Raw genomic sequence first — 57,671 nt, 5'->3', positions numbered from 1 at the left:
GCGGGGCGCAGCGCTGCAGTGCCGCATCACCACCGAGGACCCGGCGAACGAGTTCCGGCCCGACACCGGCACGATCACCAACTACCGATCGCCGGGTGGGCCCGGCGTCCGCATCGACGGCGGCACGGTCCACACCGGCGCGGAGGTCAGCCCGCACTTCGACTCGATGCTGGCCAAGCTCACCTGCCGCGGGCGGGACCACGCGGCGGCGACGGAGAAGGCGCGCCGCGCGCTGGCGGAGTTCAAGATCCGCGGCGTGGCGACCAACCTCGGGTTCCTCCAGGCCCTGTTGGCCGACCCCGACTTCACCCGTGGCGCGGTCACCACGTCCTTCATCGAGGACCACCAGTACCTCCTCACGGCGCGGCCACCGGCCGACCGCGGGTCGAAGCTGCTCAACTACCTCGCCGACGTCACCGTCAACAAGCCCCACGGCGAGCCGCCGGTCACGGTGCGTCCGGCCGACAAGCTGCCCGAGATCGACCTGTCGACCACCCCGCCCGAGGGCAGCCGGCAGCAGCTGCTCGACCTCGGACCCGACGGCTTCGCCCGGGCGCTGCGGGAGCAGGACCGGGTCGGGGTCACCGACACCACGTTCCGCGACGCCCACCAGAGCCTGCTCGCGACGCGGGTGCGCAGCTTCGACCTCCTCGGCGCCGCCGGGCACGTGGCGCGGATGACGCCCGAGCTATGGTCCGTGGAGGCCTGGGGCGGAGCGACGTACGACGTCGCGCTCCGGTTCCTGCACGAGGACCCGTGGGAGCGGCTGGCCGACCTGCGTGAGGCGCTGCCGAACGTGTGCCTCCAGATGCTGCTGCGCGGACGCAACACGGTGGGCTACACCCCCTACCCCACCGACGTCACCAACGCCTTCGTCGAGGAGGCGGTGGCGACCGGGATGGACGTGTTCCGCATCTTCGACGCCCTCAACGACGTCTCCCAGATGCGGCCCGCCATCGAGGCGGTCCGCGCCACCGACCAGGCGGTGGCCGAGGTCGCCCTGTGCTACACCGGCGACCTCTCCGACCCGCGCGAGGAGCTCTACACCCTCGACTACTACCTCCGGCTGGCCGAGCAGATCGTCGACGCGGGCGCCCACGTGCTGGCGATCAAGGACATGGCCGGCCTGCTGCGCGCACCGGCCGCCCGTCGCCTGGTCACCGCCCTGCGTGAGCGCTTCGACCTCCCCGTGCACCTGCACACCCACGACACCCCCGGCGGCCAGCTCGCCACCCTCACCGCCGCGATCGAGGCCGGTGTCGACGCCGTCGACGGCGCGGCCGCCTCGATGTCGGGCACCACCTCCCAACCCTCGCTGACCGCACTCGTGGCCGCCACCGACCACACCGACCGCGAGACCGGCCTGGACATCGCCGCCGTCAGCGCCCTCGAGCCCTACTGGGAGGCCGTACGCCGCATCTACGCCCCCTTCGAGTCCGGGCTCGCCGCCCCCACCGGCCGGGTCTACCACCACGAGATCCCCGGCGGACAGCTCTCCAACCTGCGCCAACAGGCCGTCGCCCTCGGCCTGGGCGAGAAGTTCGAGCAGGTCGAGGAGACCTACGCCGCCGCCAACGACATCCTGGGCAACATCGTCAAGGTCACGCCCTCCTCCAAGGTGGTCGGCGACCTCGCCCTCTCCCTGGTGGGCATCGGCGCCGACCCGGCCGACTTCGCCGAGAACCCCGGCGACTACGACATCCCCGACTCCGTCATCGGGTTCCTCCACGGCGAGCTCGGCGACCCGCCCGGCGACTGGCCCGAGCCGTTCCGCAGCCGCGCCCTGGAAGGACGCTCCTGGACGCCGTCCGCCGCCGACCTCACCGACGACGAGCGCCACGGCCTCGACACCGACCGGCGGCGTACCCTCAACCAGCTGCTCTTCCCCGGCCCGACCAAGGAGCTCGAGGCAGCCCGCGAGCAGTTCGGCGACGTCACGGTGATCCCGACCGCCGAGTACCTCTACGGACTGCAGAGCGGCGTCGAGCACCGCATCGAGCTCGCCGAGGGCGTCACCCTGCTCCTCGGCCTGGAGGCCGTCAGCGAGCCCGACGAGCGGGGCTTCCGCACGGTGATGTGCACCCTCAACGGACAGCTCCGCCCCGTCAGCGTTCGCGACCGCAGCGTGTCGGCCGACGTCACCGACGCCGAGAAGGCCGACCCCGGCCAACCCGGGCACATCGCCGCACCCTTCCAGGGCGCCGTCACCATCCAGGTCGAGCAGGGCCAACACGTCGCCGCCGGCGACACCATCGCCACCATCGAGGCGATGAAGATGGAGGCTTCGATCACCACCCCCACCGACGGCACCGTCAGCCGGCTCGCGTTCGAGACCACCCGCCCCGTCGAGGGCGGCGACCTCATCGCCGTGGTGGAGTGAGACCGGGCCCGGTCCCGGGTGGGGCCGGGCTCAGCCCACGGTGAACCAGGTGGACTTCAGGCCGAAGCGGAAGCGGAAGTCCGATCCCGACACCGTGACCCGTCCCTTGCTGCCGACGATGCGCACGTGCTCGACGCGACCGCCCCACTGGCCGTTGCCGTCGCGCCAGGCGTCGGCGACGTGGAGCCGCTGAAAGTCGCCGATCTTCGGGTAGGCCTGCTCGATGCGTCGGTCACCCAACCGCACCCGCCACCACCGGTGCGGGTTGCCCGACCAGCGGTCCCAGGGGTCCTGGCGGGCCTGCTGGTAGGCCAGCGGCCCGGGAGCGCTCCACCCGCCGTTGCTCGCGGAGAACTGCGTGAAGGCCGGCTTGCCGCCGTGCGTCAGCATCTCCCGGTGCGTCGCGCGGATCGCGTCGGTCGCGGCCGGGTGCTCGTCGGTGGCGCCGCCGTACACCTGGGAGGCGACGGTGTCGCGGACGTGGAAGGTCTCGCCCCAGCGTCCGTTGCGCTCGTGGATGGCGTACGTCCGTGCGGCCACGGCCTGGGACCGGACGGCCTGCGGGTGCCACAGGGCCGGCACCTCACGGGGTACGACGCCCCGCAGGTACTTCTCCAGGTTGAGGCGGTTGACGGTGATGCGGTCACCGCCGCCGGCACGCAGCGACTGCAGCTTGCCGCGGTAGCTGCGGCTACCGCGCGGCATCAGCAGCGTGATGGGCCGGCCGCCGGCGACGAACTCGACCTCGCCGGGCACGTCGCGCACGCGCTGCCACCCGCCGTCGACCCAGACCGTGATCCGGGTCGCCGCCCCCTTGCGGACCGGCCGCAGTCGCCACTTCTTGGCACCGGCACGCGCCAGGCGCCACTTGTCCCCGGTGCGCAGCGAGCGGGCCTTGAGCCCGCTGCGCGCGCGGACCTTCACCGAGTCGTTGGTGTCCCCGGTGAGCAGCACCTTGATCGCCCCGCCCCCGGTGTCCCAGGAGGTGCCCGGGTAGTAGAAGTCCAGGATCTGGCGGTAGCCCTTGCCGTGCTCCTCCGCGGCGCCCCGCGCGCCGTGCTGGGACAGTCCGCGGCCGTGGCCGTACCCGCGCCCCTTGAGCACGACCGACGAGGCGCCGGTGAGCTCGACCTCGTCCGTGACGCCCCCACGGTCGCGGGCGTCGGGGTGGAGCAGGGTGACCGCGACGAGCGCGCCGGCCACGAGCAGGACCGAGAGGCGGGTTCGCACCATCAGGCGACCGTATCCCTCCGTCGCCGCCTGCGCAGGGGAACCACGCGATCGCGGGCGGTTTCGGGCGCGCACCTCCTGCGCCCTAGGATTCGACACCATGAGCGAGAACCACGGCGACACGGCCCCCGACCCGACCAGCACCGACGTCGGTGCGGTCGCGGTACCGGACAAGCCGGCGCTGGAGGGCCTCGAGGACAAGTGGGCCCAGCGGTGGAAGGACGAGGGCACCTACGCCTTCGACCGCACCCAGCCGCGGGAGAACGTCTACGCGATCGACACCCCGCCGCCGACCGTGAGCGGCAGCCTGCACGTCGGCCACGTCTTCTCCTACACCCACACCGACCTGATCGCACGGTTCCAGCGGATGCGTGGCAAGTCGGTCTTCTACCCCATGGGGTGGGACGACAACGGCCTGCCGACCGAGCGGCGCGTCCAGAACTACTTCGGCGTGCGGTGTGACCCCACGCTGCCCTACGACCCCGACTTCACTCCCCCCGAGAAGCCCGACAAGAAGCGGCAGCTCCCGGTCAGCCGGCCGAACTTCATCGAGCTGTGCGAGCAGCTCGTGGAGGAGGACGAGAAGGTCTTCGAGTCGCTGTGGCGCACCCTGGGCCTCTCCGTCGACTGGGACACCACCTACACCACGATCGGGCCGGCCGCGCAGACGGTGAGCCAGCGGGCCTTCCTGCGCAACCTCGCCCGTGGCGAGGCCTACCTGCAGAAGGCGCCGACCCTGTGGGACGTCACCTTCCAGACCGCGGTGGCCCAGGCCGAGCTCGAGGCCCGCGAGTACGCCGGTCACTACCACCGCGTGAACTACCACCGGCCCGACGGGACGCCGGTGCCCATCGAGACCACGCGCCCCGAACTGATCGTCAGCTGCGTGGCACTCATCGCCCACCCCGACGACGAGCGCTACCAGGACCTGTTCGGCACGACCGTCACCTCTCCCGTGTTCGGGGTCGAGGTGCCCGTCGTCGCCCACGCCGCGGCAGAGATGGACAAGGGCGCCGGCATCGCCATGTGCTGCACCTTCGGTGACCTCACCGACGTGCAGTGGTGGCGCGAGCTGCAGCTGCCCGTGCGCACCGTCATCGGACGCGACGGCCGCTTCACCCACGAGCAGCCCGACTGGCTGGCCGGCGAGGCCGCCGTGGCGGCGTACGACGACCTCAAGGGCAAGACGGTCTTCTCGGCCCGGGAGCTGATGGTCGCGAAGCTGCGCGAGAGCGGCGACCTGGTCGGTGACCCCGAGCCCACGCAGCGGATGGCGAACTTCTTCGAGAAGGGCGACAAGCCACTGGAGATCGTCGCCACCCGCCAGTGGTACATCCAGAACGGTGGCCGCGACGCAGGGTTGCGGGAGCGCTTCGTGGACAGCGGCAAGCAGGTCCAGTGGGTGCCCGGCCACATGCAGCACCGCTACGACAACTGGGTCGGCGGCCTCAACGGCGACTGGCTGATCTCCCGCCAGCGCTTCTTCGGCATCCCCTTCCCGGTCTGGTACCACCTGGACGAGCGGGGCGAGCCGGACTACGACGCGCCGCTGCTCCCGGACGAGGCCGATCTCCCCATCGACCCCTCCACGGCGGCGCCGGCCGGCTACACCGAGGAGCAGCGGGGCGAGCCCGGCGGCTTCATCGGTGACCCCGACGTCATGGACACCTGGGCGACGTCCTCCCTCACCCCGCAGATCGCGGGCGGCTGGGAGAGCGACGACGACCTCTTCCAGCGCGTCTTCCCGATGGACCTGTGCACCAACGCGCACGACATCATCCGCACGTGGCTGTTCTCCCGCGTCGTGCGCTCGGAGTTCGAGCACGGACAGGTGCCGTGGAGCCACGCGGTGATCTCCGGGTTTATCCTCGACCCCGACCGCAAGAAGATGTCGAAGTCCAAGGGCAACGTCGTCGTGCCGACCGAGATCCTGGAGAAGTTCGGCGCCGACGCCGTGCGGTGGCGCGCCGCCAAGGCGCGTCCCGGCCTGGACTCACCGTTCGACCAGAACGAGATGAAGGTCGGCCGCCGGCTGGCGATGAAGGTCCTCAACGCGTCGAAGTTCGTGCTGAGCAGCGTCGGTGCCACCAGCGTGACGCCGGTCGCGATCACCGATGCCTTCGACTGCGCCCAGGTCGGCAAGCTCGCCGTGGCGATCACCGAGGCGACCGACGCCTTCGAGGCCTACGACTACACCGGCGCGCTGGACGTGATCGAGCGCCACTTCTGGGAGTTCTGCGACGACTACCTCGAGCTGGTCAAGGAGCGGGCGTACGACGCCGACGGCGGCTCCGGTGCCGAGTCGGCCCGCGCCACGCTGGCGCTGGCACTCGACGTGCAGCTGCGGCTGCTCGCGCCGTTCCTGCCCTACGTGACCGAGGAGGTCTGGTCGTGGTGGCACGACGGCTCGGTCCACCACGCGGCGTGGCCCACCGCCGGCGAGCTCGGCTCCGCCGCCGCCTCCCCCGCCCGTGCCGTGGACGCGGTCGCAGCGGCCCTCGCCGGCATCCGGGGCGCGAAGTCGCGCGCGAAGGTCAAGATGAAGACGCCGCTGGCCCGCGTGGAGGTCGCCGGTCCCGCCGAGGCCGTGGCGGACGCGCAGATCGCCGAGCAGGACCTGCGCCGTGCCGGTCACGTCACCGGCGACCTGGTCTTCACCGCCCGGGACGGCGCCGAGGAGATCAGCGTCGAGGCCGAGATCGCGGAGGACTCGGGCACTTCGTCCGTCGAGTAGCCGGGCGCGAGGTATGAGCGCCCGGCGTATCGAGTCGCGCCGACCCCCGCAGGTCCTGTGGGCGGCGTGGGTTCGGCTGGTCTCGATACGCCGCATCGCGGCTTCGTCCCTCAGCCGCGGCGACTACTCGACCTCTGGTGACGACGCGACCGACCTCCTTCGTCGGTCGGTCGCTGTCACGCAGACTTCTTCTTGCTCTCCTTGCGCAGGACCAGCTCGGGCGGAACCTCGTCGTCGACGGTCTCGCGGGTGAGCACGACCTTGGCCACGTCCTCGCGGGACGGGACGTCGTACATCACGTGGAGCAGGGTCTCCTCGATGATCGCGCGCAGGCCACGGGCACCCGTGCCGCGCTCGAGCGCCTTGTCGGCGATGGCCGCGACGGCGTCCTCGGTGAACTCGAGCTCGACGTCGTCGATCTCGAACAGCTTGCGGTACTGCTTGACCAGGGCGTTGCGCGGCTCGGTGAGGATCTGCACGAGCGCCTCACGGTCCAGCGGCGCGACGCTGGCGATGATCGGCAGGCGGCCGATGAACTCGGGGATGAGGCCGTACTTGGTCAGGTCCTCCGGGCGCACCTCCTCGAGGAGCTCGTGCTCCTCGACCTCCTGGTGGTTGCGCGGGTCGGCGGTGAAGCCCAACGACTTCTTGCCCACGCGCTGCTCGATGATCTGCTCGAGCCCGGCGAAGGCGCCACCGACGACGAACAGCACGTTGGTGGTGTCGATCTGGATGAACTCCTGGTGCGGGTGCTTGCGCCCGCCCTGCGGCGGCACCGAGGCCGTGGTGCCCTCGATGATCTTCAGCAGGGCCTGCTGCACGCCCTCACCGGAGACGTCGCGGGTGATGGAGGGGTTCTCCGCCTTGCGCGCGACCTTGTCGATCTCGTCGATGTAGATGATCCCGGTCTCGGCCTTCTTGACGTCGTAGTCGGCGGCCTGGATCAGCTTGAGCAGGATGTTCTCGACGTCCTCACCGACGTAGCCGGCCTCGGTGAGCGCGGTGGCGTCGGCGATGGCGAAGGGCACGTTGAGCATCCGGGCCAGCGTCTGGGCGAGGTAGGTCTTGCCGCAGCCGGTCGGCCCGATCACCAAGATGTTGGACTTGGCGACCTCGACGAACTCCTCCTTGGAGTGCTTGCCGGTGGTGGAGGACACCGCCTGCACGCCGGCCTGCACGCGCTTGTAGTGGTTGTACACCGCGACCGCGAGCGACTTCTTCGCCTGCTCCTGGCCGATGACGTAGGAGTTGAGGAAGTCGAAGATCTCCTTGGGCTTGGGCAGCTCCTCGAGACCGACGTCGGAGCCCTCGCTGAGCTCCTCCTCGATGATCTCGTTGCAGAGATCGATGCACTCGTCGCAGATGTAGACCCCGGGGCCTGCGATCAGCTTCTTGACCTGCTTCTGGCTCTTCCCGCAGAAGGAGCACTTCAGCAGGTCGCCTCCGTCACCGATGCGTGCCACGGATCGTCCTCCTCAACTCGACCGGGATCGAGTGTTCACCATCAAGCGTTCGCCCCGACCGTACTCCGAACCACCCCCACAGCGGTGGTGGACACGGCGCACGGTCGGGGCTCATGGTCAGGTCGTGAGCGTCGGGGCGCCCTTGAGCGAGTCGAGCACCGAGTCGATCAGACCGTACTCGATGGCCTCCTCGGCGGTGAGGATCTTGTCGCGCTCGATGTCGTTGCTGACCTCCTCGACCGACTTGCCGCTGTGGCGGCTGATCATGGTCTCCAGCAGCTCCCGCATCCGCAGGATCTCGTTGGCCTGGATCTCGATGTCCGAGGTCTGGCCGAACGTGCCCTCGGTGTAGGGCTGGTGGATGAGGATCCGGCTGTTGGGCAACGCCATGCGCTTGCCCTCGGTGCCGGCGGCCAGCAGGATCGCGGCGGCCGAGGCGGCCTGGCCGATGCAGACGGTCTGCACGTCGGGCTTGATGAAGTGCATCGTGTCGTAGATGGCCGTCAGCGCGGTGAAGGAGCCACCGGGGCTGTTGATGTAGATGCTGATGTCCTGGTCGGGGTTCATCGACTGCAGGCACAGCAGCTGGGCGATGACCGCGTTGGACACGTCGTCGCTGATCGGGGTGCCGAGGTAGATGATGCGGTCCTCGAACAGCTTGGTGTAGGGGTCGATCCGGCGGAAGCCGTACGACGTCCGCTCTTCCCACTGCGGGATGTGATAGCTCATGGTTACCTCACGCCTTCTTGTGGGCCGGTCGGCCCTGGTCGGCCGCTTCGCGGGCGCTCTTGATCACTTGGTCGACCAGGCCGTACTCCAGCGCCTGCTCGGCGGTGAACCACCGGTCGCGGTCGGCGTCGGCGGTGACCTGCTCCACGCTCTGGCCGGTGTGCTCGGCGATGAGCCCGAGCAGGACCTCCTTGATGTGGAGGGACTGCTGGGCCTGGATCTTGATGTCCGAGGCCGAGCCGCCCATGCCCGAGGAGGGCTGGTGCATCATGATCCGCGAGTGCGGCAGCGCGTAGCGCTTGCCCTTCGCCCCGGCGCACAGCAGGAACTGGCCCATCGACGCCGCGAGCCCCATCCCGACGGTCGCGACGTCGTTGGGGATGTAGTTCATCGTGTCGTAGATGGCCATGCCCGAGTCCACGGAGCCACCCGGGCTGTTGATGTGCAGGAAGATGTCGGCGTCGGGGTCCTCCGCCGACAGCAGCAACAACTGGGCGCAGATGGCGTTCGCGTTCGAGTCCCGGACCTCGGAGCCGAGGAAGACGATCCGCTCACGGAGCAGCCGCTGGTAGATGTGGTCGTCGAGTGCGTTGAGCCCTGGCGCCCCGTTCATCTCGGGGCCGGTGGGATTCTGAGTCACGACAGCGACACTAACGGGGAGCGTCGACGAATCCACGCGTTCTCCCGCCCTGTTCGCCCACGGCGTACCCCGGCACGTCAGACCGCGGCGGCTGCGGCGAGGCGGTCGACGGTGAGCTGCATGTCGTCCTCCAGCTCGTCGACGTGGTGGGCGAGCCCACCGAGGAAGAGGCGGGCGAACACGCGGGCGCCGACCGGGCGGCCGGTCACCGGCCGGCGATGGACGATCCGCGTGCCGGCCCCGTCGGCCTCCAGCTCCCAGATCCACCGCGCACCGCTGGTGCGGGTGTCCCAGGCGAGCCGCCGCCCCTCCTCCCGTCCGGTCAGCACCGAGCGGGAGGGCCACCAGACGCGACCACGGCGATTGATGCCGAGGTACCACTGGCCCACGCGCTGGCCGCCCGGCTTGAGCGGGAGCATGCGCACCGTCTCGGGACTCCACTGCGGTAGCCGCGAGAAGTCCGACAACAGGGCCCACACGCGCTCGGGCGGCACCGCGACCGTGGCCTCGGCCCGCAGCTCTCGTGACTCCTCGCCGGTCATGAGCCGATCCTCGCAGGTCAGCGCAGCCACTCCCGCAGCGCCGCGAGCACCTCGGGATGGTTGAGCAGCCCGAAGTGCCCGGTGCGCCCCACGTGGAGCCGGTCGGCGTCGGCGAAGACCTCACGGCCTGCGCGGTCCCGCCCCACCGCCGAGGTCGGGTGGACCAGGAGGTCGCCCACGGCGCGACCGAGGGGGTGCCGTGCGGACCCGGTCACCGTGGCCGCCACGAGGTGGTGGCGCACGTGCGGCGAGGGCGGCAGGTCGTGCCCCAGGCCGCGGGTGAGGTCCCGGATGCCCGCGGAGCGGCGCTCGAGGATGCGCTCGGAGAACGCGGCCGACTCGGGCAGGATCCGCAGCAGGCTGCTGCCGCCGGCGGCGCCGGAGGCCAGGTGGGACCCCAGGTGTGGCGAGCCGAGCGTCACCACGTCCGTCGTACGCCGCGCCCACGGCACGCCGACCTCCTCCTCGGCCACCACGGCGCCGGCCGCGCGGGCGACGAGACCACCCATCGAGTGGCCGACCAGCGCGATCTGCTCCACGGGCACCGCCCAGGCGTCGACGAGCTCCTGCAGCAGGGCCGAGAGGGCGGCGCCGTTCTCGCGCACCGCGAGTCCGGAGTTGTAGCGCACGCGCACGGGGGTCCACCCGAGACCGGCCAGGGCGTCGGGGTACGTCGTGCCGGTGGCCTCCCGGTGGAGCTCCCAGCAGGACTCGTCCTCGCACAGGCCGTGCAGGAAGACCGCGACGCGCCCCGTGGCGTCGGGGAAGGTCTGCGCGAGCGTCCCGGGCTCGATCGGCACGTCACGCCCGCGGTCACGCACGCTCATCGCGATCGCCAGTTGGGGTCGTTGGCGCAGCAGCTCGTCGCCGATGAGGCCGTTGACGGCGGCAGTCAGGAACCGCCCCCGGGCGTCGCCGTCCAGGGGCCGGCCGCCACCGCGTTCGGCCCAGCGGTCCAGTCCGCGGGCGACGCCTCCCAGTGAGGTGCCCAGTGCGCCGTACACCGCCGTGGCGATGCCGCGGTGGAGGACCTCCGCGGGGCGGGATCCGACCCCGGTCCCCCGCCGCACCAAGCCGTGGACGCGGTCGGAGACGGCGCGGTGGGTGTCACGGGCGGTGCCGACCACCAGCTCGTCACCGGTGGCGGCGAGCAGGGACAGGGCGTCGAGCAGGGTCGGTCCGGGGGCCGTCACCGGTGCGGGCTGCGTCGACAGGGGGCTCGCCATGGGAACAGCCTAGGACATTCGGTGCACATTCGTACACCCAAGCCGGTGAGCCGCCCCTCGCAACGCACGAGCGGCCCCGGGGGACTCCCCCGGGGCCGCTCACGAGCCGTCGTGCGGTGGCTCAGGCCTTGCTCTCGTCGCTCTCCTCGGCCTCGTCCGCCACCTCGGCGGCGCCCTCGTCGACGGGGAGCGAGACCTCGGTGAGGTCCTCGCCCTCGGCCTGCTGCTCGGCCGGGTCGGCGTAGGTGCCGTCGGGCTGCAGCGTGGCCAGCTCGACGGTGTTGCCGGACTGGTCGGTCACCGTGGCGTTCTCCACGATGGAGGCGAGCGCCTTGCCGCGGCGGATCTCACCGACCACCTCGGGGAGGTGGTTGTGCTCGAGCATGTGGTTGACGTACTCCTGCGGGTCCTGGCCCGCCTGCTGGGCACGGCGCACCATGTGCTCGGTGAGCTCCTGCTGCTCGATCTCGAACTCGCCCTCCTCGGCGATCCGGTCGAGCACGAACTGCGCCACCACGGAGTCGCGGACGCGGCGGTCGAGCTCGGCCTCGAACTCCTCCTGCGTCTGCCCCTCGTCCTCGAGGTACTTCTCCATGGTCATGCCGGCCATCGCGAGCTGCTGCTCCATGCTCTGGCGGCGGGCGTTGAGCTCGTCGGTCACGATGCCCTCGGGGACCGGGATCTCGACCTGGTCCAGCATCGACTCCAGCACCGCGTCGCGGGCGGCGGCCGCCTGCTCGAGGCGCTTGTTGCGCGTGATGCGCTCGCGCAGGTCGGCGGTGAGCTCGTCGAGGGTCTCGAACTCCGAGGCCGTCTCGGCGAACTCGTCGTCGAGCTCGGGCAGCTCCTGCTCCTGGACCTGGCTGACCGTGATCTCGATGTCGACGTCCTGGCCGACCAGGTCGCCACCGGCCAGCTGGGAGGTGAAGGTCTTGTCCTCGCCGGCGGTCATGCCGGTCAGGGCCTCGTCGAGTCCGTCGATCATGCCGCCACGGCCGACCTGGTAGGAGAAGCCGGTGATGTCGGCGCCCTCGACGGTCTCGCCGTCCTTGACGGCCTTCATGTCCATGACCACGAAGTCGCCGTCAGCGGCGGGCCGCTCGACGTCGATGAGGGTCGCGAACCGCTCCCGCAGCCCCTGGACCTGCTCCTCGACGTCGGCGTCGGTGACCTCGATGTCGTCGACCGTCGCGGTCAGGGCCGAGGTGTCGGGCAGGTCGAACTCGGGGAGGGTGTCGAACTCCGCGGAGAAGGTCAGCGGCTTGTCGTCACCGAAGTCGAGGTCGTCGACCTCCGGCTGGGACAGCGGCGTGAGGCCCTCCTCGCGGATCGCCTCGACCAGCGCGGACTGCAGCTGCTCGTTGACGGCCTCGCCGATCACGGCCTCGCGGCCGACCTGCTTGTCGATGATCTGGGGCGGGACCTTGCCGCGGCGGAAGCCGGGGACGTTGATCTGCCGCGCGATCTTCTGGTACGCCGCGTCGAGGCTCGGCTTGAGCTCCTCGAAGGGCACCTCGACGGTCAGCTTGGCCCGGGTCGGGCTCAAGTTCTCGACGGCGCTCTTCACAGCTTGTCTCCTTCGATGTGGTTCAGGTCGGTCTCATCCCGGATGGGCGTCGGGGCGACAGGACTCGAACCTGCGATCTCCTGCTCCCAAAGCAGGCGCGCTAGCCACTACGCTACGCCCCGCCAAACGCCCGACCGGATCAGCCGGTCGAGGTCTGAGAGCGGATGACGGGAATCGAACCCGCGTAGCCAGTTTGGAAGACTGGGGCTCTACCATTGAGCTACATCCGCGCACCCCGGCACAGCCGCCGGGCAGGGCAATGGTGCCACACGGCCGGAGCGCTCCCCCAACCGGCGAGGGCGACCTCAGCGGGCGCGCGAGCGGAAGACCGGCTGGCAGCGCGTGCACCAGAACAGGTTGCGCCCGCCGAGCTCCTCGGTGCGCACCGCCCGGTCGCACACGTGGCAGGGCTGGCCCGTGCGGCGGTAGACATAGACCTCTCCCCCGTGGTCGTCCGCCCGCGGGGGACGCCCCATCGCCTCCGGCGTGTGCTCGGGACGCACGGTGTCGATCCGGCCGGTACGTCGCCCCTCGGCCATCAGGTCGACCAGGTCCTCCCACATCGCCCGCCACTGCGACCGCCGCAGCGTGCGACCGGGACGCAACGGGTGCATGCGGTGCCGGAAGAGCAGCTCGGCGCGGTAGACGTTGCCGATCCCGGCGACCACCGACTGGTCCATCAACAGGGTGCCGATCGGCGCCGAGCTCCGGCCGATGCGCGCCCACGCACGGTCGGGGTCGGCGTCGCCTCGCAGCGGGTCCGGTCCCGTGCGGGCGACCACCGCGTCGCGCTCGGCGGCGGTCACCAGCGCGCAGGTCGTGGCGCCGCGGAGGTCGCCGTACGCCGTGCCGTCGACGCGGACCAGCCGGAGCCGGACCTGGCCGACCGGCGGCGGTACCTCGCTCACCCCGGCATGGATCGTGAAGACGCCGTAGAGGCCGAGGTGGACGTGGACGAACCGCTCGGGGCCGTCGGCGTCGAACTCGACGAAGAGGTGCTTGCCCCACGTCTCGGCACCCAGCAGCTCGCTGCCGTCCAACCGCGCCGCCGAGTCGGCGAAGCGGCCCTGCGGGCTGCCCACCCGGACGCGGGCACCGGCGAACGTGGACGCGACCTCACCGGCGAGCCGGTGCAGGGTGTGGCCCTCAGGCATCGGCTCCCGCAGCCCCGGCGGCCCCGTCGGCCCCGTCGACCGCCGAGTCCGGCAACGGCGGCAGCTCGCCGCTGCGCTCGTACGCCGCCATCTGGCCGATGCGGCGCACGTGCCGCTCGTCGCCGGGGAAGGAGGTGGTGAGGAAGACCTCGACCAGCCGGGTGAGCTCCTCGAGCGGGTGCATGCGACCGCCGACGGCGACCACCCAGGCGTCGTTGTGCTCCCGGGCGAGGGAAGCGGTCTCCTCCGACCAGACCAGGGCCGCGCGGACGCCGGCCACCTTGTTGGCCGCCATCTGCTCGCCGTTGCCCGAGCCGCCGATGACGACCCCGAGGCTGTCGAGCCCGTCGGCACGGTCGGCGGCCACGCCCTCCGCGGCGCGGAGGCAGAAGACCGGGTAGTCGTCGACCGCGTCGTAGCGGAACGGCCCGTGGTCGACCGGCTCGAAGCCGTGGTCGGTCAGCCAGCGGGTCAGGTGGTCCTTGAGTTCGAGACCGGCATGGTCGCAGCCCAGGTGCACGCGCATGGCGTGATTGTCGCAGGGCGCTCCCGCGACCTCAGACCCGGCGCAGCCGGCGGGCGGCCTCGGCCAGCGACCCACTCACGGAGGGGTAGACGGTGAAGGCGTGGGAGAGCTCGTCGACGGTCAGGGACACCGTCACCGCGAGCGCGATCGGGTGGATGAGCTCGCTGGCGCGCGGGCCGACGACCACGCCGCCGACGACGATGCCGGTGCCCGGGCGGCAGAAGAGCTTCACGAACCCGTCGCGGATGCCCTGCATCTTTGCCCGCGGGTTGCCGCTGAGCGGGAGGGTCACGCCGACGGCGTGGATGGTGCCCTCGTCGACCTCCTTCTGCGAGCAGCCGACGGTGGCGATCTCGGGCGAGGTGAAGATGTTGGAGGACACCTGACCGAGGTCCAGCGGCTTGACGCTGTCGCCGAGGAAGTGCCACATCGCGATGCGGCCCTGCATCGCCGCCACCGAGGCGAGCATGGCCACGCCGGTGCAGTCACCGGCGGCGTAGATGCTGCGGTTGGCCGTGCGCGAGACGCCGTCGGTCTCGATGAAGCCACCGTCGTCGAGGGTCACCCCGACCTCCTCGAGCCCGAGCCCGGCCGTGTTGGGGATCGACCCCAGGGCGAGCACGCAGTGAGAACCCTCAACGGTGCGTCCGTCGGTGAGCGTGACGGTCACGGTGTCGCCGTCGCGGGAGACCGAGGCCATCCGCGACCGCGACAGCACGTTCATGCCCCGCCGGGTCAGCACCTCCTCCAGCACCTCGGCGGCGTCGGCGTCCTCCCCGGGCAGCACCCGGTCCCGCGAGGAGACCAGGCTGACCGGCACGCCCAACGCCAGGTAGGCACTGGCGAACTCCGCACCCGTGACGCCGGAGCCGACGACGATCACGTGCTCGGGCGCCTCGTCGAGGTCGTAGACCTGCTCCCAGGTCAGGATGCGCTCGCCGTCGGGCTGCGCGCTGTCGAGGACGCGCGGCCGGGCACCGGTGGCGACCAGCACGGCGTCGGCGTGGAGCCGCTCGACGGTGCCGTCCTCGGACTCGGCCACGACGACGCCGTCGCCCTCGAGCCGGCCGCGGGCGCGCACCACGCGCACGCCCTCCTTCTCCACCTTGCGGGTGATGTCGGCCGACTGCTCGGCGGCGAGCCGCTTCACGCGCTCGTTGACCCGACCGAGGTCCACGTGGAGTCCGGTGGCACCGCCGTCGGCGGCACGGAACTCCACCCCGAGCTCGGCGGCCTCGGCCACCTCGGTCATCACCTCGGCGGTCGCGATCAGGGTCTTGCTCGGCACGCAGTCGGTGAGGACCGCCGAGCCGCCCAGTCCGTCGGAGTCGACGATGGTCACCTGCGCATCGAGCTGCGCGGCCACCAGCGCCGCCTCGTATCCCCCGGGTCCGCCACCGACGATCACGATCTGCGCCATGGCGGCATTGTTGCAGGGGTCAGCGCGGCGGGTCGAAGGCCCGCAGCGCCCGCCGGCTCACAGGTGGATCATGTGGCCACCGATGCCGTGGATGGCCTCCTTGATGCCCTCGGTCAGCGTCGGGTGGGCGAACACGTTGCGGCCGACCTCGTCGGCGGTGAGGTCCCACTTCTGGGCCAGCGTCAGCACCGGCAGCAGCTCGGTCACCTCGGGGCCGATCATGTGGGCGCCGATGATCTCGTTGTGCTCGGCGTCGGCCACGACCTTGACGAAGCCGACCGACTCCCCCATGCCGGCGGCCTTGCCGTTGGCGCTGAACGGGAAGGAGGCGGTCTTGACGTCGTACCCCTTCTCCTTGGCCTGCTCCTCGGAGTAGCCGAACGAGCCGATCTGGGGCTGGCAGTACGTCGCGCGCGGGATGAAGTCGTACTCCACCGGCATGGTCTCGACCCCGGCGATCGTCTCCGCCGCCACGAAGCCCATCGCGTCGGCGGTGTGGGCGAGCATCAGCTTGCCGGTGCAGTCGCCGATGGCGTAGACGCCGTCGACGCCCGTGCGGCAGTAGTCGTCGATCTCGATCGCGCCGCGGTCGTTGACGGTCACGCCGGTGGCCTCGAGGCCGTAGCCCTCGACGCGCGGGGCGAAGCCGAAGGCCGACAGGAACCGGTCGGCCTCCAGGACCTGCTCCTCACCGCCGTCGGCGGGAGCAACGGTGACCTTGACGCCCTTGCCGGTGTCCTCGACGCCCTTGACCGCGGTCGAGGTCATCACGTTGACGCCGAGCTTCTTGTACTGCTTGGCGAGCTCCTTGGACACGTCGGCGTCCTCGGTGGGGACCATCCGGTCGAGGAACTCCACGATCGTGACGTCGACGCCGAAGTTCTTCATCACGTAGGCGAACTCGACGCCGATCGCGCCGGAGCCGCCGATGATGATGGAGTCGGGCAGCTGGTCGTCGAGGATCTGCTCCTCGTAGGTGACGACGTTCTCGCTCAGCTCCACGCCGGGCAGCAGCCGCGAGGTCGCGCCGGCGGCGATGATCAGGTCGTCGCAGGTGTAGGAGCTCACCGAGCCGTCGTCGGCCTCGACGTCGATCGACTTCGGTCCGGTGAGGGTGCCCCAGCCGTCGATCTCGGTGATCTTGTTCTTCTTCATCAAGAAGTGGACGCCCTTGACGATCCCGGCGCTCACCTTGCGGGAGCGCTCGTGCGTCGGCCCGTAGGCCATCGTCGCGTCACCCTCGATCCCGAACTTCTTCTTCTCGTGGGTGAGCATGTGCGAGATCTCGGCGTTCTTCAGCAGCGCCTTGGACGGGATGCAGCCGACGTTGAGGCAGACACCGCCCCAGTACTGCTTCTCGACCACAGCCACGGACTTGCCGAGCTGCGCTGCGCGGATGGCGGCGACGTAGCCTCCGGGGCCGGCGCCGAGGACGAGGACATCGTAGTGCGTGCTCACGGGGCAAGGTTAGTGTCCCGGGCCTCGTACGCCACACCCCCGGTTCGGTTCGCGCGCGACTCCCGCCGACACGCCGGGGGTTGTGCGCCGGATCACATCGGTGCAGAGTGAGGGCCTCCTGCCGGACGACGTACGGAGTCGTCCGCATGCTCTCGGAGGAGTTGCTCCCACTCATGTCCCGTATCCGCAAGACCTGTGCGGTCACGTTCGCCTCGATCGGCATGGTGCTCGCCGGCCTGGCCGCACTGCCGGCGCCGAGCGCGTCCGCCGCCGGCCAGCTCGACGTGATCGTCACCCTCAAGCCGGGCGCCGACGCCGCGGCGACCGCCCAGGACGCCCGCCGCACCAACGGTGCCCGCGTCCAGCACGTCTACACCGAGGTGCTCAACGGCTTCGCCGCCTCGATCCCGCAGGCCGCCCTCGGCGTGCTCCGCAACCTCGACCAGGTGGCGCGCGTGGAGATCGACCGCGGCGTGCAGGCGTTCGACAGCCAGCAGCCCACGCCCAGCTGGGGCCTGGACCGCATCGACCAGCGCAACCTCCCCGGTGACGACGAGTTCACCTACACCGCCACCGGGTCCGGCGTGACGGCGTACGTCGTCGACACCGGCATCCAGATCAACCACCCCGACTTCGAGGGCCGTGCCTCGCACGGCACCGACACGATCGACGGTGACACCGACGCGACCGACTGCAACGGCCACGGCACGCACGTGGCCGGGACCATCGGCGGCGAGGCGTACGGCGTGGCCAAGGACGTCGACCTGGTCGGCGTGCGGGTCCTGGACTGCAACGGCTCCGGGTCGACCGCCGGCGTCATCGCCGGCCTGGACTGGGTCGTCGCCAACCACCAGGGCGGGCCCGCCGTGGCCAACATGAGCCTGGGCGGCGGCTCCTCGGTCGCGCTCGACAACGCGGTGCAGCGGGTCATCGACGACGGCATCACCATGGCGGTGGCCGCCGGCAACTCCAACGCCGACGCCTGCGGGACCTCCCCGGCCCGCGTCCCCGCGGCGCTCACGGTGGGCGCCAGCGGCGAGAACGACGCCCGCGCGTCCTTCTCCAACGTCGGCGACTGCGTGGACCTGTTCGCCCCGGGCGTGGACATCACCTCGACCTGGCTGAACAACTCCACCAACACCATCAGCGGCACCTCGATGGCCTCGCCGCACGTGGCCGGCGTCGCGGCGCAGTACCTCTCCACCGCTCCCGGCGCCTCGCCGAACGCGGTGAACAACGAGATCAACGCCAACAGCTCCAAGGACAGGATCAGTGACACCGACGGTGGCTGCGTGTTCCTGTTCCTGGGCTGCACCCCGGCAACGCCCAACAACCACGTCCTGTTCACCGACTACTGATCGACGGTCCGGGACCGAACCATCCAGACGGTGCCCCGTCCCCCGCCCGGCGGCGGGAGGCGGGGCACCGTCTCGTCTAGGCTGGAGCACCGTGACGCCGTACGCCGCCTACGGGACGAACCTCGATCCCACCCGGATGAGCCAGCGCGGACCGCACTCCCCGCTGCGCACCACCGGTTGGCTGACCGGATGGCGCCTGACCTTCGGCGGCGAGGAGCACGGCTGGGACGGTGCCCTGGTCACCATCGCACCGGACCCGCTGGACCAGGTGTTCGTCGCGATCTACGACGTGCCGCACGCCGACGAGGGCCTGCTGGACCAGTGGGAGTCGGCCGACTCCGGCCTCTACCGCAAGACGAAGGTGCGCATCTCCACCATGACCGGCGAGGTCGTGGCGTGGACCTACGTGCTCGACGCCTACGAGGGTGGCCTCCCCTCCGCCTCCTACCTCGGCGTGATCGCCGACGCCGCCGAGGCCGCCGACGCCCCGGCCGACTACGTCGCGGCGCTCCGACGGCGCCCGTGCCGCTCCATCGGACTGTGACCCCGCCGTCGGTGGCTCGTTGAGCGGGTAGCCACCGACCAGAGGGAGTGTCGCCGCCCCATGCCCCGCTCGACTCCACGCCGCCTCGCCGTGAGCGCGCTCGCACTCGCTGCCGCCGTCGCCGGTGCCGCCGGTCTCCCCGGCGCGGCGCCCGCCACCGCCGACCCCGCCGACGCGGCCAAGCCCGTGGGCAAGCAGCGCGAGGTGATGTGGGTCGGCAACAACTGGGCCGGCACCGCCAGCGTCGTCGACGTCGACAGCCTGGAGATCCTGCGCAGCGGGGTGGACCTCATCCCTGACAAGGCCGAGGAGCTCGCCCGCATCCGCACCTCCCCGATCGACCTGGCCTTCTACCTCGCGATCCAGGCCGGCCCGGGCGAGGGCCACGACCAGTACGTCGACGACATGTTCACCACCAACGACGGCCGGTACCTGGCCGTCTCGCGCCCGAGCTTCGCCGACGTGGTGTGGATCGACATCGAGAAGGCCACCAACGGCGAGCCCGACAGCATCGTGCGCGAGCAGCAGATGGACGGCTTCCGCACCGACCACATGGCCGTCTCCCCCGACGGGCGCCGGCTGCTGGTCTCCGACTCCACCTCCCGCCAGGTCATCGAGTACGCCATGGGCGACGAGACGCTCCCCGACGGCACCGAGGTCGTCATGGGTGACCGCCTCCGGACCTTCGAGTCCGGCGAGACCCCGCACGAGAGCAACTACACCGTCGACGGCGAGCGCATCTTCCACGCCTCGATCGGTCGGGTCTACACCCCGCTGGACGGCACGGGGAACTCCTTCCTCGACATGCTGCTCAAGCCCGTCATCGATGCCGCCAAGGCCGATCGTTGGTTCCAGGTCGTGCGCAACGACGACTTCGAGATCGAGCAGCGCTGGGACATGGCCCACGAGCTCGCCGAGGCCGGGCACCCCAACATGAGCAGCGCCGTACGCCCGATGGCCGTCGCGCCGGGCGGACGCTTCCTCTACTACCAGGTGTCGTTCTTCCACGGCCTGGTCGAGTTCGACACCCAGGCGCCTGACACCAACGGCACCACCGACTACGCCCTCGGCGACCAGGAGGAGCCGCCGACGGGTGCGGTCACCCGGGTGATCGAGCTGGAGGACCGGGTGCCGACCATGCCGCGCGAGCTCTACGTCAACGACTCCGCCCACCACGGGCTCTCGATCGACGAGAGCGGCGAGACGCTCTGCGTCGCGGGCACGATGGACGACTACGCCGCCCTGGTGGACGTCAGCACCGGCGAGGCGACCTACTACGACGAGCAGACCACCGGCCACACCTACCTCAAGCCGTACTGGACCACGGAGGGGCCGCACGACACGTGCTGGATCTCGCTGTCGGAGAGCGACGCGGTGGCGGTGCTCGACACCCGGACGGGCGAGGAGCTGGCCTACCTCCCGGTGGGTGACCACCCGCAGCGGGTGCGGCTCGGCACCGTCCCCGAGCGGGTCGTCCGCGCCTGGTAGATCCGACTAGAGTCGGCCCGATGACCGACGCGCCGCACGACCTCGCCCGCACCGCCGCCGCCGAGCTCGCCGACCTGACCGGCGTCGAGCGCCACGACGTGGCCCTCGTCCTGGGCTCGGGCTGGAAGCCCGCCGCCGACCTGCTCGGCGAGGTGACCGCCGAGGTCGACGTCACCGACCTCACCGGCTTCAACCCGGCCGCCGTGGCGGGCCACGCCGGCAAGGTCCGCTCCATCCGGGCCGGTGACCGGCAGCTACTGGTCTTCTTGAGCCGCACCCACTACTACGAGGGGCACGGCGTGGACGCGGTCGTGCACGGGGTCCGTACGGCGGCCGCCGCCGGCTGCCGCGCCGTCGTGCTCACCAACGGTGCCGGCGGCCTGCGCGAGGGGTGGCAACCAGGTCAGCCCGTGCTGATCAGCGACCACATCAACCTCACCGGCCGCTCCCCCATCGTCGGCGCCAACTTCGTCGACCTCACCGATCTCTACTCCTCGCGACTGCGCGCACTGTGCCGCGAGGCCGACCCGTCCCTGGACGAGGGCGTCTACTGCCAGTTCCCCGGGCCGCACTACGAGACCCCGGCCGAGGTCGGCATGGTGCGTGCGATCGGCGGTGACCTCGCCGGCATGAGTACGGCACTGGAGGCCATCGCCGCCCGCGAGGCCGGCCTGGAGGTGCTGGGGCTCTCCCTGGTCACCAACCTGGCCGCGGGGCTGAGCGGCCAGCCGCTGGACCACGCCGAGGTGATCGAGGCCGGCCAGGCGGCCGCGTCACGGATGGGCACCCTGCTCAGCCGGCTCGTGCCGCTGATCTGACCCGCCCGGGCGCCGGAACGCCGACGCCGCACGGCCCGGCGGCCACCATGACGGTGACCGTCGGACGCGCGCGGCGCGGGCAGGTCGGCGGGACCCGGGTCCCTCAGGCGGCGTCCTCCTCGCCCTGCATGGTCAGCGGACCCTGCGGGTGCGGCTTGCCGGACTTGCCGGCGCTGCGCTCCCCGTTGACGGCGCTGGTGTCCTGGGCCAGCGACATCGTCGCCCACGCGATCGCGTCGGACATGATGCCCAGGGCCTCCGCGTTCACGTTGTCGAGGTCGTCGGCCGGCGAGTGGTAGTTGGGGTCGTAGGTGACCCCCGCCGTGCCGCCGAACAGCTCGACCTCCTCCTCGGTCTTGACGCCGTCGGCACCGGTGAAGAGCCCGCTGGCGGGCACGCCGTTGTCGATGAACGCCGCGTAGTCCGAGCGACCCGAGAACGGGGTGTCGACCCAGGCCTGGCCGGACTTGTCGAAGTAGTCGGTGAAGACGTCCTCGGTGGCCTCGGAGCCCTCCGGCACGGTGACCGGCGCCTCGTAGGTCGACTCGTCGGCGTCGTACACGCCGATCTGGTAGTTCGGCGAGCCGATCATGTCGAAGTTGAGGTAGGTCGCGATGTCGTCCAGGGCGTCGGGGTCGTTGGCCGCGAGGTCCTCGACGTAGTGGGTGGAGCCGATCAGGCCGAGCTCCTCCGCGCCCCACCAGGCGAACCGCACCTTGTTGTTGAGCTTCTTCGACTTCGCCAGCTGCACGGCCGTCTCGAGGATGCCGGCACTGCCGGAGCCGTTGTCGTTGATCGCGGCCCCCTCCTCGACGCCGTCCAGGTGCGCGCCGAGCATGACGACGTTGTCGTCGCGCCCCTGCTCGGTCTCGGCGATGACGTTGAACGTCTCGCGCTGCTCGGTGGTCTTCTGGAGGTTGAAGCTCACCTCGACCGGTCCCTGTGCCAGCTCCTGGAGCAGGTCCTCGCCGAGCGCCTGCGTGGTGCCGACGACGGGGGCGGCGTCCGGCTCCGGACCACCGAGCGTGCCGTTGAGGTCGCCGTCGGTGTTGTTGTAGATGATCGCGCCCTCGGCGCCCACGGCGCCAGCAGTGAGGGCCTTCTGGGCGAAGGAGCAGGTGCCGCGGGAGATCAGGGCGATCTGGCCGCTGAGGTCGGCGCCCTCGTAGTCGGCCTCCTCACACGCGGTCGCGGCACCGGACGGCGTGGCGAGCTCGGCCGTGACGCCGCCTTCGGGGGTGGAGGGGCTGTAGGACATCGGGACCGCTTCGAGGTCGCGCTCCTGCGGCGACACCTCGGCGAGGCTGAACTCGTCGACGCGGTCGTAGACGAAGTCGAAGTACTGGCGCTCGGTCTCGTAGCCGGCCTCCTGCAGCGTCTCCTCGACGTAGCGTCCCGAGGCCTCGTAGCCGCTGGAGCCCGCTGCGCGGTTGTCGTCGTTGGCGTCCGCGATCGCCTGGAACTCCTCCAGGTGGTCCATCACCGCTTCGGTGGTGACCGCACGTTCCAGTTTCTTGGGGGTGTTGATGTTGCGGGCCTCAGCCGGTCCGGCGGTTGCCGTGACGGCGAGTCCCAGGCCCGCTGCCGCAGCGATCAGCTGCGACGTGCGTCGTACGCGCATGGTGCTCCTTCGTCCGAGATTCCGAGATACCGAGATGTGACGCCGGTCACGATGACCGACCCGGTCAACCTAGGACGTGCGACCGGCGAACACAAACGTCGACCCCGTCGCGGAGCGGCCGCGGCTGCTAGGGCTGCTAGGGCTGCTAGGGCTGCGTGGTGGCGAGCGCGTCCCGCATCCCCCGCTCGCACCCCTCCATCGCCCGGCGGTGGTTCCACGTCAGCACGGGCCGGGCGACCCGGGAGGCAGCGGCCAGTGCACCGTCGACGGTGACCTCCTGACGGTAGTCGCACCGGGTGCCGCCGCCCACCTCGGTGAGTCGCCACCGGACCCAGCCGTCGACGGTGCCCGAGATCGCCACCTCCAGCTCGGGCAGCCGCTGCGAGACCGGTTCGAGCACCACGTCGAGGGTGAACGGCAGGGCCGAGCGCACCAGCACCCGCGCCGTCTCCGGCCCCAGCCGTGCCACCGCAACGACCTGGGGCCACCACTGCGGGTACCTCTCCAGGTCCAGCGCCAGGTCGGCCACCTGCGACACCGGGGCCGGCACGATCCACGAAGCCGTGAAGGAGTACGACGTCACCGGGCCAGTGGACCATGATGGCCCCATGAGCGAACTGTTCGACCGCGCACGCACCTGGCTGGCCGACGACCCCGACCCACGCACGCGGCACGAGCTGCAGGAGGTCCTGGCGCGCGCGCAGGCGGGCGACGAGGACGCGGCCGCCGACCTCGCCGACCGGTTCGACGGCACGCTCACCTTCGGCACCGCCGGCCTCCGCGGGGAGCTCGGCGCGGGCCCGAACCGGATGAACCGCGCCGTGGTGACCCGCGCCGCCGCCGGCCTCGCCCGCCACCTGGACCACGCCGGGCTGGAGGGTCCGGTCGTCATCGGCTACGACGCCCGCCACGACTCCGACGTCTTCGCACGCGACACGGCCGAGGTGATGACCGGCGCCGGACGCACGGCATACCTGCTGCCGCGCCCGCTCCCGACCCCCGTGCTGGCGTTCGCGATCCGCGAGCTCGGCTGCGCCGCCGGGGTGATGGTCACCGCCAGCCACAACCCGCCGCAGGACAACGGCTACAAGGTCTACCTCGGCGACGGGTCGCAGATCGTGCCGCCGGCCGATGCGCAGATCGCCGGCCACATCGACGAGGTCACCACGGTCCGCGACCTCCCCCGGGGCGATGCGGGCACCGTGCTGGACGAGGGGGTCGTCGAGGCCTACCTGGCCTCGGTGGCCGCCGTGGCGCCGCCGGGCCCCCGGGAGCTCCGCATCGTCCACACGCCGCTGCACGGCGTCGGCGGCGGCCCCGTCGGCCACGTCCTCGCGGCGGCCGGGTTCACCGACGTGCACCCCGTCACCGACCAGGCCGACCCGGACCCCGACTTCCCGACGGTCGCGTTCCCCAACCCCGAGGAGCCGGGCGCGATGGACCGGGCGCTGGCCCTGGCCGCCGAGTGCGATGCCGACCTCGTGGTCGCCAACGACCCGGACGCCGACCGGTGCGCGGCGGCAGTCCCCCACGACGGTGGCTGGCGGATGCTCCGCGGCGACGAGGTCGGCGCCCTGCTGGCCGCCCACCTGCTCCGCTCGGGCCGCACCGGTGTCTACGCCACCTCGATCGTGTCCTCCTCGCTCCTGGGCCGGATCGCCGCGGCGCACGGTCAGCCCCACCAGGAGACCCTGACCGGCTTCAAGTGGATCGGGCGCATCCCCGACCTGGCGTTCGGGTACGAGGAGGCACTCGGCTACTGCGTCGACCCGGGCCACGTCGCCGACAAGGACGGTGTCTCCGCCCTGCTCCTGCTGTGCGACCTCGCCGCGCGCGCCAGGGCGGACGGCCGGACCCTGCTGGACCTGCTCGACGACCTCGCCGTCACCCATGGCCTGCACGCCACCGACCAGCTCTCGGTGCGGGTGGCGGACCTCAGCCAGATCGCCGACACGATGGCGCGGCTGCGGCGTACCCCACCGACGACCATCGCGGGCACTGCCGTCGCCAGCGCCGAGGACCTCCGCGAGGGCACCGACACCCTGCCGTCGACCGACGGCCTGCGCTACGTGTTGGACGACGGGGCCCGGATCATCGTGCGCCCGAGTGGCACCGAGCCCAAGTTGAAGTGCTACCTGGAGGTGGTGGTCCCGGTGACCACCGGCGTCGACGCCGCACGCGCCGACGCCGCGGCGCGGCTCGCCGCCCTGCGCGAGGGCATGAGCGGGACCCTCGGACTGGAAACCTGATGAGGCATCCGCACCCGAGCCGGCGCACGCGTCCCGGCCCCGGCCAGGAGTCCTGCTGGGACTACCCGCGCCCACCGGCGCTGGAGGTCTCCCACGAGCGGGTCACCGTCGTCCTCGGCGGCGCCGTGGTCGCCGAGACCACCCGCTCCTGGCGCGTCCTCGAGACGAGCCACCCGCCGACCTACTACCTGCCGCGCGACGCCTGGGCCGAGGGCTCCCTGCGCCCGTGCGAGGGCTCGTCGCACTGTGAGTGGAAGGGCAGGGCGGCGTACTTCGACCTCCTCGGCGGCGGCGTCGTGGCACCGCGCACTGCGTGGACCTACCCCGACCCCACTCCCCGCTTCGCCGACCTCGCGGAGGCCGTCTCGGTGATGCCGGGACAGGTCGACCGCTGCCTGGTCGACGGCGAGGAGGTGGTGCCGCAGGCCGGTGGCTTCTACGGCGGCTGGATCACCTCGCGCGTCGTCGGCCCGTTCAAGGGCGAGCCCGGCACCTGGGGCTGGTGACGCGATCCCCGCTCGACGCAGGAGGGCGGGTCAGAGGAACAGCGTCACCCCGAGCGCCACGGCAGCGCCCACGGTGGCGAGGATCTCCGGCCAGGCGCGGGAGCGCCGTACGCCGCCGGGGTCCGCGTCGCCGACCCGCTGGCGTGCGTTCTCCTGCAACTCAGAGATGCGCCGCTCGACGAACGCACCGTAGGACTTGTCGTTGACCTCGCCCACCGGCTTGGAGCGGTCCCGCCGCACCTCGCGGACGGTGCGACCGATCGCAGCGCTCACGTAGCGCTTGCCGTCGACGCGGCACTCCAGCACCCGGCCGACGGCGAAGGAGCCCATTGCGGCCAACGGCAGCACCTGGGTGCCGAACGGCTGGCGGAGCACCAGCTCGTCCCGGGTCACCGAGACCCGCGGACGCAGCAGCATCGCCCACGACAGCGAGCCCACGAGCACGGCTGCGGGCAGCACCCACGGCACCGTCACCACTCCGCCGTCGATGAAGCCCATCGCGGCCACCACCACGGCGATCACGATGCCGACCACCCCGCCGAACCGACCGCTCGTCGGGTGGAAGCGCTCCTCGCCCTCGGTGCTCACGCCGTCTCCTGTCGTCTCGTGGTCGCTGCCGTCGGCCGGGCCGCCGTCGATGTGCCCGCACCGGCCACCGACTCTATGCTGGAGGGATGGCAGCAACTGCCCCCGCCGACGACGAGGTCGGCCTCGCGGCGTATTCGGACGTGACCGGCAGCGAACGATCGCTGCGTCGATTCCTCCACGGCCTCCCCGGCGTGGACCAGGTCGGTGCGGAGGCACGGGCCGCGGCGCTCGGCACCCGGTCGATCAAGACCACCGCCAAGGCGCACGCGCTCGACCTCGCCATCAGCATGGTCGACCTGACCACGCTGGAGGGCCAGGACACCCCCGGCAAGGTCCGTGCACTGGCCAGCAAGTCCCTGCGTCCCGACCCTGCGGACCCGACGTGCCCCCGCGTCGCCGCGGTGTGCGTCTACGGCGACCTGGTGCCGGTGGCCAAGCAGGTCGTGGGCGACAGTGGCGTGCAGGTGGCCGCCGTCGCGACGGCCTTCCCCAGCGGTCGGGCCTCGATGGACATCAAGCTCGCCGACACTCGTGACGCGGTCGCCGCCGGTGCCGACGAGATCGACATGGTCATCGACCGTGGCGCCTTCCTGGCCGGTCGCTACCAGCAGGTCTTCGACGAGATCGTCGCGGTCAAGCAGGCCTGCGGCGAGGCGCACCTGAAGGTGATCTTCGAGACCGGTGAGCTGCAGACGCTGGACAACGTGCGCCGCGCCTCGTGGCTGGCGATGCTCGCCGGCGCCGACTTCATCAAGACCTCCACCGGCAAGGTCTCCCCCGCGGCGACCCTGCCGGTCACGATGGTGATGCTGGAGGCGGTGCGCGACTTCCGCGACGCCACCGGCGTCCAGGTCGGCGTCAAGCCCGCCGGCGGCATCAAGACCGCGAAGGACGCGATCAAGTACCTCGTCACCGTCAACGAGGTGGCCGGCGAGGACTGGCTGACGCCGCAGTGGTTCCGCTTCGGCGCCTCGAGCCTGCTCAACGAGCTGCTCATGCAGCGCACCAAGCTCACCACCGGTCGCTACAGCGGCCCCGACTACTTCACGCTGGACTGATCATGGTTTCGAACGCCCCCACCAGCACCTTCGAGTACGCGCCGGCACCGGAGTCGCGCAGCATCGTCGACATCAAGGCCTCCTACGGCCTGTTCATCGACGGCGAGTTCGTCGACGGGCGTGGCCCCGACAGCGGGGTCTTCAAGACGGTCAACCCCGCCACCGAGGAGACGCTCGCCGAGGTGACCGAGGCCGACGCCGCCGACGTCGACCGCGCCGTCACCGCCGCGCGCAAGGCCTTCCGCAGCTGGTCCCGGATGCCCGGCCGCGAGCGCGCGAAGTACCTCTACCGGATCGCGCGCCTGATCCAGGAGCGCTCCCGCGAGCTGGCGGTGCTGGAGTCGATCGACAACGGCAAGCCGATCAAGGAGAGCCGCGACGTCGACGTACCGACGGTGGCGGCGCACTTCTTCCACCACGCCGGATGGGCCGACAAGCTGGAGTACGCCGGCCTCGGGGATGACCCCCAGCCCCTCGGCGTGGCGGGCCAGGTCATCCCGTGGAACTTCCCGCTGCTGATGCTCGCCTGGAAGGTCGCCCCGGCGCTGGCCTGCGGCAACACCGTCGTGCTCAAGCCGGCAGAGACGACGCCGCTGACCGCACTGCTGTTCGCCGAGATCTGCCAGCAGGCCGACCTCCCGCCCGGTGTGGTCAACATCGTCACCGGTGCCGGCGCGACCGGCGAGGCCGTCGTGGGCCACCCCGACGTGGACAAGGTCGCCTTCACCGGCTCCACCGGCGTCGGCAAGGCGATCGCCCGCGCGATCGCCGGCACCCACAAGCGCGCCACCCTGGAGCTGGGCGGCAAGGCCGCGAACATCGTCTTCGAGGACGCCCCGCTGGACCAGGCGGTCGAGGGCATCGTCAGCGGCATCTTCTTCAACCAGGGCCACGTGTGCTGCGCCGGGTCACGGCTGCTGCTGCAGGAATCGGTCGCCGAGGAGGTGCTGGCCAAGCTCAAGCGCCGCATGGGCACACTGCGCCTGGGCGACCCGCTGGACAAGAACACCGACATCGGCGCGATCAACTCCGCCGCCCAGCTCGGCCGCATCCGCGAGCTCACCGAGATCGGTGACCAGGAGGGCGCCGAGCGCTGGTCGCCGGAGTGCGAGCTGCCCTCGGCCGGCTACTGGTACCCGCCGACCCTCTTCACCGGCGTCTCCCAGGCGCACCGCATCGCGCGCGAGGAGATCTTCGGGCCGGTGCTGTCGGTGTTGACCTTCCGCACCCCCTCCGAGGCGGTCGAGAAGGCCAACAACACGCCGTACGGGCTCTCGGCCGGGGTGTGGACCGACAAGGGCTCCCGCATCCTCCACATGGCCGACCAGCTGCGCGCCGGCGTGGTGTGGGCCAACACGTTCAACAAGTTCGACCCGGCCAGCCCGTTCGGCGGCTTCAAGGAGTCCGGCCACGGTCGTGAGGGCGGCCGCCACGGCCTCGCCGCCTACCTGAAGGGAGCCCAGTGATGGCACGGGTGGCAGTGCGCAAGACCCACAAGCTCTACATCGGCGGGGCCTTCCCCCGCTCGGAGTCGGGGCACTCCTACGAGGTCCACGACGCGAAGGGTGATTTCGTGGCCAACGCCTCGAAGGCGTCCCGCAAGGACGTCCGGGACGCCGTCGTCGCCGCCCGCAAGGCCCAAGCCGGCTGGGCGGCGCGGACGCCGTACAACCGCGGCCAGATCCTCTACCGGATCGCGGAGGTCATGGAGGACCGCCGACCGCAGTTCGTCGACGCCGTGCGCCAGTCCGAGGGCGGCACCGCCGCGCAGGCCGGCCGCACCGTCGACGCCGCGATCGACCGCCTGGTCTGGTACGCCGGGTGGACCGACAAGCTCGGCCAGGTCGTGGGCAACCAGAACCCGGTCGCCGGCCCCTTCTTCAACATCTCCTCCCCCGAGCCGACCGGGGTCGTGGGCGTCCTGGCGCCGCAACAGTCCTCGCTGCTGGGCCTGGTCAGCGTCGTCGCCCCGGTGATCGCCACCGGCAACACCGCGGTCGTCGTGACGTCCCACGGCCGTCCGCTGCCGGCGGTGACCTTCGCTGAGGTCCTCGCGACCTCCGACGTGCCCGGTGGCGTGGTCAACCTGCTGACCGGCGACGCGGTGGCGCTGGGCCCGTGGCTCGCCGCCCACATGGACGTCAACGCCATCGACATCGGTGGCGTCGCCGGCGTCGACGGTGCGAGCGACCTGGCGACCGAGCTGGAGGTCGCGGCCGCGGACAACCTCAAGCGGGTCCGTCGCGCCCCGAGCGCCGAACCGGACTTCACCGCGCACCCCGGCCTGGACGCCATGACCGACTTCGTGGAGATCAAGACGGTCTGGCACCCCATCGGTGTCTGAACGAGCGGGTCGGCGTGACGCAGCAATCGAGGGCGGAGGGTGAGACGCTGCCGGCGTCGGTCGTCCTCCTGGCCGGTCCGAGCGGCGCGGGCAAGTCCCGGCTCGCCGAGCGGCTGCAGCGCCACCGCGGCTGGCCGATCCTGCGGTTGGACGACTTCTACCGCGACGGCACCGAGCCAGACCTGCCGCTGGTCGCCACCGGCGCCAATGCCGGCCTCGTGGACTGGGACCACCCGGCGTCCTGGCACGAGAACGACGCCCTCAAGGCCCTGCTCGCCCTGTGCGAGCACGGGGTGGCCGATGTGCCGCTCTACGACCTCGCGGGCAGTCGCCGCACCGGCCACCGCGAGGTGGCACTCGACGGCGCGACGACCTTCGTCGCCGAGGGCATCTTCGCCAGCGAGGTCGTCGAGGCCACGCGGGACGCCGGCGCCCTCGCCGCGGCGTACTGCATCACCCAGCACGCGGCGGTCACGTTCGTGCGCCGGCTCGACCGGGACCTGCGCGAGCACCGCAAGGCGCCGCCCGTCCTGGTACGGCGAGGCCTGTCCCTCGCGTACCGGCAGCGGGCCGTCGTACGCCGTGCCACCGACGTGGGTTGCCGCGTCGCCACCGGCGACCGCGCCTTCGGGGAACTGACCGCCCCGTGACCAGCTGGCCCGAGGAGATCGACCCGCGGGCCCTGCGCCAGCCCGATGCCTACTCGTGTGGCGCCGCGGTCGTCGTCGCCGCGCGGATGCTCCACGAACCCGGTCACCGCCCGGCCGACCCCCAGCAGGAGATCCGGCGCGTGCACCGTGAACTCGTCGCGGTCCGGCACGCAGGACAACTCCAGGTCCCCTGGCCGCGGGCGCTGGGCACCCCACCGTGGGCACTGGCCCGCGAGCTGTCCCGACTGCACGACCGTGACATCGGGGTCGAGGTCGCTCGGTTCACCCCCGCCGCCTCCTATGACCACCTCGCCGCCCGCGCGGCCGAACGGCCGACGGGGGTCTACCTCGGCAACGCCTGGCTCCCCCGCCACGTCGTGCTCACCCTGGAGACCCATGCCGGTGCCGTCACGGTCTTCGACCCCGGGCACGGCGAGCTCGTGCAGGTCCCCCGCCGACGCTGGCGCGACCACGAGGTCGGGGTGGCCGGCTGGCGTCACTTCTGGGCCGTGGTCTAGCGCCGCGCTAGGCGTGCTCGGCGTACCAGGGCTTGATCACGTCCTCGATCAGTGCGAGGCGCTCGTCGAAGGGCAGGAACGCCGACTTCATCGCGTTGACGGTGAACCAGCGCACGTCGTCGAGGTCGTAGCCGAACGCCTCGCAGAGCAACGCGAACTCGTTGCTCAGCGTGGTGCCGCTCATCAGGCGGTTGTCGGTGTTGACCGTCACCCGGAACTTCAGGTCGGCGAGCAGTCGGATCGGGTGCTCGGCGATCGAGTCCGCCGCGCCGGTCTGGACGTTGGAGGACGGGCAGAGCTCGAGCGGGATGCGCTTGTCACGCACGTAGTTGGCGAGGCGGCCCAGCTCGGGAGGCGCCCCGGAGACGACCTTGATGTCGTCGACGATCCGCACGCCGTGGCCGAGCCGGTCGGCACCACACCACTGCAGCGCCTCCCAGATCGAGGGCAGCCCGAAGCCCTCGCCGGCGTGGATGGTGAAGTGCGAGTTCTCCCGCTGCAGGTACTCGAAGGCGTCCAAGTGGCGGGTCGGCGGGTAGCCCGCCTCGGCACCCGCGATGTCGAACCCGATGACGCCCCGGTCGCGCCAGGCGATGGCGAGCTCCGCGATCTCGCGGGAGCGGGCCTGGTGCCGCATCGCGGTCAGCAGCTGGCGTACGACGATCTGCTCCCCCGCCGCGCCCTCCTCGAAGCCGGCCTGGACCGCGGCGACGACCTCGTCGAGCGAGAGCCCGCCCTCGACCATCAGCTCCGGTGCGTAGCGGATCTCGGCGTACACGACGCCGTCGGCGACGAGGTCCTCCACGGCCTCCCGGGCGACCCGGGTGATGGCGGGTGCGGTCTGCATGACCGCGACCGTGTGCCCGAAGGTCTCCAGGTACCGCTCGAGCGAGCCGGAGTCGGCGGCGGCGGCGAACCACTCACCGAGCTGCTGCGGATCGGTGGCCGGGAGCTCGTGGCCGACCTCCGCGGCGAGCTCGGCGATCGTGCCCGGGCGGAGGCCGCCGTCGAGGTGGTCGTGGAGCAGGACCTTCGGTGCCGCCCTCAGCGACATGAGGTCCGGGACGCGTGTAGGTTCCATGCTGACATTCTTCCAGCCCTGCACAGCGAGGAGTTCGACGATGCGCGTGTTCACGACGTTCGAGGAGATCGAGGCCGCGACGGGCGAGGAACTCGGCGTCAGTGAATGGGTGCAGGTCAACCAGCGACGGGTCAACGAGTTCGCGGACGCGACTGGGGACCACCAGTGGATCCACGTCGACATCGAGCGGGCGAAGGACGGGCCCTTCGGCGGCACCATCGCCCACGGCTACCTCACGCTGTCGCTGATCCCCTGGCTGGGCAGCCAGGTCTTCACGCTGCAGACGCCGGGCGCGAAGCTGAACTACGGCGTCAACAAGGTGCGGTTCCCCGCCCCGCTGCTGGTCGGCAAGCGCATCCGCGCGCACGTGTCGATCTCCTCGGTGATCGACATCCCCAAGGGCAAGCAGCTGACGGTGAAGCACACCATCGAGATCGAGGACGAGGAGCGCCCGGCCTGCGTCGCCGAGACCGTGGTGCTCCTCCTCCCCTGATCGCTACGGTCAGCCGTTGGCGCGCGCGGTGAGCCCGGTGGGGCCGCCGGGTGAGCCGTGGCAGCGCTTGTACTTCTTGCCCGACCCGCACGGGCACAGCTGGTTGCGGCCGACGTTGTCGTACTCGCCGTCCTTGGTGACGGTGCCACCGCGCACCTCGGCCTCACCGGTCTCGCTCGGCGCGGAGTACGACAGTGCGCTCGGAGCCGGCTGACGGTCGTCGTCGAGCCCCTTCGCCCGCAGGTGCGGACGCTCCTCGGCCGGTTCGGCACCCTCGCCGGACTGCGAGGGCATCTCGCGGCGCATCGGCTCGGCCGGCTCGTCGTGCGGCGGACCGGGGTGGCGGGATCCGTCGGCGTGGTAGTGGTACTCCTGCTCCTCGTCGACCTCGACCTGGAGGTTGAAGAGGAACCCGACGGTCTCCTCCTTGATGCCGTCCATCATCGCGGCGAACATGTCATACCCCTCGCGCTGGTACTCCACCAGCGGGTCACGCTGGGAGTACGCGCGCAGGTAGATGCCCTCGCGGAGGTAGTCCATCTCGTAGAGGTGGTCGCGCCACTTGCGGTCCAGCACCGAGAGCAGCACGCGGCGCTCGAGCTCGCGCAGGACCTCCTCGCCGAGTTCCTCCTCGCGCCGGTCGTACGCCGCGTGGGCGTCGGCGCGGAGCCGCTCGATGAGCTCCTGTCGGTTGACCGCGGACTGGCCGCCGGCCTCCTCGACGATCTCCTCCCAGTCCAGTGACACCGGCCAGAACTGCTTCAGGTCGGTCCAGAGCTGCTCGAGGTCCCACTCCTCGGCGAACTCGCCGAGGGCGCCGCTGACGTAGCCGTCGACGACGTCGTCGAGGAACGCGCGCACCTGCTGCTGCAGGTCGGCCCCCTCGAGCACCTCACGCCGCTCGCCGTAGATGACACGGCGCTGACGGTCCATGACGTCGTCGTACTTGAGGACGTTCTTGCGGGACTCGAAGTTCTGCGTCTCCACCTGGCCCTGCGCGTTGGCGATGGCGTTGGTGACGCGCTTGTTCTCGATCGGGACGTCGTCGGGGATCTTGAGGACCTGCAGCACGCGGTCGACCCAGTCAGACTTGAACAGCCGCATCAGCTCGTCCTCGAGCGAGAGGTAGAACCGCGACTCACCCGGGTCCCCCTGGCGGCCGGAACGACCGCGCAGCTGGTTGTCGATGCGACGGGACTCGTGGCGCTCGGTGCCCACGACGTAGAGGCCCCCGAGGTCGGCGACCTCCTGCGCCTCGTCCTTGACCTGTGCCTCGACCTTGTGCACCGCGTCCGGCCAGGCGGCCTCGTACTCCTCCGAGGTCTCCCCGATCGGCTCCAGCCCGCGCTTGCGCAGCTCGGCGTCGGCGAGGAACTCGACCGAGCCGCCCAGCATGATGTCGGTGCCGCGACCGGCCATGTTGGTGGCCACGGTGACGGCGCCCTTGTGTCCGGCGAGCGCGACGACCTTGGCCTCCTCCGCGTGCACCTTGGCGTTGAGCACGGTGTGGGGGATGCGGCGCTTCTTGAGCAGGTCGGCGAGGTACTCCGACTTCTGCACCGACACGGTGCCGATGAGGACCGGCTGGCCGGCGGCGTGCCGCTCGGCGATGTCGTCGGCGACGGCCTCGTACTTCGCCCGCTCGGTGCGGTAGACGAGGTCGGCCTGGTCCTTGCGCACCATCGGCCGGTTGGTCGGGATCGGCACCACGCCGAGGCCATAGGTCTTGTCGAACTCCGAGGCCTCGGTCAGGGCGGTACCGGTCATGCCGGAGAGCTTGTCGTAGAGCCGGAAGTAGTTCTGCAACGTCACCGAGGCGAGGGTCTGGTACTCCTCGCGGACGCGGACGCCCTCCTTGGCCTCGATCGCCTGGTGCAGGCCGTCGTTGTAACGGCGGCCGGCCAGCAGGCGGCCGGTGTGCTCGTCGACGATGAGCACCTCGCCGTCCATGACGACGTACTCCTTGTCGTTGCGGAAGAGCTCCTTGGCCTTGATGGAGTTGTTGAGGAAGGAGATCAGCGGGGTGTTGGCCGACTCGTAGAGGTTCTCGATGCCGAGGTGGTCCTCGACCTTGGTGATGCCGTCCTCGAGGACCGAGATCGTGCGCTTCTTCTCGTCGACCTCGTAGTCGGTGTCGCGGGTGAGCTTGGCGGCGATCTTGGCGAACTCGCCGTACCACTTCACGTCGTCCTGCGTCGGACCGCTGATGATCAGCGGCGTCCGGGCCTCGTCGATCAGGATCGAGTCGACCTCGTCGACGATGGCGAAGTTGTGGCCGCGCTGGACGCAGTCCTCCAGGGACCCGGCCATGTTGTCGCGCAGGTAGTCGAAGCCGAACTCGTTGTTGGTGCCGTAGGTGACGTCGCAGGCGTAGGCCTCGCGGCGCTCCTCGGGCTGCATCTGCGGCACGACGACACCGGTGGAGAGGCCGAGGAAGTGGAAGATCCGGCCCATCCACTCCGCGTGGTACTTCGCGAGGTAGTCGTTGACGGTGACGATGTGGACGCCGTCACCGGAGAGCGCGTTGAGGTACGCCGGGGCGGTCGCGACCAGCGTCTTGCCCTCACCGGTCTTCATCTCGGCGATGTTGCCCAGGTGGAGCGCGGCCCCACCCATGACCTGCACGTCGAAGTGACGCTGCCCGATGACGCGGTCGGCGGCCTCGCGCACCGTGGCGAAGGCCTCGGGCATCAGGTCGTCGAGGTCCTCGCCGTCGGCGAGGCGGCGGCGGAACTCGTCGGTCATCCCGCGGAGCTCTTCGTCGCTCATCTCCTTGAAGTCATCGCCGATGGCGTTGACGGCCTGGGAGATGGACTCCAGCTGGCGGAGGATCTTCCCCTCGCCGATGCGAAGCAGCTTGTCGATGATGGCGGGCACGGTCGTGGAACTCCCTGACCTCGTGGGCATGGCAGTCGCCACCTGCGCAGCAGGGGCGGCGGGGCCACTCTACCCAGCCGGTGCACGAGTCGTGAGCCTACGGCTCCTGCTGCCGCTCGTACGCCGCGTAGGCCTCGGCACGCTCCCGTTCGATCTTGCCGCCGAGCCAGTAGGAGGTGCCCCACAGCAGCGCGAAGATCCCGCCGAGGAAGAACATCATCGGCACCACGACGCCCAGGCCCACGGCAGCGACCTGCAGGGCGTGGCCCAGCCAGTAGCCGGCACGGCTGCGGAGCACCCCGGCGGCGAGCAGGCACGCCACGAGCAGGCCGAGACCCACGGTGAGGGCGGTCGTCTGCGGCACGTCGGCGATGGTGATCATCACCGGCGTGGTGAGGCCCAGGGTGATCGCCTCGAGGGTGAGCACGGTGGCGCACATGGCGCGGCGTGGGTTGCGCATCAGCCGCGCTCCGCGGTGAACATGGCGCGGACCTGGCCCACCGTGACGACCGACCCGGTGACCAGCACTGCGCCCGAGCTCAGCGAGTCGCGGGAGTCGGACTCGGCACGGGCCACGGCCTCGTCGAGGGCGTCGGCGAGCCGTGGCCGGACGCTGACGCGGTCCTCACCGAAGATCTCGCGAGCGGTCTCGGCGAGGTCCTCGGCGGCGAGCGCCCGGTCGGTGCTGTTCTGCGTGAGGACGACGTGGGTGAGGTGCGGCTCGAACGCTGCCAGGAGCCCCTCGTGGTCCTTGTCCCCCATGACCCCGATGACCCCGATGAGGGGGTCGAACTGGAAGGAGTCGGCGATGGCGGCGGCACTCGCCTCGGCACCGGCGGGGTTGTGGGCCGCGTCGAGGACGACGGTCGGGCTGCGGCGGATGATCTCCAGTCGCCCCGGCGAGGCGATGTCGGCGAAGGCCGCGCGGACGATCTCCTCGTCCAGGGCGTTGTCGAGGAACGCCTCGACGGCGGCGAGGGCGACGGCGGCGTTCTGCGCCTGGTGGGCGCCGTAGAGCGGCAGCAGCAGGTCGTCGTAGCGGGCGTGCAGCCCTTGGAGGGTGACCAGCTGGCCGCCCACCGCGGTGTCGCGGGCCACCACGCCGTACTCCAGGCCCTCGCGGACGACGGTGGCATCGACCTCCGCGGCGCGGGCGAGGAGCACCTCGGCGACGTCGGGGGCCTGCTCGGCCAGTACGACGGTGGCACCCGGCTTGATGATGCCGGCCTTCTCCTCCGCGATCGCGACCGGCGAGTCACCGAGGAACTGCGCGTGGTCGACGGCGACGGGCAGCACGACGGCCACGTCGGCGTCGATGACGTTGGTGGCGTCCCAGGACCCGCCCATGCCGATCTCGACGACCGCGACGTCGACCGGGGCGTCGGCGAAGGCCGCGTAGGCCATCGCGACGACGGTCTCGAAGAAGCTCAGCGGGTGGGCCTCGGACTCGTCGACGAGGTGGGTGTAGGGCGCCACCTCGTTGAAGGCCGTCACGAACGCCTCGTCGTCCAGCGGCTCGCCGTCGATGCTGATGCGCTCACTCATCCGCTCCACGTGGGGCGAGGTGAAGCGCCCGGTGCGCAGCTCGACCGCACGCAGGAGCGCGTCGACCATCCGGGCGGTCGACGTCTTGCCGTTGGTGCCGGTGAGGTGGATCGACCGGTAGGTGCGTTGGGGTTCGCCGAGCAGCTCGGTGAGGGCACGGATGCGGTCCAGCGACGGCTCGAGGCGCGTCTCGGGCCAGCGGGACAGCAGGGCGTCCTCGGCCTCGGCGAAGGTGTGCGCGGGGCGCGCTACGGGATCGGTCATGGCGCTCCGGATTCTACGGAGCCGTGGACCGTCCCCGGCAATCAGCCGGACCCGGGCCTCATTCGCGCGCGGAGATCGCGCGCTGGAACACCGAGGCGATGTCGGCGGGGCTGCGCGCGACGTAGGACTGGCCGCCGGTCGCCGCCGCGATGTCGCGCAGCGCCGCCTCGTCGGCGTCCTCGGAGATGCCGATCCCGATGATGCGGACCGGTCGGTCCGGGTCCACCGCGTCGCGCAGCGCCGTGAGCGCCTCCTCGCGGGTCAGCGAGTCGGCGTCGTCGTTGGCGCCGTCGGTGAAGAGCAGCACGCTGTTGACCACGTCGGACTGGTAGCCCGCCACGGCCTCCTCGTACGCCGCCACGGCGGTGTCGTAGAGCGAGGTGCCTCCCCCGACGAGACCGGGGAGCTCCTCGATCGCCGCACCCAGCGCCTCCCGGTGGGTGCCCCCGTCGGTGCGGGCGTCCAGGGACCGCGTCGGCAGCAGCTCGCGGCGGTCGCCGTCCAGCTCCCCGTCGTCGGCCTGGGAGAACGCCCACAGGCCCACCTCGGCAGTGCGGGGGAAGAGCGCGAGGCCGCGCCGTGCGGCCTCGGCGGTCAGCTCGATGCGCGTGGTGTCACCGGCGGCGAAGTCCATCGAGCCGGAGACGTCGAAGACCGCGAGGGTGCGGGTGGGGATGGCCAGGGTGGACCACCGCTGCAGCAGGTCCCCGGCGGCGTCGCCGTCCATGGGGATGGTCGCGACCTCACCCACGCCGGCGTCGGTGGGAGCACCGTCGGCACCCCGGAAGCCCATCCCCGACAGCGTCCGGGTGGCGGCGTCCGCGGTCAGCACCTCCGTGAGGGCGTCCGCGGCATCGGTCGCCTCGTCGCGCCGCTCCTCACCGGCGGTCACGACCAGCGGGTGGTCCAGCAATACGGTGCCGCGCCGCGGGACCGCTGCGGTCAGGTCGGGCGCCGCGGCGAGCCACTGCTGCTCGCTCACCGCGGTGAGCGAACGCGACCCGGCGACCGCCGCGACGGGGTCCTCATCGCCCTCGGGGCTCGCGGCACCCTGGGCGAGCGTCGCGAGCGCCTCCTCGGAGTCGGCGGCGCCGGCGTACAACGCCACGACGGAGGCGGTGGACGCCAGAGGATCGGCGGCGGTGAAGCGCGGCGACTTCACGGCACGCTGCCAGGTGCCCGGCGGGTCCCCACGGCCGGCGACCAGGACCACCGGCGTCGTCGCGACCGACTCCAGTGCGACGGTCGCGGCCTCGCCCGCCCCCGGCACCCACAGCGACGAGTCCGGCACCCACAGGTCGGGGACGCCGACGCCGGTGCGCAGGCGCGCGAGCACCCGCTGGGTCGGTGCGGCGGTCACGGTCACGCCGTCACATCCCGCGTCGTCGAGCACCGCGGTGAGCGCCTCGGCGATGCCGGGGTCAGCGGCGAGGTCGACCTCGCGGTCGCACTCGGTCGCACCGACGGGGACCGGTGCGTCCTCGCCGATCACCGTGAGCGCGGCCACGACCAGCAGCGCGACGAGCAACGCCGCGCCGACAGCGACCCACCGCCACGGCAGCGAACGCTGCGCGCGATGGCTCGCACGATGTCCGTGTCCGGACGCTCCCTCGGTGACCAAACTCACTCCCCCTGGTGACGACCATAGCCGACACCATCCCCGGTGGGGAAAGTGCGCGGGCTCAGCCCTCCAGGCGCGCCAGCTCCTCCTCGACGACGGCCGTGTCGAGCTTCACGAACACTGGCTTGGGCTTGGCGACGGCCCGACCCACCGCGATCGGGTGCCGCCGCCACGCGGGCACCCCGGCGTAGTCACCCGTGATGACCGGGTAGGAGCGACGCGTCCCGTCCGGGCCGGCGTCGAGGTCCTCGACCTCCTCGATGCGGGGCATCGGGGCGACCTCGCCGGTCCCGCCGAGGGCCGCGTCGACCAGGTTGGCCGAGAAGGGCAGGAAGGGCGCGAGCACCAGGTTGAGGTCGTTCACGCACTGCGCGGCCACGTGCAGGATGGTCGCCAGGCGCTCCCGGTCCGCCTCCTCCTTCAGCTTCCACGGCTCGTGGTCGGAGACGTACTTGTTGACCTCGGCGACGGCTCGCATGGCCTCACCGATGGCCTGCTTCTGCCGGTGCCGGGCGATGAGGTCGCCGACGGTGCCGAACGCCGCCTCGGTCGCGGCGAGCGCGGCCTCGTCCTCCGCGGTGAGGTCGCCGGCCGCGGGCACCTCGCCGAAGTTCTTGGCGATGAGGTTGGCCGTGCGGTTGACCAGGTTCCCCCAACCGGCGACCAGCTCGTCGTTGGTCCGTCGCACGAACTCCGACCAGGTGAAGTCACTGTCCTGGTTCTCCGGTCCCGCCGCGGCGACGAAGTAGCGGAAGGCGTCGGGCTGGTAGCGCGCCAGCAGGTCGCGCACGTAGATGACGACCTTCTTGGAGGAGGAGAACTTCCGCCCCTCCATGGTCAGGAACTCCGAGCTCACGACCTCGGTGGGGAGGTTCAGCGATCCGTACGCGCGGGGACTGCCCCCCTTGGCGCCGCGCCCGTCGTAGGCCAGCAGCTCGGCGGGCCAGATCTGGGAGTGGAAGACGATGTTGTCCTTGCCCATGAAGTAGTAGGAGAGCGCCTCGGGGTCGTTCCACCACTCCCGCCACGCGTCGGGGTTGCCGCTGCGCCGGGCCCACTCGATCGAGGCCGAGAGGTAGCCGATCACGGCGTCGAACCAGACGTAGAGCTTCTTGGTCGGGTTCTCCCGCCAGCCGTCCAGCGGGATGGTGATGCCCCAGTCGATGTCACGCGTCATCGCGCGCGGTCGGATCTCCTCGAGGATGTTCTTGGAGAACCGGATGACGTTGGGTCGCCAGGTGCCGGAGGCCTCCCGCTCGTCGAGCCACTCGCCGAGCGCATCGGCGAGCGCGGGCAGGTCGAGGAAGAAGTGCTGGGTCTCGACGAACTCCGGCGTCTCGCCGTTGATCCGTGAGACCGGGTCCTTCAGGTCCTGCGGGTCGAGTTGGTTGCCGCAGTTGTCGCACTGGTCCCCGCGGGCACCGTCGTAGGAGCAGATCGGACAGGTGCCCTCGATGTAGCGGTCCGGCAGCGTGCGCCCCGTCGAGGGCGAGCGGGCGCCGTACGTCGTCTCCTCGAGGAAGTAGCCGTTCTCGAACACGCCGAGGAACAGCTCCTGGACGACGGCCTCGTGGTTGCGCGTCGTCGTCCGGGTGTAGAGGTCGTAGGTCAACCCGAGCCCGACGAGGTCCTCGGCGATGAGTCGGTGGTTGTGGTCGGCCAGTTCCTGTGCCGACATCCCCGCCTCGTCGGCGGCGATCAGGATCGGCGTGCCGTGCTCGTCGGACCCCGACACCATGAGCACGTCGTGGCCCGCCATCCGCATGTACCGACTGAAGACGTCGGAGGGCACGCCGAAACCAGCCACGTGGCCGATGTGGCGGGGGCCGTTGGCGTACGGCCAGGCGACAGCAGACAGGACCTTGCTCATGGCCACGATCCTAGGGTGCGACCCACCCCACCCGGTCCCGGCGGTCGCCCCGCCGCGACGGCACGGTGCCGCCGGCTACCGGAACCGTCGGATGCGGCGCTTGGTCATCCGACGCAGCCGCGGGAGCTCACGGTAGAGGAACCAGCCGGGGCAGGCCGTGCTGCTGGTGTGACGGTGGCCGTCGATCACCGGGAGGTGGGCGCCCTTGCCGGCCGGGTACTTGTCACTGCCCTCGGAACGGACCCAGATCATGCCGGTCGGGTTGCGGCCGTGCTGGGCGAGCTTCCAGGAGGCGAGTCGCTTCAGGCCGTGCAGGACCTGGTCGTTGGGTCGTCGCTGCTGGTGGTTGCCGATGACCGCCACCCCGAAGGAGGTGTTGTTGAAGCCGCGCGTGTGCGCCCCGCGGGTCTCCTTCCACACGCTGCCGCGGCGCCCGACCCAGATGCGGCCGTACTTGTCGACGAGGAAGTTGTAGCCGATGTCGGACCACCCGAGGTTCCGGGTGTGGTAGCGGTGCATCCCCCGGATCATCCCGGGCACGTCGCGCTTGCGGTAGTTGTTCGTGCTCACCGTGTGGTGGACGTGCATCTGCCGGATGTTCTTGGTGCGCGGGAGCGATCCGCCACCCTTGGGCGCACCCCAACGGCCACGGGAGCGCATCCCGGGCCGGGGAGGGCGGCTGCGCGCGGCGGTGCGCCCGAGGACGCCGACGTCCTGGGCCTCGTCCTCCTCACCGGCGCGCAGGTCGTCGCTGTCGATCGCGTCGGCGGCGTCCTCCCCCGGCGCGATGAGCGCCAGCTCGGGCTCCCGGAGGCCCTCGGGGACCTGCACCTGGATCGCATCGCTCCATCCGGCCCAGACCAGTTCGGTGGCGCGGCGGCCACGCGCGTCCTCGCCCTGCTCGGGACCGTCGGTCAGCTCCTCGAGGCGCTGCCACTCGGTCCATCCACCGCGGGGGCGCCGGAAGCGGGCACGCACGGTGCCGTTGCCCGAGCGCCACGTCAGGCCCGCCATCGCGAATCCGTCGGTCTCGATGACCTGGGTGCGTACGCCGCCCCGCGACCGCGCCAGACCGGCGGCGGCACCGCCCCCCAAGGGAAGGTCGAGCGCCGAGACCACCGAGCCACGCTCACGACGCAGGCGGTGGCGGCGTGACGGAGCGGGGCTTCCTGCCGGCGGCTCCTGGGCAGCGGCGGAACCGCCGCGCAGGTCCAGCAGGGGCAGGACGCCGGTCGCGCCCACCAGCCCTGCGAGACGTCGACGGTTGAGCCGGAGTTCGGGGAAGTGACTCATGTCCATCGAGCATGCGGCACCGCTGGTCGGATTTCCCGGCGCCTCGCCCCGCGTGTCACGGTGCGTGTCCTCGCACATCGGACCGCTCACCGGTTCCACGGGACACGGAACTGCTGCTTGGCCACGACCCGGTAGAACTTCCAGTTCTGGTGGTACATCACCTTCGCCTGGTGCTTGCCGGGGTCGACGCGCCGGAAGACGAGTCGGGCATGGCCGTTCTCGACCCGGACCGACTGTCCCCTGCCGGCGAACCACACGCTGACCTTGCCGTCCAGCGAGGCGGAGACATCGGTGGACAGGTAGGCGTTCACCACGACCTTGTCCCGCCGCTGGCCCTTGACCTTGGTCCGCACCTTCATCGCCGGCCGGGTGCGCACCTTGGCGTCGACCTTGACGACCTCGCTGACGCCGTAGCGCTGCGGGTGCGCGTAGCTGATCCGGACGGCGATGTCACGCAGGTGGTCGGCCGGTGCGAGGCGGTAGCGCCGGTCGGTCGCACCGTCGATCGGGCTGCCGTCGCGCAGCCACTGGTAGCTGGCCTCGACGCGCCAGTCGGGCCGTGCCGTGCCGGGGGCGGCACGGAGCTGGTTGCCGACCTTCGGCCAGCCGTTGACCTTGCCCGACTCCGCGACGCGCAGGTAGCCCTTGCGCACCCACTCGGTCTGCTCCGAGGTCACGGTCTGGCCGTTGTACCCGGCCTTCGACACGCTCACCTTCACGCTGATGCGAGCACCGGCGTGCTGCTTGGTCAGCGCCAGGGTGCGACCGGTCTCGCCCGGCAACGGCTTGCCGTCGGCCAGCCACTGCACCGACACCGAGTCCGGCTTCGCGCTGTAGGCACCGACGTTCGCGGTCAGCTCGTCACCGGCGACCGGGGTGCCCTGGATGGCGGGCTTGCGGGTGACGCTGAGCGCGCCCGGCTTCACCTCGCCGGTCCGCCAGGTCCACTTGCGACCGCTCTCGTAGGGCCACTTCTTCGCCTTCACCCGGGCCTGGATCCGCTTGCCGACGTGGGCGGGCCCCAACTGCAGGCTCTTGTTGGCCGACCACCCGCGGACCTGCTTGCCGTCGGCGAACCACGCCACGAGGGTCTTGTTGGGCTTGGGCGTCCAGCCGCCGGTGTTGACCTGCAGGCTCTGCCCCAGGCGTGCGGTGCCGTTGATCTTGGGACGTGCGGTGTTCTCCACCGTGCGGTCGATGAAGTGGATGAACCCGGTCGGCCACCGCCCGCTGCTCTTGGTGATGCGGCGCCAGTGGAACGTGCCGCCCCAGCTGTCCTCGGAGATGACGATGGTGCGCCCGTTGTCCTGCACGCGCTCGACGTATGCCACGTGGCCGGCGGAGCCGGAGCCGTTGTCGTAGGCGCCCCACCAGGCGACGGCCCCCACGCTCGGCCGCTGGTCGGTGATGTCGGAGCGGTGCTTGCCCCAGTGCGAGGCGTTGCCCGGGTACCCGAAGGGCCGCTTGGTCGACATGCCCGCCTTGATCATGCGGTACGCGACGTAGTTGGTGCAGTTGTGGCCCGAGTACATGTTCCAGTACATCTTGTGGCTCACCGAGCCGTACCCCGCGTCGGAGTAGCCCTCACCGCGGCACCCGGCATAGCCCGAGCACAGGTACGTCGAGCCGGCGGCGGGCGCCATGTCACGCGCCGCGGGCGGCGCACCGGCGGTCACCAACAGGGCCGCGAGGAGTGCCGTCGAGAGCAGTGCGCAGGCGTGTCGTAGCGCAAGGGGGGAAGGACGCATGGGCATCACTCTGAGCGACCTGTGCCTCAGAACGCAACAAAAATCACAAAAAACTCATGAATCACAGGCGTGTCGACTTGATTTTTCAGAATTACACACATGTAGTTCCGCGGTCCGACGTGGCGGGCGTCACGTTTCGTCGCCGTGATCGGCCCGGTGGTTGGATGGGCCGCATGCCTGGAACCAACCTGACGCGCGACGAGGCGATCGCCCGCGCCGCGCTCCTCGATGTCAGCTCCTACACCGTCGATCTCGACCTCACCCGGGCCACCGAGAGCGGCGTGAGCACCTTCGGATCCACCACCACGATCCGGTTCTCCTGCGTCGAGGAGGGAGCCGCCACCTTCGCCGACCTCGTCGACGCCACGATCCACGAGATCACCCTCAACGGTCGCTCGCTCGACCCCGCCGAGGTGTACGCCGACAGCCGCATCGCGCTGACCGACCTGGCGGCGGACAACGAGCTGGTGGTCCGTGCCGACTGCACCTACTCCCACACCGGCGAGGGGCTGCACCACTTCGTCGACCCTGCCGACGGCCGGATCTACCTCTACTCCCAGTTCGAGGTGCCGGACGCGCGGCGCGTCTACACCACCTTCGAACAGCCCGACCTGAAGTCGGTGTTCACCTTCAACGTCACCGCTCCGGCGCACTGGGCCGTGGTCTCGAACGCACCGACGCCCGAGCCCGAGGCGGCCGGTTCCGATGGCGGGCAGGAGGTCGCCGTGTGGCGCTTCCCCGAGACGAAGCCGATGTCGACCTACATCACCGCGATCGTGGCCGGCGAGTACTACGAGGTGCACGACACCTACGAGGGCGAGCACGGCACCATCCCGTTGGGCCACTACGCCCGCCAGTCCCTCAAGGACGAGCTGGACCGGGACCGCGAGGAGATCGTGCGGCTGACCAAGCAGGGGTTCGCCTACTTCGAGGAGGCCTTCGCCTTCGCCTACCCGTTCGAGAAGTACGACCAGCTCTACGTGCCGGAGTACAACATGGGCGCGATGGAGAACGCCGGGTGCGTGACGCTGCGCGACGAGTACCTCCCCCGCTCCCGCCAGCCGCGCTCGTTCTACGAGTTCCGCGCCTCGGTGATCCTGCACGAGATGGCCCACATGTGGTTCGGCGACCTGGTGACCATGAAGTGGTGGGACGACCTGTGGCTGAACGAGGCCTTCGCCGAGTGGGCGTGCTACCACGTCGAGGCACTGGTGACCGAGTACACCGACGCCTGGACCGGCTTCACCAACGCGCGCAAGCAGACCGGCTACCGGGCCGACGCGCTGCCCAGCACCCACCCCGTGGCGCCGGACATCCCCGACCTCCACGCGGTCGAGGTCAACTTCGACATGGTGACCTACGCCAAGGGCGCCTCGGTCCTCAAGCAGCTGGTCGCCTGGGTCGGCCTGGAGGAGTTCCTCGCCGGACTGCGGGTGTACTTCGACCGCCATGCCTTCGGCAACACCGAGTTCCCCGACCTTCTCGCCGCGCTCGAGGAGGCCTCGGGCCGCGACCTGGCGGGGTGGGCCGAGGAGTGGCTGCGCACCGCCGGCACCAACACCCTGGCGCCGACGTTCGCCATCGACGAGGACGGCACCTACACCCGCTTCGCCATCGAGCAGTCGGCCCCCGCGGACCACCCGACGCTGCGTCGCCACCGGGTCGGGATCGGGTTCTACGACCACGACGACGCGGGACGACTCGTCCGTCGCGACTACGTCGAGGTGGACGTGCACGGGGAGCGCACCGAGATCGCCGAGATGCTCGGCCGGCGCCAGCCCGCGCTGCTGCTCCTCAACGACGGGGACCTGGCCTTCGCCAAGATCCGCCTCGACGAGCAGTCGCTCGCCACGGCCACCGCGAGCCTCTCCGACATGCCCGACTCACTGGCCCGGGCGTTGGTGTGGGGCGCGGCGTGGGACATGACCCGCGACGCGGAGATGCCCGCCACCGCCTTCACCGACCTGGTCCTGAGCAACATCGCCGCCGAGACCGACTCGTGGGGGCTGAGCCGCATCCCGACCTACGCCGCCCAGGCCGTCACGCTCTACAGCGCGCCGGCCCGTCGCGACGAGCTGCACGACCGGTGGGAGTCCGGCCTCCGCAAGCTCCTCGAGCAGGCCGAGCCCGGCAGTGACCACCAGCTGACCTTCGTCCGCAGCTTCGCGGCCGCCGCGCGCAGCGAGCAGGCCGTCACCGATGTCGCGGCACTGCTGGACGGTTCGTGGGAGCTGGAGGGGCTCAGCGTCGACCAGGACCTGCGCTGGAGCCTGCTGAACAACCTCGCCCGCGTCGACCGCGCCGACGACGCACGCATCGAGGCCGAGCTCGACCGGGACAACACCATCTCGGGCCGGGAGAACGCGGCCGCCGCACGCGCCGCGCTCCCCCACCCGGAGGCGAAGGAGCACGCCTGGCACCAGGCCGTGTGGGACCCCGAGGTGCCCAACGAGACCGCCCGCAGCGTGGTCGTCTCCTTCATGCGCCACGGCCAGGAGGAGGTGCTGGCGCCCTACGTCGACCGCTACCTCGCCGACGTCGCCGGCACGTGGGAGCGGTTGGGCGCCCACCGGGCACAGGTCACCGCGGAGCACATCTTCCCGCGCGTGGTCGCGACCGAGGACACCATCGCCAAGGTCGACGCCTGGCTGGCCGAGCACGCCGGCAGCGGGGACGTCCCGGCCGGCGCCGTCCGCTATGTCCGTGAGGGGCGGGCCGACGTGGCCCGCGCGCTGGCCGCCCAGGCGCGCGACGCGCAGTAGGAGGTCGCGGGGTGTCAGTCCTTGGCGTACTCGCCGAGGGCCTGCACCCCGCGGCTGAGCCCACCGGCGAGGTCGCCCGCGGCAAAGGCGGAGGTCATCTCCGTCACCGCCCGGGCGACCTCGTCGTCGGTGAGGGTGCGACGGACGTAGCCGCCGGTGACGACCTCCACGCAGCGGCGCGACGGGTCGACCATGATCAGCACGCTGCGCGTGGGCGTGAAGAGCGTGTTGTGCAGGCTCGTGGCGAAGTCACGCGGATCGCCGTCGACGTCGCCGAGGAACACCGAGATCTCGGCCCGGCAGGCGCGCTCGGCGGCGCGGATCGTCTTGTCGAGCTCGGTGCGCTCGGCCGTGGTGAGGAAGTCGCTGCTGGCCACGGTTCCCCCTACCAGGAGCCGCCGGCGCCGCCGGCCGCGGAGTCCTCGTCGTCGGGCGCGGCCAACTCCTCCGGCGAGCGACGGGGTCCACCGAGCCACTGACGGCGCGGCTCCGGGGGTCCGGGGGTGAGAGATTCGCCACGCGCGATCGACGGCGCGTACACCGCGAGCGTGGTGACGACGAACACCAGGACCGGGATCGCGACGAACAGCAGCACGGCACCGAGGATGCCCACGGCGTCGGGCTCGGGCCACGTCTCCGGCACGTCCGCAGCGGCGGGGAGCGCCGTCAGGACCACCAGGCCCGCGGCGAGCGCGACGGTCGAGGGGCGGAGGAGGCGTCGGAGGGTTGAGCTGATCACAGCGGCAGGATATCCGGCGCCGACGCGCACCACGAAGGCGGCAGAGCGATTGGGGTCTTGGTTGAACGGTTTGTTTCACTGGCTCCGTGTTCTTCCAAGCCAACCCCTGCGAAGACGGCCTGATCTGCAACCTCACCTACAAGGTGACCGGCGGCAACGAGACGGCGGCGAACTGGTCCGACGTGCTCGTCGGCAAGCCGCTGGCCGTACTCGGCCTGCTGCTGCTCGGTTTCGCGATCCGGTGGGTCCTCCACCGCGTCGTGAAGCGCATGGTGAAGCGTGCCGAGCAGCCGGTGCTCTCCGACTCGCGCGACCCGGTCGCGATGGCGCGGCGCAAGCAGCGCGCCGGCTCGCTGGCCGGGGTACTGATGAGCATCGTCACCCTGCTGGTGGTCATCGTGATCGGCACGATGATCCTCAACGAGTTCGGGGTGAACATCGCCCCGATCATCGCCAGTGCCGGTGTCGTCGGCCTGGCCCTCGGTTTCGGTGCCCAGTCGCTGGTGAAGGACTTCCTCTCCGGGATCTTCATCCTCGCCGAGGACCAGTTCGGCGTCGGCGACTGGGTCGACCTCGGCGAGGCCAACGGCGAGGTCGAGGCCGTGTCGCTGCGGACCACGCGGCTCCGGGGCCTGGACGGCATCGTCTGGTACGTCCCCAACGGCGAGATCCTGCGCGTGGGCAACTCCAGCCAGAACTGGGCCCGTGCGGTGGTCGACGTCGGCGTGGGCTACGAGTCGGACCTGGCACAGGTCAAGCAGGTGCTCGGCGAGGTCGCCCACGACCTCTACGTGGACGAGCGCTGGAGCACGGTGCTGCTCGAGGAGCCGTTCGTGACCGGTGTCGAGGCCTTCGCCCCCGATGCCGTCACCCTGCGGGTCATGATCAAGACGCGCCCGCTGGAGCAGTGGGCCGTTGCCCGTGAACTGCGCGAGCGGGTCAAGGCGCGCTTCGACGCCACCGGCATCGAGATCCCGGTCCCGCAGCGGGTGGTCTGGCACCGCCAGCAGGACGCGCCCGCCATCGACGCGGAATGATGGCAGCGTGAGCGAGGAGACGACGTTCTTCGACGAGATCGGCGGGGAGGAGACGTTCCGCCGCATCGTCGCGAGGTTCTACGAGGGCGTCGCGACCGATGAGGTGCTGCGTCCCCTCTACCCCGAGGAGGACCTGGGGCCCGCCGAGGAGCGCTTCCGTCTCTTCCTGATGCAGTACTGGGGCGGCCCGACGACCTACTCCGAGCGTCGCGGGCACCCCCGGCTGCGGATGCGGCACGCGCCGTTCCCCATCGGCCTGGAGGCGCGGGACCGCTGGCTGCACCACTTCCGGGCAGCGCTGGACTCGGTCGAGCTGACCCCGGAGCAGGACGAGCGGTTCTGGGCCTACGTGACCCACGCCGCGACGTTCATGATGAACACGCGGGACTGACCGCGGCCACCAACCGCTCCCGGTACGCCGCAGGCGGCTCGACGGCCTGCCCGGCGTCGGTGTCGAAGAACACCAGCACGACCCGCGCCCGGGCGAAGACCCGGTCGCCGTCGACGATCTCCGACTCCACCGTCATCGAGCGGCGGCCGACCGCCGCGACCTGGGTCCAGCAGTCGTAGGGCTCGGCACGCAGCGTGATCGCCTCGCGGTAGTCCACGTCGGTCTGGGCGACGACGACCCGGACCTGCTTCATGCCGGGGACGTCGCGGGCCAGCTCCATGAACAACCGCAGCCGGGCCTCCTGGAAGTACTCGAAGTACACGACGTTGTTGACGTGGCGGTAGACGTCGACGTCGGAGAAGCGCACCTGCACCGGGTAGTGGCCCAGGTCGCTGCGGCGTACGCGCACCGGCGCGACCTCCGCGGGCGCCTGCGGCTCCAGGTAGGGCTCCAGCGCACTGCGCTCCTCGCGGCTGAGGCGTCGCGGGGACTCGGTGTCGAACCGGTACGGCGCCAGCACCGTCGACGCGCGCAGGTAGACGGTGCGCTCCCCCGCCTCGTCCTCGTGGAGGACCTCGTAGGCCATCGTGAAGCGACCGGCGCGCAACTCGGTGACCCAGCACTCGATCACCACGGGGCGACGACTGAACAGCAGCGGCGCGGTGTAGCTCACCTCGTGCCGGACCACGACCAGGCCGTCGCCCGGGTCGGTCGCGGCGGCGTCGCCCGCCCACCGGTGTGCGCGCATCAGGTCGACGCGGGCCTCCTGCAGGTAGTCGACGTAGCGCACGTTGTTGACGTGGCCGAGCAGGTCCAGGTCGGCCCAGCGGATCGGACAGAGATAGCGGTGCCGCACGCAGGGAGTCTCCCAGATCCGTCCCGGGCAACGGCCGGCCGGCGCGGTGCGCCGCGCCGACGGCTAGCCTGATCCACGACCCGGACACCGTCTGACCCACTTGGAGTTGCCCCATGCCCGAGGCCGTGATCGTCTCCGCCGCTCGCTCGCCGATCGGCCGTGCCAACAAGGGATCGCTGAAGGACTTCCGTCCCGACGACCTCACCGCGACCATCGTCCGTGCGGCGCTGGACAAGGTGCCGGCACTCGACCCCGCCGAGATCAACGACCTGATGCTCGGCTGCGGCCTCCCCGGCGGCGAGTCGGGCAACAACATGGCCCGCATCGTCACCAGCCTGCTCGGCCACGAGATCCCGGGCACCACGGTGACCCGCTACTGCGCGTCCTCGGTGCAGTCGACCCGCATGGCCTTCCACGCCATCAAGGCCGGCGAGGGCGACGCGTTCATCTCCGCCGGCGTGGAGACCGTCTCCCGCTTCGCCAAGGGGACCTCCGACCACATCCCCGACACCCGCAACCCGCTCTTCGAGGACGCCCAGCAGCGCACCGAGGAGTTCGCGGCCGGCGGCAAGACCTGGCACGACCCGCGCGAGGACGGGAACCTGCCCGACGTCTACATCGCCATGGGACAGACCGCGGAGAACGTGGCCCAGCTGCGTGGCCTGGACCGCAAGGACCTCGACGAGTTCGGCGTCCGCTCGCAGAACCTCGCCGAGAAGGCCATCAACGACGGCTTCTGGGCCCGGGAGATCACCCCGGTCACGGCTCCCGACGGCAGCGTGGCCGACAGCGACGACGGTCCCCGCGCCGGCGTCACCTACGACAAGGTCGCCGGCCTGGACCCCGTCTTCCGCCCCGACGGCGTCGTGACGGCGGGCAACTGCTGCCCGCTCAACGACGGCGCCGCCGCTGTCGTGGTCATGTCCGACACCCGTGCCGCCGAGCTGGGCCTCACCCCACTGGCCCGGATCGTGTCCACCGGCGTGAGCGGTCTCTCGCCGGAGATCATGGGACTCGGCCCCGTCGAGGCCACGCGGCAGGCGCTCAAGCACGCCGGCATGACCATCGACGACATCGACCTCGCCGAGATCAACGAGGCCTTCGCCGCCCAGGTGCTCCCCTCCGCGGAGGACCTCGGGATCGACATGGACAAGCTCAACGTCAACGGTGGCGCGATCGCGGTCGGTCACCCGTTCGGCATGACCGGTGCCCGCCTGCAGAACACCATGCTCAACAGCCTGGACTGGCACGACAAGACCACCGGCCTGATCACCATGTGCGTCGGTGGCGGGCAGGGCATGGCGCTCATCCTGGAGCGCCTCAGCTGACCCACCGGCGATTCGGGCGAGGGGCGTGGCGTGTGAGTGCCACGCCCCTCATCCACCGCCACCTAGACTGCGGGCATGGTCACCGAGCAGCCGGAGGGCGCCGTCGAGCCGCGCTGGCTCGACGCCGACCAGCAGCGTTCCTGGCGGGCACTGGTGCTCGGCACCACCCTGCTCTTCGACCGCCTGGACCAGGACCTGCGTCCCCACGGCCTCTCCCACGTCGAGTACGGCATGCTCGTGCGGCTCGACGACGCCGGCGGCCAGATGCGGATGGCCGCCATCGCGGAGACCTTCGCCCACAGCCGCAGCCGGGTGACGCACACCGTCAAGCGCATGGAGGCCGACGGCCTCGTGGAGCGGGTCAGCTCCCCCGACGACGGTCGCGGCGTCTACGCGCGGCTCACGCCACGCGGCAAGCAGACGCTCGTCGACCTCGCGCCCGTCCATGTCCGCGGCGTGCGTGACTACTTGGTCGACCTCGTCGACGCCGATGACCTCGCCACGTTCGGACGCGTGATGGACACCGTGTGCGACCACCTGGTCGGTGACCACCCCGACGCCGAGATGCGCCCCTGATCCCGGGTCCCGGCAGACCCGCAGGGGCGCATCGGCGTCGACAGCGACTCAGTCGCGGGTGAGGCGACGGTGCGTCACGCGGTGCGGACGCGCAGCCTCCTCGCCGAGGCGCTCGACCTTGTTGGCCTCGTACGAGGCGAAGTTGCCCTCGAACCAGAACCACTTCGCCGGGTCCTCCGCGTCGCCCTCCCAGGCCAGGATGTGGGTCGCGATGCGGTCCAGGAACCACCGGTCGTGGGAGGTGACCACGACGCAGCCCGGGAAGTCGAGCAGCGCGTCCTCCAACGAGGACAGTGTCTCGACGTCGAGGTCGTTCGTCGGCTCGTCGAGCAGCAGCAGGTTGCCGCCCATCTTCAGGGTGAGCGCCAGGTTCAGCCGGTTGCGCTCACCGCCGGAGAGGACGCCCGCCCGCTTCTGCTGGTCGGGGCCCTTGAAGCCGAAGGAGGCGACGTACGCGCGGGAGTTCATCTCGAAGTTGGCCACCTTGATGTGGTCCAGCCCGTCGGAGACGACCTCCCAGACGTTCTTGTCGCCGTCGATGCCGCCACGGCTCTGGTCGACGTAGGAGATGTCGACGGTGTCGCCGACCTTGAGCTCACCGTCGTCGGGCTCCTCCGCGCCGGTGATCATCCGGAACAGCGTCGTCTTGCCGACACCGTTGGGTCCGACGACGCCGACGATGCCCGCGCGCGGCAGGGAGAAGGACATGTCGCGCCACAGCGTGTGGTCGCCGTAGGACTTCGTGAGCCCCCTGGCCTCCAGCACGATGTCACCGAGCCGCGGCCCGGCGGGGATGTTGATCTCGGAGGTGTCGACCTTCTTGTACTTCTCCGCCTCGGCGGCGAGCTCCTCGTAGCGCGAGAGGCGCGACTTGCTCTTCGCCTGGCGCGCCTTGGGGTTGGAGCGCACCCACTCGAGCTCCTTCTCCAGCATCTTGGCGCGCTTGGCGTCCTTCTGCCCCTCGACCTTGAGCCGCTCCCGCTTGGTCTCGAGGTAGGTGGAGTAGTTGCCCTCGTAGCCGTGGACCTGACCGCGGTCGACCTCGGCGATCCACTCGGCGACGTTGTCGAGGAAGTACCGGTCGTGGGTGACGGCCAGGACGGCGCCCGGGTAGTTCTTCAGGTGCCCCTCCAGCCACTGCACCGACTCGGCGTCGAGGTGGTTGGTGGGCTCGTCGAGCAGCAACAGGTCGGGCTGCTCCAGCAGCAGCTTGCACAGCGCGACGCGGCGCTTCTCACCACCGGAGAGGTGGTCGACCAGGGCGTCCGGCGGCGGGCAGCGCAGCGCGTCCATCGCCTGGTCCAAGCGGCTGTCGAGGTCCCAGGCGCCGGCGTTGTCCAGCTCGGTCTGCAGCTCGCCGGTCTCGGCCATCAGGGCGTCCTGGTCCGCGTCCGGGTCGCCCATCTCCATGTAGGCCTCGTCGAGGCGCTTCATCTTCGCCTTCAGGTCGGCGACGGCCTCCTCGACGTTCTCCTGGACCGTCCGCCCCTCGGTCAGCGGGGGCTCCTGCTGGAGCATCCCCACCGTGGCCTCCTGGTCGCGGATGGCGTCACCGTTGTTGGGGTGGTCCAGTCCGGCCATGATCTTGAGCAGCGAGGACTTGCCGGCCCCGTTGGGGCCGACGACGCCGATCTTGGCACCGTGGAGGAAGGACAGCGAGACGTTGTCGAGGACGACCTTGTCGCCGTGGGCCTTGCGCACGTTGCGCAGCGTGAAGACGAACTCTGCCATGCACCCGAGCCTACGGTCATCGGTGCCGATTCACCGATCCGGGGGCGGCTCCGCACCTGCGCCGCGGGCAGCCCCGGCGGCGCTCACTCGATCGCCTGCGCCAGCCCGACCTTGAAGGAGGCGTAGTCGGCCAGCTCCTGGTCGACCGGGCGGGCGATGGAGCCCTGCACGACCTCCTCGATGACGCCACGGAGCCGGTCCTCGGTCTCCGCGGCCCGCTGGCGGGCGAGCCGTGACAACCCCGCCGCCGATGCCAGCGCGAGCGCCACGCCGCCGACGAGCCCGGCGACCAGCAGCAGCACGGGCAGGGACACCGGACCCACGGCCGGCGCCGCCGGCACCCCGTTGGACACGGTCCCGGCCAGCCACCACGCGCCGCCGGCGACCGCGGCGAGGAGCAGCAGCCACTGCAGCACCTGCACCGCTCGCACCCAGCCGGGGAGCCGGTTGTTGCGCAGGTCGACCTGGGAGAGCCGGTCGCCGAGCTTCACCGTCGCCTCGGGCACCGTGCGGGCGCCGGCGCGGTCGATCGCCTCGGCCCAGGGGCCGGACAGGCGCTGCGTGGCGTGGTCGGTCAGCGAACGGACGGACTCGCCGACCATCTCCCGGGACACCGGGGACACGCGCGGGGCCGGCTCCACGCCACGCCCGCCGAGCACCTTCGCGTCCTCACCGAGGTCGACCGGCAGCTGCCGCTGCGGATCGGACCGCAGCTCGCGGAACGGGGCCACCAACGGCCACCCGGTGGCACGCGCGGCACGGGCGCGCGTGCGCCGCCCCACCGTCGCCGCCACCGACTCCACGCCCGCCGCGGTGCCGATGCGGTCCACCAGGTCGGCCACGTCCTCGTGTGCGAGCGCGCGGGGGCGGCCGTCGTCATCCAGCTGTGCCGCGGCGGCCGCGATGTCGGTCTCGACCCGCCCGGAGGCGTGCCGCTTGGCGTCGACCCGCGACTCGATCTCGCCGCGCAGCTCGGCCATCCCGATGCCCTCCTGGGCGCTGAACGCGATGACCTTGACCTGGGGCAGGCCATCGGCGACCAGCAGGCGGCGTACGTCGTCGATCATCGACTGCCGCTCGCCCTCGGGAATGGTGTCGATCTGGTTGAGCACGACGAGGATCACGTCGCCGTGGGTGTGGTACGGCGCGAGGTAGCGGTCGTGCAGCGCCGCATCGGCGTACTTCTGCGGATCCAGCACCCACACCAGCAGGTCGGCGAGGTCGACCAGGCGGTCCACCTCGAGGTGGTGCGACAGCTCGGTCGAGTCGTGGTCGGGCAGGTCCAGCAGCACCACGCCGTCGAGTCCGGACTCGTGGTGGCGCGCGTCGAGCATCGAGTCGCGCATGGTCTGGTGGCGCGGCGGGATCCCGAGCCACTCCAGCAGCTCGGCGGCACCCTCGCTACCCCACACGCAGGCAGTCGCCCACGACGTGGTCGGCCGGCGCACGCCGACCGAGGAGAGCTCCAGGCCGACCAAGGAGTTGTAGGTCGAGGACTTGCCCGAGCCGGTGGCGCCGGCGATCCCGACCACGGTGTGCGTGGCCGAGAGCCTCAGCCGCCCCGTCGCCCGGTCGACCGTGGCCTGGACCCGGTCGAGCAGGCCGTCGTCGAGACGACCGCGGGCGGCCCGGACCGCCGCGTCGAGGCCCGCGAGGCGGTCACCGATGTCGGTGCCGCGCGTCGCCAGCTCCCGGACCTCGCGGCGCGTCTCCTCGTCGGTTCCATCCGTCGTCACTTCTTCGGCCCTCCCAGGGGGTCGTGCTGTGCAGAGAAGCGCAGGTCGTCGACGCGTCGCACGGCCTGGCGGAGTTGCTCGGCGGCTTCGGCGGTCAGCCCCCACTCGGTGATCACGGACTCGTAGCGTCCGCGCTCGCCGTCGAACACGGTGTGGACCCGGGCGCGGAGCGCGTCCCGGGCACGGTCCAGCAACTGGGTGGCCAGCTCCTGCCCGAAGACGCTGTCGAGCAGGCGGCGTCCCAGCTCGGTCGACTCCCGCGCGGGCTCGGGTGCCCCGTCGCGTGCCAGCGCGGTCACCGAGAGCGCCGCCGCGAGCCCGCGGACGCCGAAGGTGAGGAAGCGCGCGGAGGAGGCGAGGTCGCCACTGTGGTCGCGCACCATCTGCTGGACGTCGTCCTGCCAGCCGCGCACGGTCGACGTGGCACGGCGACGCAGGTCGGTCGAGGCACGGGTCAACGAGCCGCCCGGCTCCAGCGCGACGTACGACGTCTCCCGCCACGCGTCGACCACGTCGGCAGAAGCACGCTCGGCGTACTCGGTGACGAGGGCACCGACGGCCTGGGTCAGCGCGATCTCCACGCGCTCGGCCTGCTGCGGCTTGCCGCGGATCGCGTTGCGCAGTCGCTCCCGGACGAAGCCGACCTTGCCCTCGAGGCCGTGGATCAGCTCCCCGCTGCCGAGGAACTCCTGCCACCGCGCGAACAGGTCGCCGGTGAGCAGCGTGCCGTCGCGCAGCGCCGTCGCGAGGGCGTCCTCGGTCGCGTCGTGGCGCCGTCGCGCCAGGCTGGCCAGCTCCTCGCCGGCGGCACGCTGCTCCTCGGTCGCGTCGGCCAGCGGGTGGAGCTTGCGGGTGAGGGTGCGCACCGCACCGGACAGGGTCTGCTCCACGACGGCGCCCTTGGCGCCCGCGTCGGCGGCCAGCGCCTCCAGCCACTGCCGCACCTCGGCGACGTGGTCGGCGGGAAGCAGTCCCTGCTCGTCGAGCTCTCCCTCGGCGACCCGGAACAGCGGCGAGTCCCGCAGGCCGCGCGAGGCGAGCATGCGGGCCAGGTGGGTGGAGATGTAGTCGACGGCGTCGTCGGGCGTGCGGTCCAGCACGATGGCGACCGCCGTCGAGCGCTCCGCCGCCTGCCGCAGGTAGTCCCACGGGACCTGGTCGGCGTACCGCGCGGCCGAGGTCACGAACAGCCACAGGTCCGCCGCGCCGAGGAGCTCCCCGGCGAGGTGACGGTTGGCCTGCTCCACCGAGTCCACGTCCGGGGCGTCGAGGATCGCCAACCCGGCGGGGACCGTCTCGGCAGGCACCAGCTGGATCGTGCTCTGGTCGTGCGCCTCCTCCTTGACCCGACGCAGGTCGGGCAACAGCTGGTCGGCGGAGAACCACTCCGCGTCGTCGGGGTGGTGGACCAGCACCGGAGAGCGCGTCGTGGGACGCAGGACGCCCGCCGGCGAGACCGGCGTGCCCACCAGGGTGTTGACCAGGGTGGACTTGCCGGCGCCCGTCGAGCCGCCGACGACGCACAGCAGCGGCGCCTCCCGTGCCATGAGGCGGGGGATGACGTAGTCGCCCAACTGCTCGAGGATCTCCTGGCGCCGCGCGCGCAGCGGCTCGACGTCACCGATCTCCAGGGGCAGCCGCGCCGCATCGACCGCGCTGTGCAGCCGGATGACCTCGGTCAGCATCCGGTCGTCGTAGTAGGCGGCGATGCTGGGTGCGCTCGACCTGTGGGACTTGCTCATCGTTCGGGAACCACCTGTCCGGGGAAGGAGAGCCGCGGTCGCACCGCGTCGATGCGAGCGGTGAACCGTCGGCCACGTGCTTGCCAGTCCTTGGGTGCCGTGCCCCGCAGGACACGATGGTGCAGGTAGCCGAGCTCGATCGCTGCCTGCTGGTACTCGGCCATGGCCTGCGCCGCTGCCGCCCCGCCCTGCAGCCGCGCGTGGCGGCGTGCCGTACGACGTGCCCGCAGGTCGACCACCCAGCCGATGTCGGTCGCGGGGATCAGCCCGCGCTGGGCGGCGTCGCCGAGGGCCGCGGAGAGCAACGCACGCTCCGACTGACGCAACCACACGGCGAGCACGGCGATTCCCACCAGGGCCGGCAGCAGCAGCACCGCGTAGGCGAGCACGAAGCTCCCCAGGCCCAGGACCGCCGAGGCGTTCCAGATCGCGTGGGTCAGCACGGCGAGGACGTAGCCGCCGACCGGGGCCAGCCAGCGGACCGGCCGGCGCCGGGACGCGACGGCCATGCCGATGCCGATCCCGATGAAGGCGGTGAACAGGGGGTGCGCGAAGGGGCTGAGCAGGCACCGCACGACGAAGGTGGTGGTGATGCCGGTCAGCCCGCCGGGACCCATGCCGCTGGTGCCGTCGTAGGCGGCGGCGAGGTAGAGGATGTTCTCGGTGAAGGCGAAGCCGACGCCCACCAGGCCGGCGTACACCACGCCGTCGAGCAGGCCGTCGAGCTCGTCGCGCCGCCACCACAGCAGCAGGAGCAGGAAGAGTCCCTTGGCGGCCTCCTCGGTCACCGGCGCCACCACCGCCATCGAGGCGGCCTGGCTGAAGCCGATCAGGACGCCGCCGAGGCCCTGGACCACCAGGGCGATCACGGTGGCGACGAACGCACCCCATGCCAGGGCGCTGGCGAGCAGCAGGCGCGGCTCGGGCTCGTAGCGGTCCAGCCAGCAGAAGATCGCGACCAACGGGCCCACGGGCAGCGCTGCGAGCGCCGTCGCCAGCAGCACGGTGGCGGCGGCTCCCGAGAGTGCGAAGATGACCAGCATCACCGCGGCCCCGAGGAGCGCCGCCACGGCCACGACGACCGCGAACACGAGGCTCTTCAAACGCGTGGTGGGCATTATGGTCAAGCCTATCGGCCGGAGTGCTCGGAGATGGTTTCCCGACGTAGGC

The 57,671-nt window shown here is 71.2% G+C and carries 48 protein-coding genes and 2 tRNA genes (1 of these 50 running past the window's edge); 19 read left to right on the top strand and 31 right to left on the bottom strand.

From position 1 onward, the window contains the following. Positions 1-2,380: the 3' portion of a pyruvate carboxylase gene (locus KUV85_RS01420; protein ID WP_219961437.1), read on the top strand. The gene continues 1,004 nt to the left of window position 1, outside the view; the window shows 2,380 of its 3,384 coding nt (coding positions 1,005-3,384); the start codon falls outside the window, past its left edge; it ends in the stop codon at positions 2,378-2,380. A gap of 30 nt (positions 2,381-2,410) precedes the next feature. Here KUV85_RS01420 and KUV85_RS01415 read toward each other — a convergent pair whose 3' ends face one another. Continuing rightward, on the bottom strand, positions 2,411-3,613 hold the full coding sequence (locus tag KUV85_RS01415; protein WP_219961436.1) for a SpoIID/LytB domain-containing protein: 1,203 nt from the start codon (positions 3,611-3,613) through the stop codon (positions 2,411-2,413). A gap of 97 nt (positions 3,614-3,710) precedes the next feature. On the opposite strand from KUV85_RS01415, the gene valS reads away from it, so the two are divergent. After that, a complete protein-coding gene (gene valS / locus KUV85_RS01410; RefSeq protein ID WP_219961435.1) occupies positions 3,711-6,344 on the top strand; it encodes a valine--tRNA ligase in 2,634 nt (877 codons plus the stop codon). 176 nt (positions 6,345-6,520) lie between these two features. Here the strand turns inward: valS and clpX are convergent, their stop codons facing one another. The 12 genes from clpX to lpdA all read right to left on the bottom strand — a co-directional run bounded on the left by clpX (position 6,521) and on the right by lpdA (position 17,069). After that, positions 6,521-7,807, bottom strand: coding sequence for an ATP-dependent Clp protease ATP-binding subunit ClpX (gene clpX, locus KUV85_RS01405; protein WP_219961434.1), 1,287 nt, complete (start codon positions 7,805-7,807; stop codon positions 6,521-6,523). A 117-nt stretch (positions 7,808-7,924) separates the two neighbouring features. Then, complete coding sequence (locus KUV85_RS01400) at positions 7,925-8,536, bottom strand: ATP-dependent Clp protease proteolytic subunit (RefSeq protein ID WP_219961433.1); 612 nt, start codon at positions 8,534-8,536, stop codon at positions 7,925-7,927. 7 nt (positions 8,537-8,543) lie between these two features. After that, entirely contained in the window at positions 8,544-9,149 is a 606-nt protein-coding gene (locus KUV85_RS01395) for an ATP-dependent Clp protease proteolytic subunit (protein ID WP_219962833.1), read from the bottom strand. Positions 9,150-9,253: 104 nt separating this feature from the next. Next, complete coding sequence (locus KUV85_RS01390; RefSeq protein ID WP_219961432.1) at positions 9,254-9,718, bottom strand: SRPBCC family protein; 465 nt, start codon at positions 9,716-9,718, stop codon at positions 9,254-9,256. 17 nt (positions 9,719-9,735) lie between these two features. Then, the gene (locus KUV85_RS01385; RefSeq protein WP_219961431.1) at positions 9,736-10,944 is read right to left on the bottom strand and encodes an alpha/beta hydrolase; all 1,209 of its coding nucleotides are present in this window, start codon (positions 10,942-10,944) and stop codon (positions 9,736-9,738) included. Between the two features lie 121 nt (positions 10,945-11,065). Then, positions 11,066-12,511, bottom strand: coding sequence for a trigger factor (tig, locus tag KUV85_RS01380; protein WP_219961430.1), 1,446 nt, complete (start codon positions 12,509-12,511; stop codon positions 11,066-11,068). A 49-nt stretch (positions 12,512-12,560) separates the two neighbouring features. Beyond that, positions 12,561-12,633, bottom strand: a tRNA-Pro gene (locus tag KUV85_RS01375). 37 nt (positions 12,634-12,670) lie between these two features. Then, positions 12,671-12,741: transfer RNA gene (locus tag KUV85_RS01370), tRNA-Gly, on the bottom strand. Positions 12,742-12,816: 75 nt separating this feature from the next. Then, positions 12,817-13,665 carry an Fpg/Nei family DNA glycosylase gene (locus KUV85_RS01365; protein ID WP_219962832.1) on the bottom strand — a complete coding sequence of 283 codons (849 nt, stop codon included), beginning with the start codon at positions 13,663-13,665 and terminating at the stop codon, positions 12,817-12,819. Then, positions 13,658-14,191: a ribose-5-phosphate isomerase gene (locus KUV85_RS01360; RefSeq protein ID WP_219961429.1), complete on the bottom strand. Its 534-nt coding sequence runs from the start codon at positions 14,189-14,191 to the stop codon at positions 13,658-13,660. Before KUV85_RS01360 ends, KUV85_RS01365 begins: the two co-directional genes overlap by 8 nt. Positions 14,192-14,222: 31 nt before the next feature. Beyond that, positions 14,223-15,611, bottom strand: a complete 1,389-nt coding sequence (locus KUV85_RS01355; RefSeq protein ID WP_219961428.1) for an NAD(P)H-quinone dehydrogenase — start codon at positions 15,609-15,611, stop codon at positions 14,223-14,225. Positions 15,612-15,668: 57 nt separating this feature from the next. Then, positions 15,669-17,069, bottom strand: coding sequence for a dihydrolipoyl dehydrogenase (gene lpdA / locus KUV85_RS01350; RefSeq protein WP_219961427.1), 1,401 nt, complete (start codon positions 17,067-17,069; stop codon positions 15,669-15,671). A 173-nt stretch (positions 17,070-17,242) separates the two neighbouring features. On the opposite strand from lpdA, the gene KUV85_RS01345 reads away from it, so the two are divergent. From KUV85_RS01345 to KUV85_RS01330, 4 genes are all read left to right on the top strand, one after another. Then, entirely contained in the window at positions 17,243-18,427 is a 1,185-nt protein-coding gene (locus KUV85_RS01345) for a S8 family peptidase (RefSeq protein WP_219961426.1), read from the top strand. A gap of 91 nt (positions 18,428-18,518) precedes the next feature. Then, positions 18,519-18,971 (top strand): gamma-glutamylcyclotransferase, encoded by a 453-nt coding sequence (locus KUV85_RS01340; protein WP_219961425.1) that lies wholly within the window; start codon positions 18,519-18,521, stop codon positions 18,969-18,971. 60 nt (positions 18,972-19,031) lie between these two features. After that, the gene (locus tag KUV85_RS01335; RefSeq protein ID WP_219961424.1) at positions 19,032-20,459 is read left to right on the top strand and encodes a serine/threonine protein kinase; all 1,428 of its coding nucleotides are present in this window, start codon (positions 19,032-19,034) and stop codon (positions 20,457-20,459) included. Positions 20,460-20,479: 20 nt separating this feature from the next. Further along, complete coding sequence (locus KUV85_RS01330; protein WP_219961423.1) at positions 20,480-21,277, top strand: purine-nucleoside phosphorylase; 798 nt, start codon at positions 20,480-20,482, stop codon at positions 21,275-21,277. A gap of 103 nt (positions 21,278-21,380) precedes the next feature. On the opposite strand, the gene KUV85_RS01325 is transcribed toward KUV85_RS01330, so the two are convergent. Together KUV85_RS01325 and KUV85_RS01320 are read right to left on the bottom strand one after the other, a co-directional pair. Beyond that, complete coding sequence (locus KUV85_RS01325; protein ID WP_219961422.1) at positions 21,381-22,898, bottom strand: M20/M25/M40 family metallo-hydrolase; 1,518 nt, start codon at positions 22,896-22,898, stop codon at positions 21,381-21,383. Positions 22,899-23,043: 145 nt separating this feature from the next. Continuing rightward, positions 23,044-23,481, bottom strand: a complete 438-nt coding sequence (locus KUV85_RS01320; RefSeq protein ID WP_219961421.1) for an SRPBCC family protein — start codon at positions 23,479-23,481, stop codon at positions 23,044-23,046. A 25-nt stretch (positions 23,482-23,506) separates the two neighbouring features. Here KUV85_RS01320 and KUV85_RS01315 point away from each other — a divergent pair, with 25 nt between their 5' ends. Both KUV85_RS01315 and KUV85_RS01310 read left to right on the top strand, forming a co-directional pair. Continuing rightward, positions 23,507-25,147 carry a phospho-sugar mutase gene (locus KUV85_RS01315; RefSeq protein ID WP_219961420.1) on the top strand — a complete coding sequence of 547 codons (1,641 nt, stop codon included), beginning with the start codon at positions 23,507-23,509 and terminating at the stop codon, positions 25,145-25,147. Further along, positions 25,147-25,653 (top strand): DUF427 domain-containing protein, encoded by a 507-nt coding sequence (locus KUV85_RS01310; protein WP_219961419.1) that lies wholly within the window; start codon positions 25,147-25,149, stop codon positions 25,651-25,653. Before KUV85_RS01315 ends, KUV85_RS01310 begins: the two co-directional genes overlap by 1 nt. A 30-nt stretch (positions 25,654-25,683) precedes the next feature. Here the strand turns inward: KUV85_RS01310 and KUV85_RS01305 are convergent, their stop codons facing one another. Then, positions 25,684-26,241: a hypothetical protein gene (locus tag KUV85_RS01305; RefSeq protein ID WP_219961418.1), complete on the bottom strand. Its 558-nt coding sequence runs from the start codon at positions 26,239-26,241 to the stop codon at positions 25,684-25,686. Positions 26,242-26,327: 86 nt separating this feature from the next. Here KUV85_RS01305 and deoC point away from each other — a divergent pair, with 86 nt between their 5' ends. From deoC to KUV85_RS01280, 5 genes are read left to right on the top strand one after another with little or no spacing between them, the layout of a single operon-like run. Further along, positions 26,328-27,299, top strand: a complete 972-nt coding sequence (gene deoC / locus KUV85_RS01300) for a deoxyribose-phosphate aldolase (protein WP_219961417.1) — start codon at positions 26,328-26,330, stop codon at positions 27,297-27,299. 2 nt (positions 27,300-27,301) lie between these two features. Then, the gene (locus KUV85_RS01295) at positions 27,302-28,765 is read left to right on the top strand and encodes an aldehyde dehydrogenase family protein (RefSeq protein WP_219961416.1); all 1,464 of its coding nucleotides are present in this window, start codon (positions 27,302-27,304) and stop codon (positions 28,763-28,765) included. Further along, on the top strand, positions 28,765-29,643 hold the full coding sequence (locus KUV85_RS01290; protein WP_219961415.1) for an aldehyde dehydrogenase family protein: 879 nt from the start codon (positions 28,765-28,767) through the stop codon (positions 29,641-29,643). The genes KUV85_RS01295 and KUV85_RS01290 overlap by 1 nt, the downstream gene beginning before the upstream one ends. Positions 29,644-29,657: 14 nt before the next feature. Next, on the top strand, positions 29,658-30,293 hold the full coding sequence (locus KUV85_RS01285) for a hypothetical protein (RefSeq protein WP_219961414.1): 636 nt from the start codon (positions 29,658-29,660) through the stop codon (positions 30,291-30,293). After that, positions 30,290-30,811 carry a hypothetical protein gene (locus tag KUV85_RS01280; protein WP_219961413.1) on the top strand — a complete coding sequence of 174 codons (522 nt, stop codon included), beginning with the start codon at positions 30,290-30,292 and terminating at the stop codon, positions 30,809-30,811. Before KUV85_RS01285 ends, KUV85_RS01280 begins: the two co-directional genes overlap by 4 nt. Before the next feature lie 7 nt (positions 30,812-30,818). On the opposite strand, the gene KUV85_RS01275 is transcribed toward KUV85_RS01280, so the two are convergent. Beyond that, positions 30,819-31,892, bottom strand: coding sequence for an adenosine deaminase (locus KUV85_RS01275; protein WP_219961412.1), 1,074 nt, complete (start codon positions 31,890-31,892; stop codon positions 30,819-30,821). A 40-nt stretch (positions 31,893-31,932) separates the two neighbouring features. Here KUV85_RS01275 and KUV85_RS01270 point away from each other — a divergent pair, with 40 nt between their 5' ends. Continuing rightward, positions 31,933-32,385, top strand: coding sequence for a MaoC family dehydratase (locus KUV85_RS01270; RefSeq protein ID WP_219961411.1), 453 nt, complete (start codon positions 31,933-31,935; stop codon positions 32,383-32,385). Positions 32,386-32,394: 9 nt separating this feature from the next. Here the strand turns inward: KUV85_RS01270 and secA are convergent, their stop codons facing one another. The 7 genes from secA to KUV85_RS01235 all read right to left on the bottom strand — a co-directional run bounded on the left by secA (position 32,395) and on the right by KUV85_RS01235 (position 43,603). After that, complete coding sequence (gene secA, locus KUV85_RS01265) at positions 32,395-35,262, bottom strand: preprotein translocase subunit SecA (protein WP_237690177.1); 2,868 nt, start codon at positions 35,260-35,262, stop codon at positions 32,395-32,397. Positions 35,263-35,359: 97 nt separating this feature from the next. Beyond that, a complete protein-coding gene (locus KUV85_RS01260) occupies positions 35,360-35,722 on the bottom strand; it encodes a DUF4233 domain-containing protein (protein ID WP_219961409.1) in 363 nt (120 codons plus the stop codon). Beyond that, positions 35,722-37,071, bottom strand: coding sequence for a bifunctional folylpolyglutamate synthase/dihydrofolate synthase (locus KUV85_RS01255; RefSeq protein ID WP_219961408.1), 1,350 nt, complete (start codon positions 37,069-37,071; stop codon positions 35,722-35,724). The genes KUV85_RS01260 and KUV85_RS01255 overlap by 1 nt, the downstream gene beginning before the upstream one ends. Positions 37,072-37,129: 58 nt before the next feature. Then, on the bottom strand, positions 37,130-38,698 hold the full coding sequence (locus tag KUV85_RS01250; RefSeq protein WP_219961407.1) for a VWA domain-containing protein: 1,569 nt from the start codon (positions 38,696-38,698) through the stop codon (positions 37,130-37,132). 55 nt (positions 38,699-38,753) lie between these two features. Next, on the bottom strand, positions 38,754-40,562 hold the full coding sequence (gene metG, locus KUV85_RS01245) for a methionine--tRNA ligase (protein WP_219961406.1): 1,809 nt from the start codon (positions 40,560-40,562) through the stop codon (positions 38,754-38,756). A gap of 75 nt (positions 40,563-40,637) precedes the next feature. Next, on the bottom strand, positions 40,638-41,855 hold the full coding sequence (locus KUV85_RS01240; RefSeq protein WP_219961405.1) for an N-acetylmuramoyl-L-alanine amidase: 1,218 nt from the start codon (positions 41,853-41,855) through the stop codon (positions 40,638-40,640). Positions 41,856-41,941: 86 nt separating this feature from the next. Next, the gene (locus tag KUV85_RS01235) at positions 41,942-43,603 is read right to left on the bottom strand and encodes a CHAP domain-containing protein (protein ID WP_219961404.1); all 1,662 of its coding nucleotides are present in this window, start codon (positions 43,601-43,603) and stop codon (positions 41,942-41,944) included. 173 nt (positions 43,604-43,776) lie between these two features. Between KUV85_RS01235 and pepN the strand changes: the two genes are divergently transcribed. Continuing rightward, entirely contained in the window at positions 43,777-46,365 is a 2,589-nt protein-coding gene (pepN, locus tag KUV85_RS01230) for an aminopeptidase N (RefSeq protein WP_219961403.1), read from the top strand. A 14-nt stretch (positions 46,366-46,379) separates the two neighbouring features. Here pepN and KUV85_RS01225 read toward each other — a convergent pair whose 3' ends face one another. Further along, positions 46,380-46,742, bottom strand: a complete 363-nt coding sequence (locus KUV85_RS01225; protein WP_219961402.1) for a DUF5130 family protein — start codon at positions 46,740-46,742, stop codon at positions 46,380-46,382. A gap of 8 nt (positions 46,743-46,750) precedes the next feature. After that, positions 46,751-47,104 carry a hypothetical protein gene (locus KUV85_RS01220; protein WP_219961401.1) on the bottom strand — a complete coding sequence of 118 codons (354 nt, stop codon included), beginning with the start codon at positions 47,102-47,104 and terminating at the stop codon, positions 46,751-46,753. 86 nt (positions 47,105-47,190) lie between these two features. Between KUV85_RS01220 and KUV85_RS01215 the strand changes: the two genes are divergently transcribed. Together KUV85_RS01215 and KUV85_RS01210 are read left to right on the top strand one after the other, a co-directional pair. Beyond that, positions 47,191-48,141, top strand: a complete 951-nt coding sequence (locus KUV85_RS01215; RefSeq protein ID WP_219961400.1) for a mechanosensitive ion channel family protein — start codon at positions 47,191-47,193, stop codon at positions 48,139-48,141. A gap of 7 nt (positions 48,142-48,148) precedes the next feature. After that, a complete protein-coding gene (locus tag KUV85_RS01210; protein WP_219961399.1) occupies positions 48,149-48,532 on the top strand; it encodes a globin in 384 nt (127 codons plus the stop codon). Here the strand turns inward: KUV85_RS01210 and KUV85_RS01205 are convergent. Beyond that, positions 48,510-49,388: an acyl-CoA thioesterase gene (locus KUV85_RS01205; RefSeq protein WP_219961398.1), complete on the bottom strand. Its 879-nt coding sequence runs from the start codon at positions 49,386-49,388 to the stop codon at positions 48,510-48,512. The genes KUV85_RS01210 and KUV85_RS01205 overlap by 23 nt on opposite strands. Positions 49,389-49,501: 113 nt before the next feature. On the opposite strand from KUV85_RS01205, the gene KUV85_RS01200 reads away from it, so the two are divergent. Both KUV85_RS01200 and KUV85_RS01195 read left to right on the top strand, forming a co-directional pair. Further along, positions 49,502-50,716 carry an acetyl-CoA C-acetyltransferase gene (locus tag KUV85_RS01200; protein ID WP_219961397.1) on the top strand — a complete coding sequence of 405 codons (1,215 nt, stop codon included), beginning with the start codon at positions 49,502-49,504 and terminating at the stop codon, positions 50,714-50,716. A gap of 75 nt (positions 50,717-50,791) precedes the next feature. Next, positions 50,792-51,292 (top strand): MarR family winged helix-turn-helix transcriptional regulator, encoded by a 501-nt coding sequence (locus tag KUV85_RS01195; RefSeq protein WP_219961396.1) that lies wholly within the window; start codon positions 50,792-50,794, stop codon positions 51,290-51,292. Between the two features lie 48 nt (positions 51,293-51,340). On the opposite strand, the gene ettA is transcribed toward KUV85_RS01195, so the two are convergent. The 4 genes from ettA to KUV85_RS01175 form a co-directional block, all read right to left on the bottom strand. Then, positions 51,341-53,023 carry an energy-dependent translational throttle protein EttA gene (gene ettA / locus KUV85_RS01190; protein WP_219961395.1) on the bottom strand — a complete coding sequence of 561 codons (1,683 nt, stop codon included), beginning with the start codon at positions 53,021-53,023 and terminating at the stop codon, positions 51,341-51,343. Between the two features lie 83 nt (positions 53,024-53,106). Further along, complete coding sequence (locus tag KUV85_RS01185) at positions 53,107-54,759, bottom strand: hypothetical protein (RefSeq protein WP_219961394.1); 1,653 nt, start codon at positions 54,757-54,759, stop codon at positions 53,107-53,109. Continuing rightward, a complete protein-coding gene (locus tag KUV85_RS01180; RefSeq protein ID WP_219961393.1) occupies positions 54,756-56,501 on the bottom strand; it encodes a dynamin family protein in 1,746 nt (581 codons plus the stop codon). Before KUV85_RS01180 ends, KUV85_RS01185 begins: the two co-directional genes overlap by 4 nt. Continuing rightward, positions 56,498-57,619, bottom strand: a complete 1,122-nt coding sequence (locus KUV85_RS01175) for a PrsW family intramembrane metalloprotease (protein WP_219961392.1) — start codon at positions 57,617-57,619, stop codon at positions 56,498-56,500. The genes KUV85_RS01180 and KUV85_RS01175 overlap by 4 nt, the downstream gene beginning before the upstream one ends. Between the last annotated feature and the right edge of the window lie 52 nt (positions 57,620-57,671).

Source organism: Nocardioides panacisoli, assembly GCF_019448235.1.
GTDB lineage: Bacteria > Actinomycetota > Actinomycetes > Propionibacteriales > Nocardioidaceae > Nocardioides > Nocardioides panacisoli_A.
This window is presented reverse-complemented; position numbering and strand designations above follow the sequence as displayed.

What these genes read in the sequence shown, in the direction of transcription:
- KUV85_RS01195 (WP_219961396.1), top strand. Translation starts at nt 50,792, where the DNA reads ATGGTCACCGAGCAGCCGGAGGGCGCCGTCGAGCCGCGCTGGCTCGAC.
- KUV85_RS01255 (WP_219961408.1), bottom strand. Translation starts at nt 37,071, where the DNA reads ATGACCGATCCCGTAGCGCGCCCCGCGCACACCTTCGCCGAGGCCGAG.
- KUV85_RS01325 (WP_219961422.1), bottom strand. Translation starts at nt 22,898, where the DNA reads ATGCGCGTACGACGCACGTCGCAGCTGATCGCTGCGGCAGCGGGCCTG.
- deoC (WP_219961417.1), top strand. Translation starts at nt 26,328, where the DNA reads ATGGCAGCAACTGCCCCCGCCGACGACGAGGTCGGCCTCGCGGCGTAT.
- KUV85_RS01385 (WP_219961431.1), bottom strand. Translation starts at nt 10,944, where the DNA reads ATGGCGAGCCCCCTGTCGACGCAGCCCGCACCGGTGACGGCCCCCGGA.
- KUV85_RS01175 (WP_219961392.1), bottom strand. Translation starts at nt 57,619, where the DNA reads ATGCCCACCACGCGTTTGAAGAGCCTCGTGTTCGCGGTCGTCGTGGCC.
- KUV85_RS01415 (WP_219961436.1), bottom strand. Translation starts at nt 3,613, where the DNA reads ATGGTGCGAACCCGCCTCTCGGTCCTGCTCGTGGCCGGCGCGCTCGTC.
- KUV85_RS01260 (WP_219961409.1), bottom strand. Translation starts at nt 35,722, where the DNA reads ATGCGCAACCCACGCCGCGCCATGTGCGCCACCGTGCTCACCCTCGAG.
- valS (WP_219961435.1), top strand. Translation starts at nt 3,711, where the DNA reads ATGAGCGAGAACCACGGCGACACGGCCCCCGACCCGACCAGCACCGAC.
- KUV85_RS01240 (WP_219961405.1), bottom strand. Translation starts at nt 41,855, where the DNA reads ATGAGTCACTTCCCCGAACTCCGGCTCAACCGTCGACGTCTCGCAGGG.
- KUV85_RS01400 (WP_219961433.1), bottom strand. Translation starts at nt 8,536, where the DNA reads ATGAGCTATCACATCCCGCAGTGGGAAGAGCGGACGTCGTACGGCTTC.
- KUV85_RS01390 (WP_219961432.1), bottom strand. Translation starts at nt 9,718, where the DNA reads ATGACCGGCGAGGAGTCACGAGAGCTGCGGGCCGAGGCCACGGTCGCG.
- KUV85_RS01235 (WP_219961404.1), bottom strand. Translation starts at nt 43,603, where the DNA reads ATGCGTCCTTCCCCCCTTGCGCTACGACACGCCTGCGCACTGCTCTCG.
- KUV85_RS01335 (WP_219961424.1), top strand. Translation starts at nt 19,032, where the DNA reads ATGCCCCGCTCGACTCCACGCCGCCTCGCCGTGAGCGCGCTCGCACTC.
- KUV85_RS01345 (WP_219961426.1), top strand. Translation starts at nt 17,243, where the DNA reads ATGTCCCGTATCCGCAAGACCTGTGCGGTCACGTTCGCCTCGATCGGC.
- KUV85_RS01360 (WP_219961429.1), bottom strand. Translation starts at nt 14,191, where the DNA reads ATGCGCGTGCACCTGGGCTGCGACCATGCCGGTCTCGAACTCAAGGAC.
- KUV85_RS01395 (WP_219962833.1), bottom strand. Translation starts at nt 9,149, where the DNA reads ATGAACGGGGCGCCAGGGCTCAACGCACTCGACGACCACATCTACCAG.
- KUV85_RS01355 (WP_219961428.1), bottom strand. Translation starts at nt 15,611, where the DNA reads ATGGCGCAGATCGTGATCGTCGGTGGCGGACCCGGGGGATACGAGGCG.
- KUV85_RS01275 (WP_219961412.1), bottom strand. Translation starts at nt 31,892, where the DNA reads ATGGAACCTACACGCGTCCCGGACCTCATGTCGCTGAGGGCGGCACCG.
- KUV85_RS01310 (WP_219961419.1), top strand. Translation starts at nt 25,147, where the DNA reads ATGAGGCATCCGCACCCGAGCCGGCGCACGCGTCCCGGCCCCGGCCAG.
- KUV85_RS01330 (WP_219961423.1), top strand. Translation starts at nt 20,480, where the DNA reads ATGACCGACGCGCCGCACGACCTCGCCCGCACCGCCGCCGCCGAGCTC.
- metG (WP_219961406.1), bottom strand. Translation starts at nt 40,562, where the DNA reads ATGAGCAAGGTCCTGTCTGCTGTCGCCTGGCCGTACGCCAACGGCCCC.
- KUV85_RS01295 (WP_219961416.1), top strand. Translation starts at nt 27,302, where the DNA reads ATGGTTTCGAACGCCCCCACCAGCACCTTCGAGTACGCGCCGGCACCG.
- KUV85_RS01315 (WP_219961420.1), top strand. Translation starts at nt 23,507, where the DNA reads ATGAGCGAACTGTTCGACCGCGCACGCACCTGGCTGGCCGACGACCCC.
- KUV85_RS01180 (WP_219961393.1), bottom strand. Translation starts at nt 56,501, where the DNA reads ATGAGCAAGTCCCACAGGTCGAGCGCACCCAGCATCGCCGCCTACTAC.
- pepN (WP_219961403.1), top strand. Translation starts at nt 43,777, where the DNA reads ATGCCTGGAACCAACCTGACGCGCGACGAGGCGATCGCCCGCGCCGCG.
- KUV85_RS01290 (WP_219961415.1), top strand. Translation starts at nt 28,765, where the DNA reads ATGGCACGGGTGGCAGTGCGCAAGACCCACAAGCTCTACATCGGCGGG.
- ettA (WP_219961395.1), bottom strand. Translation starts at nt 53,023, where the DNA reads ATGGCAGAGTTCGTCTTCACGCTGCGCAACGTGCGCAAGGCCCACGGC.
- KUV85_RS01365 (WP_219962832.1), bottom strand. Translation starts at nt 13,665, where the DNA reads ATGCCTGAGGGCCACACCCTGCACCGGCTCGCCGGTGAGGTCGCGTCC.
- KUV85_RS01270 (WP_219961411.1), top strand. Translation starts at nt 31,933, where the DNA reads ATGCGCGTGTTCACGACGTTCGAGGAGATCGAGGCCGCGACGGGCGAG.
- KUV85_RS01200 (WP_219961397.1), top strand. Translation starts at nt 49,502, where the DNA reads ATGCCCGAGGCCGTGATCGTCTCCGCCGCTCGCTCGCCGATCGGCCGT.